This is a genomic window from Cerasicoccus arenae (genome assembly GCF_014651635.1).
GTDB lineage: Bacteria > Verrucomicrobiota > Verrucomicrobiia > Opitutales > Cerasicoccaceae > Cerasicoccus > Cerasicoccus arenae.
Map to the genome: position 1 here is coordinate 1 of NZ_BMXG01000018.1, position 57,671 is coordinate 57,671.

The following is a 57,671-nucleotide window of genomic DNA, read 5'->3' on the forward strand; positions in this document are numbered from 1 at the left end:
CGACGAATCCCCCCCCCCCTCAGGTTCCAGCAAACTCAATGGCCGCAATGGCAATTTCCGCCATCAAGGGGAGCCAATCGGATTCCAAAATCAGCCAAGAGCCCATTGACGACACCTCCCCCGCTCCCGGCGTCAAGATTGACCGCAACGAATCCAGCGCCATTGTATCGCCCGAGGCCACTCCAGGAAACTGGAATTTCCCTTTGCCAACTGTGGCCTTGATGCCCGCCAAAAACACAGCTGCGACACCTCGCGGGGTGGCGATTCAGGACACAAAGGCAAACGATGATGAGGATAATAACCGACTCATTCGCCGTGGCCCACGTCGTTAGAGCGAAACTTAATATTGGCGCACACTGGTGCCAATTACATACCGAGTATATTAAAGATCACGGCGAAGACGGCGTCAGTGACGATGATCAATGTAATCCCCGTCACCACAGCGGAAGTAGTCGCCATGCCAACAGCTGCTGAGCTGTTCCCACACTGCATACCCCGTAAACAACCCGCCCCGGCAACAATACCGCCAATGACCACTGCCTTGATGATGCCAGTTGAAAATTGCGGAATCGTTATGGCTTGAATACAACGATTAATGAACTGTTGGAGCGTAATATCGAGCATCGATACACTCACCAACATCCCCCCCACGATACCGATGAAATCAGCAAAGAGCACGAGCATGGGCATCATGAAACCAAGCGCTAGAAGTCGTGGCAAAACGAGGAAATCCATTGGCGATATACCTAAAGTCTTTAAAGCATCAATTTCCTCCGAAACTTTCATGCTACCCAGCGATGCCGCAAAGGCCGCACCCGTGCGACCACACATAATGATGCCCGTCATAATGGCACCCATTTCGCGGACCATCGCTAAGCCGACAAGATCTGCCACGTAAATATCCGCACCAAATTTCTTCAGTTGAACCGCACCAACGAAGGCCAAAATAACGCCAACCAAAAAATTGATAAGGGCAACAATCGGCAGTGCTTCCGCACCTGCCTGCTGCACAATAAGCCATAGGTCACGCCAACGGAATCGCGCTTTCCCCCGCATAAAACGAAAGATAGAAAGCGTAGATTCACCAATAAAAACGGCCGTCTCATTGAGCTCGTTACCGAATTTGAGGGTCGTGTTCCCAACAGAAGTCACAAAGGAGACACGGGCAACATCACGATCAGTCCCCTCTTTCTTCGGCACGGCAGTTGCCAACTTGAGCAGACTCGCTGCGCCATCTGGCAAGCCTGAGGTGTCCATTTCCGTCTTAGTGAGCGTCGCTAAGTCGCCCACTTTTTGCAGGTAGGTCATCAGCGCGGAATCCCAGCCTGACATCCTCTTAGTTTCAAAAGTAATCCTACCAGGGGGAGCCTTTTCGCGAAATTGAGCCTCAACCAGAGAAAATGCGGGGAGCTTGGCCCCGTATTTCCATTCACCAGCCAACGATAAAACCAATGCATCGCCTTCCCGTCGCACATCTAGAACCGTTGTCGTTGGACTATCCGCCATAAGCAATGGAGATCTTGCTGTAAACCATGCGCTTGCCAAACACTTTCGTTAGAATCATTTGCATAATTCATCAGACGCTACATAAAAAACCTCCGCTGGTGATTTTACCAGCGGAGGTCGAAAAAGAGAGACTTACTAAGGCTTAGATAGCGCCTTCGCCCTTCTCGTCGGTACGGATACGGACGGACTCTTCGATCGGGATGACGAATATCTTACCGTCACCAATTTTACCGGTTTTAGCGGCCTTGGCGATGGTTTCGACAGTCTTCTCGGCGATGTCCGACGGCACGGCGATGTCAACCATGACCTTCGGGAGGAAGTCCACAGTATATTCGCTGCCGCGATAGATCTCGGTGTGGCCTTTTTGGCGACCGAAACCCTTCACTTCGGTAACGGTCATACCTTCGATGCCGATCTCCGAGAGCGCTTCCTTCACTTCTTCAAGTTTGAAGGGTTTGATAATGGCTTTGATGAGCTTCATAACTAATTGGTGTTATTGATTATTGATTTTTTTGCAATGAATCAAGTAGAGACTCACGCCATTACTTGGTGTCCGGTGCGAAGTCCGGATAGGCTTCTTGACCATGCTCGCCAATGTCTAGGCCACCCATTTCTTCTTCTTCCGACACACGGACGCCAATGGTTACCTTGAGGATACCGAAGACAATGATCGAGAAGATGAATGCAAAGGCTGAAATAGCGATCGTGCCAATCAACTGGGACATGAAGAATCCTCCACCACAGATACCTACGACAATCGTGCCGAAGTTACCGCAAATACCGTGAACGGAAATCGCTCCAACTGGGTCGTCGATTTTGATCTTATCGAAGAACAGAACCGAGATGACTACGATAATACCAGCGATGAGGCCTACAATGATCGACCAGAATGGTGAGATTGTGTCAGCGCCAGCAGTGATGCCGACCAAACCAGCCAAGACGCCATTCAACGACATCGAAAGGTCTGGTTTCTTCAGAACGATCCACGAAGTAAACATGGCACCAAGACCGCCTGCACAGGCTGCCAAAGCAGTCGTTACGAAGACCAATGAGACCATATATGGATCTGCACTGAGAACCGAACCACCGTTAAATCCGAACCAACCAAGGAACAGCAAGAAGACACCGATCGTTGCGAGTGGCATGGAGTGACCGAGAATCGGACGGACCTTGCCATTATCCAGATACTTGCCCTTACGAGCGCCGAGCAGAAGAACACAGGCCAAAGCAGCATAACCACCGAAGGCGTGCACCAGAGACGAACCAGCGAAGTCGATGAATTCTTTATCGCCGTCGACTCCGAAGTCATTCAACCAGCCTCCGCCCCATTCCCAGGAACCGGTAACCGGATAAGCAAACATCACCAACAAGGTGGCGAAAATCATGAAGCTGCTCAGCTTGACGCGTTCAGCAACAGCACCCGAAACAATCGTCGCAGCAGTTGCAGCAAACATCGCTTGGAAGATGAAGTCTGTGTACCATGTGTAATCTGCATATTCAGAAGACATCAACTCCATCGTAGGATCAACGTCGAACCAACTGCCCATTGCAAACACACCGCCAATGCTCCAAGCGTCGCCAGGATACATCGCATTGAAGCCCCAGAACGCATAAGTGAGGACACCCATGCAAATAATGAAGACATTCTTAAACAGGATGTTAACCGTGTTCTTGGATTGGCACAGGCCGGCTTCGAGAGTCGAAAAGCCTAAGTGCATGACAAAAACCAGCGCCGCAGAAATGAGGAGCCAGAGATTACTAATGGTGAAGAAGCTGCCCTGTGTCTCCATAAAGGCACCATAGGCGGCGTCAAATGGGACGGCTTCAGTAACCGCTTCGGTCACTTCTTCTACTACATCCTGCGCCATGGCTCCAGACACGCCAAAAAAGGCCAGCCCGAGCATAAGCATCAGAAATTTCAGGAGTCTGAGTTTCATGATCATTGTATAGTTTGTTGGATTGAGAATTTTTCCGCTAGATAACCGGAGTTTCTGAGAGGAACATCCAAAAGCACCAAACGTGCCAATTTCCATAAATTCACTGCACACTCCCTTCCTATATTATTTCGTTCATCGATAAATCCATGAACTGAATTAGCTAGAATCGATGAAACCAATTCATTCAATACTCTTCTTGGCACAGCAAACCTGCCGCAATGAACTGTCTCAAATGCGCAACAGTGATTACGTCAGAAGCCAAATTTGATCACATGGCACTAAAAGGACATCGACGTAATAAGTGACCACTGCGGGAAGAATATGCGTAATTTTTGCCATAAGTCTTAAACTAATATACCTAGCGCAATAAATCTTGACAAAAAGATACTTTGCGGCGAGATTTGTAATATGATTGAAAAACGCCCATCCAATGACCGAGGTTCAACGAATATTGATTGGCTAGATAGCCGTCATAGCTTTAGTTTTGGCCAGTACCATGACGCTTCACGCCAAAGCCACGGTGCACTGCGTGTGATCAATGATGATCGAGTCGCCGCCCTACAAGGATTCGGGACTCATCCGCATCGCAATGCTGAAATAGTGAGCTATGTGCTCTCCGGTGCGCTCGAGCATCGTGACAGCATGGGAAATGGCAACGTCATCAAGCCGGGCCAATTTCAGTATATGAGCGCGGGTCGTGGAGTAACACACAGCGAATTCAACCCAAACGACGAAACGTCTCATTTCCTGCAAATCTGGCTATTGCCAAATGAGGAAAATGCAGAACCTGCTTATGCCCAGTCAGATATTGCACAAATAGAGCCAAAAAACGGGCTCCAATTAATTGCCTCTAATATTGATCCAGCGGCCCCCATCCAATGGCGGACCGACGCGACTCTATGGCGAGGCAGCTATACGATCGGAGACTCAGGAGAATTGCCTGGCAACGGCGACCGTGGCTATCTTCACGTAATAAAAGGCAAACTTCAATTGGGCGAGATCTCACTAAGCGAAGGCGACGCTGCTGCCATCAGCAATGAAAGCAGCAGCTTGAATCTCGTCGGTCTGGAGGATTCAGAATTCCTATGGTTCAGCTTATAATTAACTGACGGCAGTTTCTTTTTCCTTCTCTTTAGCGTCTTTACTAGCGTTCTTATCCACGCGCTCCCGCTTTCGCTCTTTGCGATCGCGGCGCTGATAATAGCGGTAAACGTAATCCGTGGAGCTGTAGGAATAACCGTAGTAGCCATAACGCTGCGCGCCTGCACCCTTCACAGAGTTCAGAATCACACCAAGAACATTGACTCCGATTTTGTCGAAATCCTGCAATACACGCTTGGCCTTGTTGCGGTTAACTGAATTCTGACGGGCAATATAAACAACCTCGTCGACAAGCTCACCGAGCTGCAACGTCTCCACAAAGATACCAGCTGGAGGGGTATCAAAGAGCACTAGATCGAATTCCTTTTTCAGTTGGAAGACCAGTTCCTCAAAACGTGAATTCGAAAGTATCTCCGTTGCATTCTTGGAAGTGCCACCAGAAGTCAGCATCCAAAGATTTTCACCCATTTCTTTAATGGCCAAATCCGGATTTGAGATGAGCGGCATCGATTCCTGAACGTCCTTTTTCGTATTCCACCAAGTCATGAATCCGTTCTCATTATCGAGCTTGTAGAAACGATGGATCACTGGGCGTCGCAAGTCAAAGTCAACGAAGAGAACACGCTTTCCGTGTTTGGCAAAAGTGAAGGCAAGGTTTGCAGCGACCGTTGATTTACCCTCCCCAGGAACCGTACTGGTAACTAGGATTGCCTTCGGAAACTCACTCTCGGACAGCATTGTTATCTGCCCATAGAGCACACGAAAGGACTCAGAAATTGAATCATTTAGGTCATCACGCACGGCAAGCGGAAGCTTCTCCGGCTCAATCCGATTGCTACGTGGTACTTCACCCAACATTTCCCGCTGCAAAAACACATGCACATCCCAATAGCCATGAAGGCGGTTGTTCACCAATTCCAAGAGAATTGGAACGCCAATGGCCAAGATTAAAAAGATACCCACCGCCTTGGTGATGATTCCGTTTCGATCTGGTGAAAAAGGTGCGCTAGCCGGAACCGCTTGGTCCAATACACGTATATTCGTATTGTCCAATTGAGCCGAAATAGTGGTTTCGTTCACGCGGGAAAGAATCTGTTGATACATGTTACGGTCACTATCAACTTCGCGACGCATTCCATTGTATACGATACGCAATTGGTCCAAATCGAGCGACTCTTTTTCCGCCTTGGACATTTCTTCCTGAAGGTTTTTAAATCGGCGATCAGCGCCTGCCAATTGACTACGAAGATCAGCAATAGCCTGTTGAACAACGTTATTAATACGCGCCTGGTTCGCATCAATCTGGTTTTGGTTATCCAACATTCGGGGGTGACGCTCCAGATACTTTCGCTCAAGAATCTTCCGGGCACCGACCAACGATTGGTGCGTTGACACCAAGTCAAGCACGTTGGCGTATTGGCTGATCATTGGAAGCTGAAGCAGCTCAGTGTCATTATTCAAAGCCTCTTCTACCTGCTGGAGCTGCGATTCGATATTCAGCTTGTCAACCCGAGCAGCCGTCAGAGCAGCATTGAGACTTTGCAAGCGGGTACTGATCACGTCCTGATTCTCGTCCAGGGAGATCATGTTATAATTTCGGCGGAAGTTTTCCAAACCTTCCTCACCCACCTTTACCTTCTCTTTTAATTTATCAGCCTGAGCTTGGAGGAATTGAGTGGCCGAAGTCTCCCCTACGCTTGTGCGTTCAAGTAGGTATTGAATATACTCGCTGATAAACCGATTCGCAATCAGCGCCGCCATTTCAGGATCTCGGTGAGTTGCGGTGAAATAAAACACTTGGCCCTCAGGCAAGCCGATCTCCATGGCCGAGACAATCGAGCCAATACTCCCCTTTGAATTCTCCGTGTCGTAGGGCTGGGTAATCCGTAAAATTTCTTTCTCAGTGAAGCTCTCAATGACTCGCTGCGTAAAACTACGACTGCGCATCTGCGAGAGGTGATTGCGCAAATCAACTCCACTGCGAGGGGTATTATCAACCACTTCTTTAATGTCTACGACGCGGTCCACCTTGGACTCAATTAACAACGTGGCAGTCGATTTATAAAGCGGGGCTTCCTGAAGCCCGAAAAAGGCAAACAAGCAAGAGCACAATAGGCCAAGGCTCACGCCAATGAGCCAACGCTCCCGAATCATCAGCAAATAGTCACGCCAGTTGCGAACTGGAGCCGGAATGGCCAGACTGCCCTGTGATTTCGTTTTAAGCGATGGATTCGCTGGGTCTTTAGACATGATAGTAATAGAAGTGTATGCAGCTCAATGATCGGACAATCCAATCTGGCCAATTTACCCGCAGGCTCTTTTTTAAAATAAGCGTTGTGGCACGTATATGATGTCACCGGGGTAGATCAAATATTTGTCACGGTCATTTTCATCATCTTGATCTTCAATGATAGCTTCCACATCGATAATAAAGTATTCTTGAGTTCCATCAGGCTTTTTACGGGTAACCCGGACCTCGGAACCACGCGCAATGCTCGAGAAACCACCAGCACGAGAAATTGCCTCGACGATGTCGATGGAGTTTTTCTCCAATGGAAATGGCACCTGACCTTGCGCTCCTGTTTGCCCAAATACGGAAAACTCCTGAGCAACATAGCCAGAAACGGTGATGTAGACTTGTGGGTTCCTCAGCAAACGTGCATCAATAAAAGCGCGCTGGATTTTATACTCAGCTTCACGAATCGTTAGACCAAGTAGCGAAATCTCGCCCAGAAGCGGTATACGTATTTCTCCGTTGCCGGGAATTCGCTGCTCCGCCGATAACTCTGGCTCATCAAATACGGTGATGGATACCATATCGGTTGTGTTCAGCTTATAGTTTGCCGGTAATGCAATTGGACCTCCGGATGAACCGGAACCAGAAGCGCTAGAACCCGACGCACCGGAACCACCAGAATCCTGCGCGTTCAGCGCACTGGCTAACAGTAAAGTAAGGATGAATAGTGGCAAGCGATTAGCAAAAGTCATGACATCATAGTTTTTCAAAGAACCAAATTAGCCGACATCGCTATTTTTAGCAAGTTCCTTTTGGCTCAGTAATAGAAAAGCTAAAATTAGGCCCAATACCCCATCGCCTAATATGAGCATCTAAACTGACGATTAAACATCCATAAATATCTAATGATTAACAACTAATGAAACCAACAGAAGATGGCCATCCTCTCTCTCTTTGCAATACCAACCTAAATCTGCCTATTCGCTCATCACTGAACGCTCTTCCCTCACCAATGGCAGGCAAAGAAACTTTATGATCATATGTCTCGTAGTACGGAGCCAATTTCTTGCTCAAAAAGGGTTTCACAAATGAGTTTTCGCTTTCTCTAATCATTGAACCAACTTATTCTTGCGCCATGAAACAACTGCATTTCGCCGTAAATATCGTAGTCGCAATTTTTGCATCCATTACATTGATGGCTGACACCTTGGAGTTGCGCAACGGCTCAAGCCTTAAGGGTAACTACGAGGGTGGCACGCCAGATGTTGTTCGCTTCAACTTCAATGGAAGCACTCAGGATTACGCCCGTGGAGATATCGCCAGCCTGATTTTTTCCAAGGAGACGCCTGCTCGACCAATCGAGACCGCGACTTCCGCGCCTCAGCCCAGCACAAGCTCCGCAACGAGTATGACCATTCCTGCAGGTGCTGTGTTAGTGGCATCCATCCAATCTTCGTTGAATTCCGGTCAAGTCAAACCCGGCCAAACCTTCCCCGCGATCCTTGTGTCTGACCTACGCGAGGGCAATCAAGTCCTACTGCCCGCAGGCACACAACTCCAAGGCCAAGTCATTAACGCCAATTCCGCTGGACGCTTCCGTAAAAGCGCAGAGCTTTCCTTTACGATCAATGCAGTTACCTATCAGGGCCAGTTGATCCCCGTTCGCGCAAGCTCACAACAAGAAGCGACCGAAGGCGGCACCGGACGCGAAATGGTTGGTGGTGCGGCCAAAGGAGCGGCGTTGGGTTCGATCATTGGTGCCATCACTGGTGATGCGGGCGAAGGTGCAGCCGCTGGAGCAGCAGCAGGCGCAGCAGGGGGACTCATCCGCAAGGGCGATAATGTCGAATATCAAGCTGGCTCCGTCTTGGCCTTTACGCTCGAAAGCCCGGTTAATCTCTAAACCAAACGCATTCCTAAGAAAATCAATCAGACGATCAGCGTCCCCCCCCCCCCCTCTCTACACTACCTTGCGGAAAAAATACGCCGATAGCAGGAGCATGAGCCCAAAAGGCAACCACACTGCCACAGCCAGCGGTATGATGCCCTGAGAGCCAAGCAGGCGGAAGATTTCCTCCAGCATAAAGAAGAGTGCGAAAAAGCCCAGTGCCTTGGCGACGCCAACCACTGGGTTGACACGCACCCCGGCAACCGCGAACGGAATTGCGATGCCCACCATCACCAAGCACACGAACGGCTGAGAGACGATGCGCTGGCGCCGTATCTCATACGTTGGCAGCTTGGGGTTGTCTGGGTGAGACATGGTCAATAGCCGCTGGATTTCATTGAAAGATAAATTATCAGGCTCGGTGTTAAGTGCCTGCATTAACCAGGGATTCTCCTCCAACTCCGGAAACGCGCGTTCTTTAAAACCGATCGAACGGTAATTTTCACCGCTTTCCGGATCAAAGAGCATCTCCCGGCCCTGTACGAAGACCCAGTAACCATCGACATCGTCAAAATACGCCTCCTGCCCCATGATACGCCGCACCTCGCGCCCTTGCTCGTCCCGCTCATAGACATTGACCCCAAATCCGTCGTAAGAATATTCGCTGAAGCGATTCATGAACCACAGGCGGCGATCCTGCTGATTATCAAAGGACATCAGCGGCACGATACCAACCATCCGAGCACCAAAAATTTCCGCCTCATGCTGCATTCGCCAGCCATTACGTATCAAACGGCTTTGCTCAATCGAATGTGGCACCACAGAGGCGTTTAGTAATAGCAGCAACAGCGCCAACACACCACCAGCAAGCCACAGCGAACGCGTGATCGTAAACAAGTGAAGCCCACTCGCCCGCATTGCGGTAATCTCGTTATTCCGGTGCAGGTTCCCCAGTGTGAACAGAATCGAGATCAACAGACCAATCGGGAGGATCAGCGGGAGGAAACTAGGCGTGAGATACAGGTAATATTTTACCAGCTCGACTCCAGTAGCTCCCCAGTCCAAGTAGTCCTGCATGTCATCCTGAAAGTCCTCCAGCAACAATACACCCAGCATCGCAGCAACCGCCATGGCGAACGCCTTCAGCCATTCAAAGAAAACATATCGATCCAGCAGGCGCACAAGTGAGAAAGTGAAGGTCCAAGGTTGCAAGCAGACCGGACCAGATGAAAGGAAAAAGATTACGATTCTGCCGTTTCCAACGCCCCCTCCCCCCTATCCACCGTCTTCACACCAGCTCTCATAAGTCGACGGGCAGCCTTGAGGGTGTTTTTCCAACTACCAGTGCTCGGGTTGTCGCCAAAACGCAGCTTTAAGAGATCTTCATAAATAGACTGCCAAGGCTTGAGAGCTTCGCCTCGCAATTCCTGCTGGGCATTTACGTAAGCAGGACGAAACCGTGTCAAAACACGACCGGCTTTGCGGCGTATCGGATCGTTGACTGCTCGCACGCCCTCATGCGTACGAGCAGAACGCCAAGTCATGAAAGCTTGATAGAACATTCGAAGTGCCAAAATCGAAAAGCAAACGAGTGCCACTATAACCGCTACGTCACGGACCTTGGCCACGTTCCACCCCTCTGTAAGCCAACTTTTAAAGGATTTCCATTTGGTCGTAAACTGCATACGGAATTCCTTAAAGGCACTCACCGAAATATCCCGCAAGTTGTTCGCAATTTCCTCTTGGTCCTGCTGATCGAAATTAATGACCCGTCGATACCATACCATGCGAACACTGTCCAACCAGGCCCCCCAGCCAGATTCAGTCAGCATAGCCCCCTGAAGCCCCGAATCCATATTCCCGAACAAGTGGGATGTTGAGGGTGTCGGATCAGCGCGAAGCCAACGTCCATTGCCATCATAAATTTCCACCCATGCATGCGCCATCCGGTTTCGAACCACGAAAAAATCCTCGTAATCGTTCCAAGATGCGCCGGCGAAACCAGCGACCGCCCGAGCGGGAAAGCCAGCAGTGCGCGCCAACATGATGAACGCCCCCGAAAAATGTTCGCACCAACCAGTATTTGCATTGCGCATCCAGTGGATCAAATGGTCCGAGCGCTCACTATCGGGCAGGCCTGTCGATAGTGCGTAACGGTAATTCTCACTCAGCCAGGCAAATGCTCTACGACTAAACTCCTGCGCACTAAGCTTCTGGTCGTTAGTAATTTCTTTGACTGCGGCTTGCAGGAACTCAAGGTCTTCGCCTTCGACTGGCACAATCAGCGTAGTCTCAGGATAGCTCAAATCGCGAATAGATGCGGAATACTCCTCGATTAGAATTGGCGCGCCGAATATGGCGTTCAAGGCACGTTCCTCGCGGCGGCTTGTCTGGAGTGATTCACCAAGGGCAACATTGGAAAGCGAGTAACCAAGCGTAGTCGCGCTAGGTGCATCCAACTCAAAAACATTGAACTCTTCCCCTGCAAAAAACTTCATCCGCTGAGGAAATGAAATCGATTCGAATGGACCAATGAGCGGCAGATAACCACTCACGTTGCCCTCAAGATAGAATTTCATTTCGTCAACAGTATGGCCGCCAAGATAACGCTGCGGGTTCTCTTGATTGACGTAGCGATAGCCCTCCTGCAGTCGCGTATTGGCGAATTGCCGGGCAGCCGTAGACACACGGAACGTGCTGCTTGCCGGTTCGTAGAGGTCGAGCACGACCATCCGCCAATAAGGTCGCGTTGGGATTTTATCCGGTTCACTTACTACGACTTGCAGGGCCACGCGATCATCGCCACTGAGCAATTCATTTACCGTTCCATAGCTAATGGTGTCGCTGAACCCGATCCCTGCATTGGCCTGCATTTTCAGAAACGGAATGGCTTGGTCCATCTTGATGCGTGGCAGGGAAATAAAAATCACCGTGGAGATCGCCACCACAATCGCGAACAGCACACCTGCAAAAGCAATCAATCGAAAATCCAGCCCAACTCGGAGCCGTATGAAAAAACGCCGCCAGCTAAAAGCCCGCCAATCGTCTGCCGCCAATATCCGCTCATTGGCCTGCTCCAGCAAGTTGACCAGAAAGAGTTGCCCCATCGCAATCGGGGTAAAAATCAGCATCTGAACCGCAAAGGAAATCGACACCAATAACACGCCCACAATGATCAGTGTAAAGAGCGTCAACAGCAGTAATTGGAGATCTTCCCGGCGCTTACGAAATTGTAGCGATCGGTAGAGCGTCAGAAAACCGACCATGCGGACCATCGGGTCTAGGAAATTCGCCCCGTGCAGGATGAAATCAACGGCAATAATGAGGATCAATGCGGGCGTCGCTGCCTTGTTCACCCAGTCCGGGATACGCCCGATAAGATGCGGGAACAGCGTCACCGCCCCAATGCCCAAGATAAAAATCAGGATGAGTCCGCTGGGGATCGAGTTCAAGCTCCACAGCGACCACATGGCAATCAGGGCGAGTAATTGCCCTAATAGCCACTTGAGCTGTTGGAGTTCGTCTTGGCTAAGCCGAACCCGAGAGATTGCCGCTGAGGTAGGCATGTACTTGCTGTTTAGCGCCTGGTTTAAAGGTGATTAGATTCCCGCCGTAGTGCTCGCCCGCTGATTGGTAGCTAGATGTAGGTGTAGCGCGGGCCAACATTTCAAGAAAAAGCTGGAGATCGTGGAGTCGCTTGACGACCAACAAAGGCTGATCGTTGATGGCTACGCCGACCAAGCGGCCTTCGCGAAATAAATCCTCGGCCAAGCTAGCCGCGAAACTGCATAGTTTTTCGAACTGCGCTGCCTCCTGCCAGATCGAGGCCGGAGTCTCCACAAAGACAATAAAGCCGTCTCGGTTTTCCTCCTCCATTTGCCGGACCATGAGCTGACGCAGTCGCGCGGTGGCTTTCCAGTGGACAACGCGCTGGGGGTCGCCTCGCTGGTAGCGGCGGATATTCATCAACTCGGCACCCGCGCCAGGACGGCGGGTAAAGGCACCCAATTGGTGCCCACGGTGGCCCACCGGACTGCGAAATTCGTAGTCGATGCGCCGTGGGGTCACCACGATCGTCCGCGTCACGCCAGCCCCCATCGTTTTGCGGAGAAAGCCAAAGGGGAACTGAGACTCCAATCCGGAAATTTGAACTTCCTCTACGCCACGCTCCCTAGGAGTAAAGAGCCATTCCAGCTTGGCCTGTTGATCCGGGTCGAGTCGTTCTTCCAGATAAAGGCGTTCCCAATCCTTTTGCTTGCTGGAGCGTACCTTGACCCACAGACAGCAAGTTGGCAGAACTCGCTTCGTGTTCCAAAGCTCAACAGTGATTGGCGCGGGCTCTTCTACCCGAAAATGCGCGGGCAGCAGCACGCGCCAACGTCCACCGCGGAAATTCATCCAACTGAGCAATCCGCTAAGGATGAGCGTAGAAAGCACCAGCGAAAGCGCCATGAACAGGATGTTATTGCTCGACGAAGCGTAGGCCGCAGACATCAGCCCCACACACACCATCATGTGGACAAAGCCTGCCGGGGTAACGGCAATCCGGTGCCCTTCTGGCGGCACAATGAACATCCATAAAAAACGCCAGATACTGCGCCCAACCTTACGTTTGGCCACATGCATCCCGGCATCGGCCCAATCGGTTACGTTATATTCCGGCGGCGGAGTCGGCTCGGTAGCAGATTCTGGCGGAGGTCGGGACATAGCGCCAGCGGACAATTAAAGCGGGAGTGGGATGGAATCGATCAGCTTGGTCAAGATACCTTCTACCGCACGGCGCTCCTCCAGCGGATCAGCGGTCTGCCGACGCAGGGTGAGGCGGTGAGTAAAGACGGGCTTAACCATGGAGGACACATCTTCCGGGATTAGAAACGCACGGCCAGCCATAAGCGCCTTGGCCTGGGCCGCCAGCTTGAGTGCTAACGTGCCGCGCGTGCTCACGCCGGTTTCAAATTCACTTTCTGTCCGGGTGGCGGTGATAAACTTCAGCATATAGTCGTAGAGGCTTTCCTCAACGAAGACCTGCGGCACAAAATGTTGAATTTCGTGAATGTCCTTTTCCGTAACAACGGGGTTAATATTCAAGCTGTCGTAGCTTCGACGCGTTTGGTCAGAGCGAAGAATCTCCAGCTCATGCGCATAGTCCGGATACCCCATTTGCAGGCGCATCAGGAAGCGATCCATCTGACTTTCGGGCAGCGGAAAAGTCCCCTCATAATCCACCGGATTCTGAGTGGCGAAAACGATAAACGGGGTACCAACGTTGTAGGTAGAACCGTCAACGGACACCTTCCCACGGTCCATGACTTCAAGTAACGCAGACTGTGTTTTTGGCGTGGCGCGGTTGATTTCATCCGCCAAGACAATGTTGGCAAAGATCGGGCCGCGCTTGAACACGAACTCCTTCATTTGCTCATCGTAAATAGAAACGCCAAGCACATCACTGGGCAGCAGATCGCTGGTGAACTGAACCCGAGAAAAATCGCAATCAATGGAACGCGCCAGACAGTAGGCAAGCGTTGTCTTACCCAAACCGGGCAAATCCTCCAACAGCACGTGTCCACCGGCAATCAGACAGACAACCACCTCTTCGATTACCTCATCCTTACCCCGTATAACCTGCGCCACGTTGCTGGTAAGGCGCTGAAGAGTTTCACGTATGCGGGGGGCTGGAATCGGCTTCGACGTTTGGCTCATAAATAACTCCTCAAATAGATATCACCTCGATTGACATACGGGGCACGCTAGCCCGATTGACCTCTTATCAATCATCATGTTCCAAACCAAGTGAATTGCAAGCCAAGGCCTTTCGTCGACGCGAATTCATTTTGGGCTTCTTTCCTTGAGCAATTTGAAGGTGACCAAAGAGAAGCCGCCGACCCTAGAGTCGACGGCTTCAGCTACCACTACTGCTACTATTCTGTGTTGGAATTAACCAACACAATAAATATATCACATAAATGACAAATTAGTATAAGGATTATACTCTATTTCGTTACATTTGTTACACGAAAGATCATTCGGTAGTATACCGACCTTATAATGCCAAGATTCTGGACTTATAAATGCAAAAAAGACTTAGACCCAGTCTATGACTAGAGTCCAAAGCCTGTAGCCACTTCCTGACGCGCTTTTTCAGCCAACGGAGTAGATAGGTAACGTTCCACCGAACTGCAGGCAACTGTAACAATGAGTTTGCCCGCCATTTCTGGGCGCTTGGCCAGTTCAATCGCAGAATAGATGTTGGCACCGGAGGAAATACCAACCGGAAGACCTTCCAGCAAGCAGACCTGCTGTGCGGTCGCAAAGGCGGCATCATTGCTCACTTGGATCACCTCATCAATGATGTCGGTGTTGCAATTTTTCGGGATAAAGCCTGCGCCAATTCCCTGAATCTTGTGCGGGCCAGGAGCGCCACCCGAGATGACTGGGCTAGCGTCAGGCTCAACGGCAACGGTGTGCAGCGACTTGCGAGACTTGATCACTTCGGAAACACCGGTAATCGTGCCGCCAGTGCCTACGCCAGAGACGAAGGCATCGATCTTGCCTTCAGTCGCAGCCCAGATTTCTTCCGCCGTGGTGCGGCGGTGAATTTCAGGGTTGGCCGGGTTCTCAAATTGTTGCGGCATGAACGCGTTTGCATTCTCCGCTACGAGTTCTGCCGCGCGGGCAATCGCGCCGCCCATTCCCTTAGGTCCAGGGGTCAACACCACTTCAGCGCCTAGCATGCGCAAAAGCACGCGTCGCTCCATCGACATCGTTTCCGGCATGGTCAACATGCAGCGGTAGCCCTTGGCTGCGCAAACAAACGCCAATGCAATACCAGTGTTGCCCGAAGTCGGCTCAACAACCAAACCACCTGGCTTCAATCTGCCATCACGCTCAGCGGCTTCGATCATCGCCAAACCAATACGGTCCTTGACGCTGGATAGCGGATTGAAAAATTCACACTTTACGTAAACATCGGCTTCGAGGCCTTCAGTCAGCTTGTTCAGCTTGATCAACGGCGTATTGCCAATCGTCGTAATAATCGAGGGAGACATGGACATAGGATTTCAGTAGTTGAGGTGGACGGGTTCGTTAAAAAATCTCAACCCCGAGCACTACCGTCGCCGAGGGCCGTAGCTGCGAATTGGGGCATTGCGCTGCTGCGCCGCATTACGCAGACGGAAGGTGATACGCGCCTTGTTCAAATCATAGCGCGACATCTCCATCTTTACCATGTCACCTGTGGTGATCTTGATGAAGTGCTTACGCAATTTACCGGAAATCGTGGCCAGCACGACGTGTTTATTCGGAAGCTCAACCCGGAACATTGTCCCAGGGAGCACGGCTACCACCTTGCCTTCTACTTCTATTACGTCGACGTCTGCCATATATTGTATATCAATGTATCTCGCTAGGCCGGGGATGCAACCTCAGCTAAAAAAGAATGCGCAAGAATCGCTGACTTGCCGTCTGAGTCAAGGTTTTATCGGTCTTCAGCAAGATTTCGACTTGCCCCCGCAAGCTGCCATCCGAAACGTAGCACCATGGAGGATTCCCAACCGCGCGCACTGCTGCCCTGCCCTTACCCTAAATTGTTCCCGTCACAGCTCAACCGAGACGATCAATTTTTCATGCAGCTTGCCTATAATCAGGCCATTGACGCCTGGCGCGCAGATGAAACCCCCATCGGAGCCGTCATCGAGTTCAACGGCGAACCCATCGCCCACGCCTTCAACCGTGTTGATGCGACCAAGGACCCCACTGCACATGCTGAGATGCTCGCCATTACCAAAGCGGCCAACTTCATTGGCGACTGGCGCCTCAACGAATGCCGCCTCTACGTGACTAAGGAGCCCTGCCCCATGTGCGCCGGTGCCAGCATCATGGCCCGCCTCAAGGAGGTCGTTTTCGCCGTCCCTGACCCCAAAATGGGCTACCTTGGCGGCGTCTTGGAGGCCCACGCGACGCCATCCCTCAACCACCGCCTCAATGTCCGCTCCGGCATCCTCGAAGATCAATGCCGCGAACTCATACAGGCCTATTTCCGCCTAAAACGCGTTCAATCAAAGAATGCCCATGTCCCAAACGCCATTGACGAAGATCAACTGACCTAAATAGCGAAACAAAAAACAGCTAAAAATAAACGCAAGCAGCTAACAATCAACTACTAGCAAAACAACAAAGCCGAAACGAGCTACCCGGCCTTCACTCATCCCGCAGGAGCGGTACTGGGTGAACAAATCGACCTAACTGGCAGCACGCTCAATAGCGGCTCCAACAGATCCTGCGCTAGATGGCGAACCACTGGGACCGCCACGCCGTCACCGATCAAATGATACCCCTCATTGTAGCGCTTTGGCAGTTTATAACTGTCCGGCAGCCCCATTAAGCGAGCGGCTTCACGAACCGACAGCAAACGCGTGCGAACACTGGGGCCGTCGATAAAAACCACGGTTTGACGACTAGACCCCCCCCCCGGCGTCCGCAGACAACCCGCCACTCCATCAAACCTTACCTCTGCCCGTTGACGGCGTTGACCACCTTCACCCATACGTGTTCGTCGATAAATCGTCCCCACAACGCCCCCCCCTCTCTCCTGCGCCAAGGTGACCTTAGCACGGTTTTTAGCGTCCATCAGCACGAGCAAATGTTCCGTTTCTTCGGCTGAATGCCAAGTGACTCCGGACGGCTCATCTTCGATGGCATCAGCGAGATCGATGCCCCGGGCTGCAGGCGCGGGCAAACGCCACCAGACCCAATGCTGGCGATCTGTCGAATCGATGTTAGCATAAGCCAATTGTAACGCAGGCGGGTGGAACGGCATTTGTGCCTCCTCCAACACAAGAGCGGACGGAATCTTCGCATCTCGCCGAACCGCAACAAGAAACAAACGCGGACGCGACTGCGGCAAGTAATGCACGGTGTCGATTAACAATGCGCCAAAGCGATAGCCACCACTAGACAACGCCTTTGCAAGTGCGGCAAAATCCTGCCCACAATGCGAAGTCAAAGCACCTGCCACGTTCTCCAGCACGATTAGATGCGGCGCTCGGCCCTCTGCACCAAGGCGCTGCATGAGATTCCAAAAGCCCCAGAACGACCCCGACCGTGCACCTGCCAGCCCAGCCCCCCCCCCTGCGAGCGAGAGGTCTTGGCAAGGAAAAGAAGCCCAAGCGAGATCAGCCTGCCCAGGCAAATCAGCTGTCGCAACATCCTGCACAGGACGCGAATCAAGCAGTTCATCAGCACCCCAGTTCAGGCGATAGGCGGCATTTTTCTTCGCATCACAATCGTTCGCAAAAAGAGGTCGCCAGTGCGGGCCAAGCCCCATACGCGCCATACCACCACCGGCAAAAAATTCGTAGAAAAGGTGATGCGTCATGACGTCCGTTTCAGCATATTCACCGTCCGATTCCCTATAGTTTGTTCATGTCGATCTCGATGATCTCCCCTTGCCCGATCTCAGTGCGAATCCGTGGCGTCAGCGGATTTTTCGGGTTTTTCTCCACGAATTCACGAAGAATTTCATCGCGACGAGGGAATTGGCGTTCACGTAGCATAATGACCACTGCGGTACGCTGCATCGCGATATCCTGATCTTCTAATGAGGCCGAAACCACCTCTGGCCAGCCTTCCAAACGCATGGTACTAATCGTCTCAAGTGCGGCAATCCGTACATCAACCGCCTCATCAAGCATCAAGTCATAGAGTAGCCCCTCCGCCTCTGCCCGTGGCTGTCGGATGGCGAGCTGAACTAATGCGGCACGAACATCTGCATGAGGATTGTCAATCAGCCCGTCGATAATCTCGTCATTCACCAACTCGGGGTGCACATAGTATTGAGTCATGCCCATGGCCCGAATTTCCTGATTCGAGTCCATCAGGATACGCGCCATAATTTCTGGGTATTGCTCGGCCAAATCAAGCGAAACAAAAAGGCGCACGGCCTCCAACCGAAGCACTGAGCTGCGCAGCTCAGTGAGTGCTGGCGCAAGCGGCGCTGCGAGTCCCTCGTAATTACGAAGCATCTGAAGAAGGCGCTGTGCCTGATCCTGTGTCAATCGATCGGCGACCAACGCCTTGATCAGCCAATCCAGCTCTGGCGGCTCGCCAGTCCACCGAAAAAGCGACAAATGCGCCTCGGCAGCGATCTCAAGGTTATCCAATTGGGAAATCTGGCGCAGCAGTTCAATGCCCTCTGGCAAACCGCGTCTCCCCAACTCAGCTGTCAGGCGTAGTTGTGCGACAGTATCGTCACCCTCAATAATTTTCTGAGCCGGCTTAGTCCACTGCACAGGATTACCATAGCCAATTGCCAACGGAATTGCCTCCAGTCGAACACCACGATCAGAATCGTCCAACATTTCAACAAAGACTTCAGGCGGCGTGGACAGGTTAAGGTTACTGCTATTGGTCAGGATGTTACGGCGGACCACGGCATCTTCATCATGATAGGCACCCATCAATGCACGGCGCACTTCAGGACTCAGTGGACGATTACCGAAATCAGGGCGAATCATGCTCGCCATCTGCATAATGCTCATCATCTGCGGAATGATAGATGACACGGAGCGACGCACCTCGACATCCTCATCGGCGATGTGCAGCAAAACGGGCTCCACCGCCTCGACTGGCAACCCATGTCGCCATTCGGCGATGGATACCACAGCCGCCCGACGTACGCGCGCATTGGGGTCATTCAACGCCTCAACCACCGCCTTTTTGGCCTCGTTGGCATGGTATTTACTCAGCAGCATGACCGCGCCCACACGCATTTCCGCTTTGTCCGATTGCATGTCCGCCAACGCGCGTTGGATCGTCTCGCGTTCCTGCTGCGTTAGACGCGGCTGCGCCATCAGTTCGGGCGGCAGCAGGTTACGAGGCAGTGAATTTTGCCGCTGCGCAGCCAGAGGCAAAACGCTGGCCAACAAGAAACCTCCCACAAATAGCACTATACAAACGAATCGGGATGCGTGGAAAGAGGCACACAAAAATCCTTTCCGAAGTTTCCGTTCCTGTTTCAAAATGTGCATCGTATCTACCGTAAGCCCAAGTTGCGTCGCCAAAACCATTCAATGCCAAATACCGCCAGTAAGGCCAGAAGAAACACCAGATTACGCGTCCAGTAGGTGCGCTCTTCACGCAGCGGAACGCTTGTCGAAAGCCTTAGTTCATCGATGTTTTTTATTTCATTCCATGGATAGTAGCGCCCACCGGTGATCCGCGCAAGGTCGCGCAAAGCATTCTCCCGGAAGCGTAAATCCTCGTTTTCACGGCCAGACCGCCGCGCCGCAAAGTAAGCCGTGTGGGTCAGCAGTTCTCCATCAGGAAACGCGATTTGGTAGTCCACGCGGTATTCGCCAGGCCGGCCCAACAAAGCATCTCCAGCAAAACGGCCAGGGTCTGACGCCTCAGGAATCAAGTCCAGCTCGGGAAGAACATCACCGCCGGGCGCAGTGATGGTTGCCCGGATACGCGCGTCCTCGGAAGGCCGAAAATCACTGCCGCGCACGTTAATATCCATCGCAACGGGGCTGCTCAGGTCAACCACTTCGCCTTGAATAGGCAGCTCGACACGTGGCTTTCCGCCAGTCGCCAACCAGGCAATTAATTGCTGCCAAAAGGCGCTGTGCTGCTCGTTTTCCCGATCACTCGTCAAGGCCCAGCGCCAGGTGCTCTCCGTACCCAGATAGGCCACACGGCCCGCACCGTAGGCATGGACGGTGAGCACCGGTAGGCCAGGTTGCTCTGTTTCCGCCGCCACACGTACGCCCAAAGACAGACCCTCGGGCTGGAAGAAAAGCGTCTCTGCGGGCAAATAAGGACCCGGCGGCAAGGACAGAACGCCTGCATCCGCATCGGAAAAAACCGGCTGCGTTGCCAGCTCGATTGGCGTGCGCTTCAGCACACGGCCCAGCTCGCCCTTGCGCACAGGCAACAGCGCACGGAGATCTTCCGGCATTTCGTTGGGATCGCCGAGAAAAAGCGCCCCCCCCCCCCGCAGCAGCAAGTAATCGCGCAGACCTTCACGCGCCTTCAGGGACAATTCTTTGACTGCCGATATATCGACCACCAACACCGCGTGTGGAAAGAAGGTTTCGCCGTCTTCTGGAAAGCCAGTCATCGCCTCCTCCATCGCACCCTCTTCGCCAAAGCCCGAGCGATAAAAGCGCTCCGGCCCCGTCTGGATGATGCACTGGCGGGAAAGCTGATCATCGTCGCCAAGCGCCGCCTGGAGGTAGCGCCAGAACGGGCCAAGCCGTGCGCTGAGATAAAGCAGGCTCTGGTTCTTCGGCAAGGTGATGTCCACCCCGGCATAATCGAGATCATTGGCGCGGTTGTAGTCGCCTGACGCCGGATTTTTCAACATCGCCCGGTAAACTTGCAAACCCGGTGCCTCTGGGATAAAGCTGAAGCGGACTTGGCTCTCTTGCCCGGCAGGTAATTCAACTGGCTGGGACTCGATTAGCTCGTCTTCAGCGTAAAGCTGGATCTCTGCGCGACGGGTCTCATTAAAGCTGTTTGTAATGCCGATCCCCAAGTTGAGTGGGTCCCCAAGAGGGGCGTTTTCTGGCGCATCGGTGAACCGGAGGGCGAGATCCCCGGGGGGGGTAGGTTCCCCAATACCCACCACTGAAACTGGGATGCCAACGTCTCGCCAAGCAACGGCAGCGGCGGGCAAGCGTTCGCCTTGCAGGCTAATGCCGTCGCTAAGCAGTAATGCGCCGCCGAGCTGAGAATTTTCCGGCGAACGCGAATTCAACAGCTCCGACAAACCGTTGCCGAGGGCGGTATCGCCATCGCGGACATTCCAATCCGCCCCCGCCTGCCAGTTGGTGGCAATGGAGGAAGGCTCCAGCGTATAGCGCTCAGCTAATCGCGCCCAAAGGTTGCCTGACTCTTCCGGCGCAAGCTCCTCCTGAAGCAGGCCAAGGCGGGTCTGGCTTTTCGGCAAATCAGCGGTCTCCATGCTCCGGGAAACGTCCCCCACGATCGCAACCGCAAACTGGCTGGCGTCCGGGTATTGCCGCGAAAGGAAGGGATTGAGCAGCAGCAGGACGATTAAGATTACGCCCAATGTGCGTAAAACGGTAAGGCTCCACGCAGCGTTCTTTGTGACCGCCGGTCGTTTCCATAATATCCAAGCCACCACGCACGCGCCCGCCAGCACAATAGCCAGAGGCGGAAATGGGGTGTCGAAGCCAGTCATGAAAATTATACTAAACGAGGATTTTCAACCACAGATGACACTGATAAACGCGGATTTCAAACCGTGAATTTATATATCAGTGATAATCAGCGTTATCGGTGGTTTTATGGCACGCTCCTACCGTGCACGCAGCGTGAACTGCTCACACTTCGTGGCGATACGTTGTTCGACATCTATCTCGACCAAAGTTCCACAGAGGCGCACATCGTTGCTAGCTACCGGCCACATGCGAGGCAGGCCATCAAGGAATTTTAAAAGGATCGGCTGGATTTCGCGGCCCAAAATACTCTCGTAAGGGCCACACATGCCAGCGTCCGTATGGTAGGCCGTGCCACGTGGCAAAATGGTCGCATCGCCCGTTGGAATGTGCGTGTGCGTGCCAACGACCATCTGGGCGCGCCCGTCCATGTACCAACCAAAGGCGACTTTTTCCGAGGTCGTTTCAGCGTGGATTTCAGCAAGAATCGCGTCACACTGCGGATGAAGCTCGCCAATCATATGGTCAGCCGTGCGAAACGGGCAGTCGGCCTGTGTCTTCATGAATGTGCGGCCCAACACCGTGAAAACGCCCAGCTTGAAGCCGTTCTTCTTCAGAATCAGATACGTGCGACCTGGATTTTCGGCGGGGAGATTGGCTGGGCGACAAACGCTGGCCAATGTGCCGATTTCGTCAGTAAATCCGCGTTGATCCCACACATGATCGCCCAAAGTCACGCCATCAATGTCGGCATCGAACAGCTCACCTGCAATGGCTCCGGTGATGCCTGAACCAGCGGCGGAATTTTCCCCATTGGCCACGACGAAGTCGAGTTGCAGCTCCTCGCGGAGCACTTTTACCTGAGCTTTGACGAACTCGCGTCCGGGCTTGCCGACGATGTCGCCTAAAAATAATACACGCATTCCCCATGCACGCATGGGGAGGTTAAAGTTTAAAGGTTAAAGTTTAAAGCATCGGCATGCTGACGTGACTCAGGGCCATTTTGCAGAACTGAATCATATTGGTAATACCCATTGCTTGAATCAACGTAGTCTCTATCCCCCCATATCTAGACTACTTTAACCTTTAATCTTTAGACTTTAACCTTCTCCCCCCCTCCCCCTTATTGCGGGTGTATAAATATCCTTGCCCGTTCAGTAGAGGCACTCTAACTTTCCGCGCCCTTGACCCCCTGTGTCCCTTTTCAGGGTTGCCTTTGTGGAGAAATCCGCGAGCGTGGAGGGTTTCGCATCAACATAAACTAAAACACCATCGAACCATGAAAACCGAATCAGTCGTTAACTTCCCGCCACAGGATGAGAAAGGTCCCGCCATGAAAGGCGCAGACATTCTCGTCGCTTGCCTTGAGCGTGAGGGAGTCGACGTCGTCTTCGCGTATCCTGGCGGCGCTTCGATGGAGTTACATCAGGCTCTGACCCGTTCTTCGAAAATCCGCACCATTTTGCCGCGCCACGAACAAGGCGGCGGTTTCATGGCGCACGGCTTCGCCCGCGCCACTGGCAAGGCCGGCGTCTGCATGGCCACCTCCGGTCCCGGTGCGACGAACCTCGTCACCTGTATCGCAGACGCCTATATGGACTCCATTCCGCTGGTTGCGATTACCGGTCAGGTTTATCAGGAATTCATTGGCAAGAGCGCGTTTCAAGAAACGGACTTCTTCGGCATGACCTTGCCGATCGTGAAGCACAGCTTCCTTGTTCTGACGGCTGAAGAATTGCCAGTCATTGTTAAAAAGGCTTTTGAAATCGCCACCACTGGCCGTCCTGGTCCCGTCGTGATCGACATCCCCAAGGATGTTCAACAAAAGATCTGGGAGCCGATTTTTCCGTCCAAAGTTGAGATCCCTGGCATGCGCGAAATGCCGCAGGCTTCCGACGCCGAGCTGATCGAGGTTCTCCAGAAGCTCGAAAAGAGCAAGCAACCGGCACTCTATACTGGCGGCGGCATTATCTCTGCTGAGGCCACACCTGAGCTGCGTGAGTTTGCCGAATTGACTGGCGTGCCCGTTGCCTCGACTCTGATGGGCTTGGGTGCCTTCCCAGCTGACCATCACCAGAGCCTTTATTGGTTTGGGATGCACGGCACCGTGGCAGGCAATTGGGCCGTTTGCGACAGCGACTTGTTGATCACCCTCGGGGCGCGTTTTGACGACCGCATCACCGGCACGGTTTCCAAGTTCGCCCCTGACGCACACATCGTCCACTTCGACATCGACCAGAGCGAGTTCAACAAGAACAAGTTCGCGCACCAGACCGTATTTACCGACGTTAAATACGCGCTGACCCGCATGATCCAGCTCATCAAGGCCGGCCACTTCAAGAAGCCTGACCTCTCTGCTTGGTTCAAGACGATCGACACCTGGAAGCAGGAGCATCCGTATCCTTTCCACTACAAGGAGAGCAAATACATCCTCCCCCAGCAGGCGATTGAGACCTTGTTCGAAGTCACCAAGGGCGACGCGATCATCAGCACTGGCGTGGGCCAGCACCAGATGTGGGCTCCACAGTATTACCGCTTCGGCGAACCGCGTCGCTTCATCAGCTCGCTCGGTCTCGGCACAATGGGCTTCGGCTATCCTGCCGCCCTCGGCGCACAAGTTGCCTTTCCGGATAAGCTCGTGGTTGATATCGACGGCGATGGCTCCTTCCTCATGAACGTGCAGGAAATGGCCACGGCCAAGATCGAAAAAATCAACGCCAAGATCCTCCTGCTCAACAACCAGCACTTGGGCATGGTGGTGCAGTGGGAAGACCGCTTCTATGACGGTTGCCGCGGCCACACCATTCTCGGCGACCCGACCAACATCGGCGGCCCCGACAATCTGGAAGCGATTTACCCGGACTACGTCACCGTTGCGAAGGGCTTTGGTATTCAGGCTAAGCGTGTTCACCGCAAGGAAGACCTCCGCGCAGCAATTGAAGAGATGGTCAACTCCGACGGTCCCTATCTGCTCGACGTCATCGTGCCCTACACCGAGCACGTGTTGCCGTTCATCCCGCAGAAGATGTCCGCCAAGGAAATCCTCACAGACTAGCCAACCTCCGGTTGGATCGAAAGTCGGCCTCTGGTCGATGAGCTAAGCAACCTTTTAGCAAAGCGCGCCCCAATCTGGGACGCGCTTTTTGTTTCAAACCGAAAACCAGTCAGTCAGGTCTGACCGAATATATTCCAAACCAATCAACCCTGTTCACTCGCAGCCTGAGCAGGCTGGTAATTTTCAGGGAATACAGGCCAATGAGGAGGCTTGGGTGATTGGCTATTGGTTTCTACCGCTCCCATATCCGGAGCAGCGCCGGAATAGTCGTCATTAAAATTCGGGATTCTCTCGGCAGCGTCATGGCCAGGTGCTCCAGGCGAAAGCCAAAGGCGACCATCCGGAGCACGCTCATAGACAGGTGATGCGATTACTGCGTGCGCTTCGGCTCCTTCCCGGGTCATTATCTTGCCGTCATACATATCGTAATCGAAGTCATTGCTCCACGTTTTTTGCGTATCAAGGATCGCCCAATTATTGGCACCTCGCATTTGCAGAAGATTGTTTCGCGTGGTCATGTTCTCCTGAAGCTTTTTCTTCGATGTAAACACAATGCCCGATTGAGCTCCGCTAGAGGCCAAATCACTCCCTTCAAAAGCTGGCGGCTGCAAAGAGGTATTGTGAAAGATATACATCTTTCCTCGGGTATATTGAGCTTTCTCGTTACCTAGCTTAACCAGGTAATGGCCACGAAGGTCATTCGCCGACGAGCCAGAGTGCTTACGCGATACGCCGTAAACGTTGCGGAAGAAATAGACTGGGCCAAGCGACGGTGCTGCGGCACCAATCGCGCCATACGTCATATCAATGTAGTTGTTCCAGACACGCACATTCATGTCTGCACCTTCAATCTCCAGACCATCGTCCCAGCAGTGCGAAACAAAGTTGTCGTAGATGTCGCTGTCACGATTGGGGAAACCACCGAAGCCGAAATTGGATAGCTCGCCCATTCCATCGTTAAACATGTGGTCGATATCCGAGTAAATCCGGTTGTTGCGAATAACGAACTGCCCTTTGCCACCCCGGAAGCTGATTCCCTGCGGACCTTCTGGGTGGGAGCTCTTCGTCCCTGGACGTTTCTCCGCCCAAGAATTGCTGTCGCTGCGCGGATGATGCATCTCACAGTTTTGGATGACGATATGCTCCAGCTGCTTAGAACTGCTATAGATCGCTGAATTCAGATTCTTGGCTTGTCCATTGGACCGCGTTTCTCCCCATCCGCTGATATCGCAATCGTCAATGACCACATGATCGACGTCGCCGAGAACAATGCCATGCGTGGAAGCGCCCTTCAAAGTCAGCCCACGGACAATTACCCAAGATGCATTAATCTCCACATTAGCACTGGCTTTGTCTTGCGCGTCCCAAACCGCATCCACACCGGATGCAGGCTCATAAAGCACATAACCCTCTTTTTCGCTGCCGCCTTCAGTAATCTTGTAGGTTTCTCCTTCGAGGGTAGTTGGAAGCGTGACATGGCGGGCAATTTTAAAGTCTTCCGACCATGTGTTGAAAGGAACGATGCGCTCTGGCCCATCCTGTAACTTCAAGCGAGCTTCGTAGGCAGTGCCGGGCTCGAGGTAAACGATACTACCCCGATACTCTCCCGTATGCTCAGCTCCCTTCCCTCCGTGTTCAGTTGCGTCAAACCAGAGAGGCAGGGCGTCCTTCCAGTCGGTAGCACCTTGTTTACGGTAATGAACCTCCACCACTCGATCGCTCGTGCCGCCCTGAGGCTTCCAATAAAGGCCAACCGAATTGAATGTCGCGACTGCCTGCGGAGGAACTTCTTCCCCCTGATAGCTATAGGGCGGCAAAACTTCGAGGGACAATCCCTTGAAGGCGACGCTTTGGCCGACATCTTCAGCTTTTTGCTGCCAGCGTATCAGCACCTCGATATAATCCGCCCCATCGCTGTTAAAAACCTTTTCCACCGTTTCCCAGTCGGCCCCAGCGTTGCGTCCCGTATTCGTACGGTCCAACTCACGCCCATTGCTGTAGCGCTTGATCTGATAAAGGGCGATCTTCGGCGCAGTCCCCTTCAATTCTCCAACCAAGCGGTAACGTGTTCCTGGCTTGATATCGATGCGCTGCAGGATCTCACCAAATCCACCCTGTGACTCAGCGATTTCAATCTTCAGCCCACCCGCGGCGGACTCTTGAGAAATCGGCTGCTTGGTGCGTATTGTCCAAGCCGCTGGTTTGCCATCATTCCACTCGGTGAAGTCGCCATTGCGGATCAGGTCAGCCGCATCAGCATTGATCAAGGCCAGTAGCCCCAGCGTAAAAGTTAGTAACTTGATTTTATGGGAATTCATAACAACGAAACGATTCGAGCAAAACTGCTCATGATACATATGTGGGAAAAGCACATTGTAGCCGAATCCGAACATTAACACCGAGACCACTTACTGTTAACCTATTAAACTCAACGTATTACATACTTCCACGACATTAGAATGAGTCAATCAACATGATAATTGAATAGCTTAACCCAAACAAATTTGGTCAAATCACTCCCCCTAACCTAGCATTCGAATTTGTTGCCACTACTATACGACACATCCAGAAATACATCCCCCCCCTGTTCTCTCGGCCATCATTAACCAATAGGTTATTAAAGAAACCGCAATCCAACGCATAAACTTGGGTCGCGCTTCTCATCCCCCCCACTGTTCATTAAAACCAGCCCCCCAAAAAAACTGCTTAATTCATTTATCCGTATTCTCAAATACAGACCTATAAGCAAGTGCACGCGTGAGAGCTTTCACTCCGCGGTAAAATTTGATCACATTCCCTAGGGGGGAAGATAACAAAGGACAGAGAAGGCCCGGTCCAAATGGACCGGGTCCTTCATATTTCCCCGAGAAAAACCTGCCAACAACCACCCCAATGAAACTGAAGCGCACTCAAAGAACTTTGAAACAAAGCGTTTTTTATTCCTAGCAACGACCTAGGTGACTAGGTAGTATACGATCATGGGTAAACGCGTGACTCAGAAAAGCATCGCGATGGAGTGTGGCGTGAGCACTGCAACCGTATCCTACGCCCTTCGCAACAGCGCACGTATCCCCCTGAAAACCCGTAACCGCATTGCCGCAGTTGCAAAAAAACTGGGTTATCAGCCAGACCCCAGCCTCGCCTCCTTGGCCTCCCGCCGTAGTAGTAAGAAGGGTTCGCCATTCTCCGCCTCTGTTGCAGTCATCCACCCCAACCCCAAAGACTCTCGCCCCAGTCGGCTCTTTGATTTGCACTGCCACCATTTCAAAGCCAAAATGAATGAATTAGGCTGCTCCGTGACGGACTTTTATATCGATTCGGGGCGATACCGCCCCGAAAGACTCGCGCAGATCCTACGCACACGCGGAATCAAGGGAATCCTCTTAGGCTGGGGCAAATGGCCTGACTACATCAAGCGTTTCCCTTGGAGTGAATTTGCAGTAATCTCAACGGTGCGTACCGATTTGGGAAGCAGCATTGATAAGGTCAGCATGAACCATTTCCATGCCCTCGACGATGTTTTCCAGCAACTCGATAATCTGCCATATAACCGTTATGGGGTCATACTCCACGACGACTGCCCGGAAATCACCATTAAACACATCCTTGGAGCCTATTACGCCAACCACTACGAACGGCCATCACTCAAAAGCCTACCACCCTACTGCTTTAACATGGGAGAACCGCCCGAGCGACTTGCGCAATGGTATCAAAAGCATAAACCGGAAGTGATCATCAGCCATCGCGTGATCGATCCCAAAATCTTTGCACGAGCCGGGATTTCGGTTCCAGACGAAGTGCAATTAGTTGTTCTAGAAATAGATGAAGAAAGCTCGATACAATACTCAGGCGTTTATTCCGGCGCAGAAATGGGTCGAACCATCGCAGTTTCTCTTGCTCGGAAAATTCGTAGTGACGAGGTCTATGTCGGCAGCCGCAATGGGAAACTTACGTTTGTCAGCGGCACCTGGCGCGAAGGCGAAACCCTCCGTCTCCCCAAGAAAAACTCGAACGAATAGCGAGCTCATCTTCTAGATTAAACTTACTGGCTCTTTCAATACCAATGCAGCTACTCAGAAGCATTGTGCATCACACCCATTACTTACCTGGAAATTTCACATGAATATGAAAACGCTGGCCGAACACTGTGGCGTCAGCATCGCCACGGTTTCATATGCCCTACGCGATGACAAGCGCATCTCAGAAACGGTTCGCCTTCACATCCGGAAAAAAGCAAGAGAGCTAGGCTATCGCACCAACTCCTTGGGGAGTTCCCTTGTGGCCTATCGCCAAGATGTCCGACAAAGGCCAACTCAGTCCACTGTCGCTGTTCTATTTGAAAATCCTCCCCACGCACGACGCACTGTTCTTTTCCAACCGCATCTGGCGAGCTTCCGACAAAGCATCGAGCGCTACGGCTACAAGGTAGAGGAAATCTATCTGGATAATATGGAAATAACCACAGCCGAATTCGCTCAATCGCTCCACGACAAGGGCATTCGCGGGATCGTACTTGCTTGGGGCTTATGGAGCACACGCCTCAAAGATTTCCCTTGGAACGAATTCACCGTCGTCTCAGCCGAACGCAATGAAATCCATCCAGCCTTGGACCGGATCAGTATGAATCATTTCAGTGCGACAGACGAGTGTTTCCTCCGACTGTCAACGCTTGGTGCAAAACGAATCGGACTAATTTGCCACGATGACCTGCCACTTCGCGTAAAGAAAAATATAGTTGGGGCTTACCTCATGAACGCACACTCCAACGAGCATTCCATAACTGACATTCCGCCCTACTTCTACAACTTGGCCGAACCCGCCGATCATTTTGCGAAATGGTTTAAACAATATCGACTTGATGCCCTGCTTTCCCACCGCCTAATCGATCTGAATTTTTTCCACAAAGCCGGCCTCCATTTCCCCGAAGACGCACACTATGCCGTTATTGAAATCGATGACGACGGCACAGGCCCAGAATCAGGGGTTACATTAAACGAAGAACTCGGGCGGGTTTTGGCCGACACCATTGCTGGTAAACTCCATTACGATGAATCTGTCGACCCTGCAAGTGAAGGCAACCTCATCCTAGTCGACGGTCATTGGAAAGCTGGCACCACGACTAATTGAAACCCAAATTTCATTCGGCTTGACTCATGGAGAAACATACTCGTTTTTCCCCATGATGAAAACAGTAAATGCAGCGCTGCTCGCAGCCTTAGTTTGCACATCAGCCAATGCAGTTCTGATAACGACCATCCAGGAAGTCGGCCCTAATGTGGTCGTGACCACGAATGGCTCCGTTAACTTAGCTGGACTTTTTGATCCCTTTGACTACGGAAGCCCACTACCAGGTATTGCGCCCTTCGTCCCCGCATTTCTCACAGGCTCAAGCCCGATTGGCACCGGTTACTTGGGCATTAATGTCAATTCTGCCCCCTGGGGCACCGGTAGTCAGCAACCAGCCGATTTAAACTCAGGCCCGATTGTTGGCGTTTATGATTTCTTCTATGGTTATGGCCCAGAACTAATCGTCCCGCAAGGTTACGTAAGCAATACAACTCTTGCGACCTCCACCGCGATCTACTTGGGAGAAACATTGGCCACAATGGGGCTTGTTCCTGGTAATTATTCCTGGGGCTGGGGCACTGGGCTCGACGCCGACTCCATGCAAATAAGCATCGGCGGAGCTGCGATCCCTGAGCCTTCGACCTACATTGCACTGGCTGGCTTCGGCACGCTAGGCGTATTCCTCTGGCGACGCCACAAGGTCAAGGCTGCCAGCGAAGCGACGATCACATAATCTCGAAACCTCGATCAAACGGGATGTTTACCGCCGATGCTAAGAAGCTCGGCGGTTTTTTATCTCCCGAAATCAACGCAAAAATAAATCTAGCGCTTCGGTTCCTCAGACGACATTCTTTACTCATGGCAAAAGAAGATCAAAAGGAAACAATCGCCGCACCAGCTCCAATTAAAAAGCCCATGAACCACTTGGTCTGCGTCGCGTGGGCATTTATTTTCATTGGGGCATTGGCGCTTGTTCAGACCATTCAATCCTTCATTAACGAGCCACTCGCCGTTCCAAATTTCTTAATGGTTTTCATTGTCGTTGGCTGGGGTCTGCTGAAGCGTAAACCCCTCTGGCGTACGTTTGCTCTTTCCTGTGCCTACGTCTTTTTCATCTTCACGGTCGGCAAAATATTGATCGTCGTAAAATCACCCGACGGAATGGAGGGTGCCCCCTTGTTTAGCGTCGTCATGTTCTGGGCAATTAGCGTCCTCATGATCGCTGGAGGCGGCTACGCAATCTGGGCATTGCAGACCAAAGCAGTCCGCAGCCAGTTTGACTCTAAACTATAGCCCCCCCCCCGGCGTATCGTCATTCTGCTTGAAGTGACCGCAAGGATCACTTCACTACGAGTCTCTGTTTAAAAAGCTATGAGCGAAGCCCTTACTATTCAGCCTTTTACCCGTCCTGTGCGCGGGCGCGTCACCCTGCCCGGCTCCAAGAGCATTACAAACCGGGCTCTGATCTTGGCCGCACTTTCCCAAGAGTCACTCACCCTCGAAGCCGCGCTATTCAGCGATGACACCCGCATCATGGCTAATGCACTACGAGCACTAGGCATTACTGTGAGCGAAGACGAGGCAGGCAAAACGATCTTCGTCAATGGTTGCGGTGGAAGCATTCCTAACCCAGAGGCCGAGATTTACGTGGGCAATGCTGGCACCGCTGCTCGCTTTCTCACCGCCATGCTTTGCCTTCGTGAAGGCGGAGTCTACCGTATGGACGGTTCCGCCCCAATGCGCAAACGTCCGATGCGTGGCCTGCTCGACGCGCTTGTGACCCATGGTGCCGCTACTGTCGAATACCACGGTGAACCCGGATTTTTCCCTTTCACTCTACGTACCAATGGTGTACCTGGCGGCGAACTGTCTGTGGATGCTTCCGCGAGCAGCCAAATTCTGTCGGCCCTGTTGATGGTTGCCCCCCTCGCCAAGGGTCCGCTAACCCTTACTCTGGCTGGCGAAACGGTCTCTCACCCATTCATCGGCATGACGCTCGCCATGATCGAGCAGTTTGGCATCCAGCCGCAAGGCAAGTCGGATACCGGCCCATTTCCCTTCACTGGCGGCGGACGTTACTACTACCCTCGCCCAGCCTATGTAGTCGAGCCAGACGCCACTGCAGCGAGCTACTATGCCATGCTTCCATGGGTTATCGGCGGCTCACTTACCCTTGAGCGTTGCTATGGCATCGGGCTTCAGGGAGACATTCACTTCATCGAAATATTAGGCCAACTAGGCGCGTTTTTCAATGTCGATGGCGCAGACCTCGTGGCCGAATTTCGGGAACGTAAACAGGGGGGGGTGACTGAGGATTTCAACGCCATATCTGACACCTTCTTAACTTTGGCCGCCATCACCCCGTTACTTGATGGCCCGACGACGATTTCAGGCATCGCCCACACTCGCCATCAGGAAACTGATCGCATTGCGGCCATGGCCACCGAGCTACGCAAGCTCGGACAGCGGGTCGATGAAACCGATGACAGTATGACTGTCCACCCCGACTTCACCGCAATCGTCGCCAAGACCAAAGACTCACCATTAGCCATCGACACCTACGAAGACCACCGCGTCGCCATGAGCTTCGGTATCCTTGGTAGCCATGATCTTCACGGCGACGGTCGCCCTTGGTTAACTATCAATGACCCCAATTGCTGCGCTAAAACTTTCCCAAACTTTTTCGACGTGCTCAAGGCGCTAAGAGGCTAAGCATTAGACGCCTGATAGATGCTGCCACGACATTTGCTCCAGCCGAAGGCATCTCCTTTCACATCAAAGAAAAAGCCCGCCAATACTGACGGGCTTTTGAAAATCACTGCGTTTCGCTACGCGATGTATAGTCCTTTAGATTGCAATCGGCTGGACACCAGGAAGCTGTTCTAAGTGCTCTAAAGTGGCCCGAATTTGACGACGCCATTCATTCATCTTACTCTTGGAAAGCTCGACACGGTCGCGGACATTCTTATCCAACTGATAATACTGGTTGCTCAGTTCTTCCTGTGCCTCGTGCAAGCGGTCCAAAGTCAGCTGGACACCGTGACTAAGGGATGCACGTAAGTCTGGGCGCTGCTGATACGGCTCTAGCCCGCATTGGATCCGTCGGCGAGCCTCGGTCAGCTCAGCCAAGAGAATCTTGGCATCAGACACTTCGCGTAAGTTCGATGTCAGGCCGATTTTGGATAGCGTCCAAATCGTCCACTTGGTTGGGTCGAATTGCCAAGGTTTCACGCCGTTACGATAGTCGTGCTGAAACTCGTGGTGGTAATTGTGGTAGCCTTCACCAAAAGTGAAGAGCGCCATAAACCAGCTATCGCGAGCGCTGTGCTTGGTCGAGTAAGGCTGGTTGCCGACATAGTGGCAGGCGGAATTAATGAAAAACGTCGCATGCTGCACACAAACGGTGCGTAGGACACCGGCCAGCAGGAAGGAGCCCAAAGCGCCTTGCCACGTCCCATACCAAGCGTAACCAAGCGCGGTTGGCACGATGAAACCGACAACAAAAGCGATCAGGTGGACATATTTCTCCTGCCAGACCACGAGCGGATCTTTCCGCAGGTCAGCGACATTGTCCAAGGGTGGCTCCGCTTTTAGTTTAAACAGAAGCCAGCCAACGTGGGCGTAAAAGAACCCATTGTTGATATTATACGGGTCGTCTTCGTGGTCGACGTGCTTATGGTGGCGACGGTGATCGCTGCACCAGTTAAGAATCGAATTTTCGAAAGCAGCAGCACCAAACAGCGTAACGAAGAGGCGTACGGGCCACTTAGCTTTAAAGGAAATATGAGAAAACAGCCGGTGGTAACCCAGCGTAATGCTCAGGCCTGTCGCAATGCAGTAAAAGGTGAAAAGCGAAAACTGGAACCAGTCCAAGCCGTAATTGTAGAGATACCACGGCACTGCGGTCAGGGAAGTTAACAACGTAAGGCCGAGGAAGATACAAGTGACCCACTCGACACGGTTGAAAGGAATATTTTTGAACATGGATTGTCTGTCAGATAAATAATCAAAGCGACCGCGCCGCCGGAGGGGGGGCTGCGCGCTTCAATTGGATTCAGTATTAATTAAGGGTATACCTCAATTTAATCAGACAGTCTGCCGAAAATTTGTTCCAACGCAATAACGATTAACGAGAATCAGTTTCGCAATAAGCAGATATTCGATCTAGCGAAGAAATTACTTATGGCGCTCAAAGATGATCGTCGCATTATGTCCGCCAAATCCGAGATTATTACTCATGGCGATATCTACCTTCTGCCCAGTGCGCGCAACATTTGGCACATAGTCCAGATCGCAATCCGGATCTGGGGTCTCATAATTGATAGTCGGGGGAATGATGCCCGTCTCAATGACCTTGGCGCAGATCGCGGCTTCAATGCCACCGGCGGCACCCAAAAGGTGTCCCGTCATACTCTTTGTGCTGCTGATCGGCATTTTGTAGGCATGTTCGCCAAATACCTTCTTGATCGCGAGCGTCTCAAATTTGTCATTGTATGGCGTAGACGTGCCGTGGGCATTGATGTAGTCCACGGATTCCGGCTCAATTTTAGCCATCGCCATTGCACGATTGAGCGCATACGCCAAGCCTTCACCTTCTGGGTCCGGGCTGGTGATGTGGTAGGCATCGCAAGTGGCAGCGTAGCCCGAAAGCTCGCAAATGATCTTTGCACCGCGTGCCTTGGCGTGTTCCTCGCTTTCGAGAACGAGCACACCGGCACCATCCCCCATCACGAAGCCATCACGGCCAGCATCAAACGGACGGGATGCACGCTCAGGCTCGTCATTGAAGCCTGTGCTCATCGCCTTCATATTACAGAAGCCGGCGTAACCCACGTGGGTGATTGCGCCTTCACTGCCACCAGCAATCATCACATCGGCATCGCCGCGCATAATCATGTGGGCAGCTTCTCCGAGGGCGTGTGTCGCAGTCGAACAGGCACTGACTACGGCAAAATTCGGCCCCTTCGCTTTAATCTCAATCGCCATGACACCAGAGGCCATGTTCGCGATGAGCGAGGGGATCATAAATGGAGATACCTTGCGCGGTCCACTCTCTTTGAGCTTCCAAGCCTGCTCTTGGACTGTTTCCAGTCCGCCAATACCAGAGCCGATGAGGACGCCGACCTTGTAGGGGTCCTCCTGCGACATATCAAGCTTGGCGTCCGCCACGGCTTGCTTGCCGGCGCTGACGGCATAGTGAACATAGCGGTCGTTACGGTTGACGTCTTTGGCGTTGTTAAAACAAGCCTTGGCATCAAAGTTCACCACTTCTGCCCCAATTTGGCAGGAGTAGGCGCTGGCGTCCATGCATTCGATTTTACGAATACCGCTCTTGCCAGCGATGATACCGTTCCAAAAGTCGTCGACGGAGTTGCCTAAGGCATGGACTACTCCAATGCCCGTGACAACGACCTTCGTCTGTGGGCGTGGGTCACTCATGAATGAATAAACGGGCGATTCCAGAGAGCCGCCCATCCTGATTAGCCTGCGGCCTTATCCTTGATATAGCTGACCACGTCACCGACGGTCTGCAGCTTCTCGGAATCGGATTCGGGGATTTCGCCCTTAATCTCATCCTTGAATTCTTCTTCAAATGCCATGACGAGCTCAACTAGGTCGAGCGAGTCAGCTCCGAGATCATCCAAAAAGGAAGCTTGTGGAGTTACCTGCTCTTCGTTGACATTGAGCTGGTTAACAATGATTTCTTGTACGCGTTCTTCGATGCTTTTATCCGACATATTTCGGGAGGTGTATGGATTAAATTAGAAAGTTGTTTACATCGCCATGCCGCCGTCAACCGAAAAAGTTTGCCCGGTGATGTAACCGGCTTCTTCACTTGCGAGGAATGTGCACATAGAAGCGATCTCAGATGTCTGGCCAAAACGCTTCAGCGGGACCATTTTGGCCGCTTCAGTTTTAACCGTATCGCTGAGTTCGTTGGTCATGTCCGTTTCAATGAAACCAGGCGCGACGACGTTAACGGTGATATTGCGCGAGGCGACCTCGCGAGCGGTAGACTTGGTAAATCCGATCATACCCGCTTTGGCGGCACCATAGTTGGCCTGACCGGGGTTGCCAATAATGCCTACCACCGATGAAATATTAATAATGCGGCCCCAACGCTTGCGCGTCATCGGACGCAGCAGCCCTTTGGTCCAGAAAAAGCAGGATGAAAGGTTGGTGTTGATAACATCCATCCAGTCAGCATCGCTCATACGCAGAAGCAGTCCATCTCGGGTGATCCCTGCATTGTTGACTACGATGTCGATACACTCGTAGTCCTTAAGCAACTGCTCGCAGGCAGCGGCAACAGCGGCGGAATCAGCTACGTCGACGGCTAAAGCTTCAGCTTGCCCTCCACTTGCGCGAATGGCCTCAGCAGCGGCACCACAGGAGCTTTCGCTTTTGCTGACGCAGATAACGCGCACGCCCTCGGCAGCAAGGCTCTCTGCGATCGCGCGGCCAATGCCCCGGCCCGCGCCGGTTACCAAAGCAGTCTTGTTCTCAAAGGTCAGTTTCATGTAAGGGGCCAAGGCATGTTAACTGTGCAAGGGGCTGGCAAGCAAAATCTCGCCCATACAACTCAGTATATTACATCCGCACACCGTCAACTCAACAGAATGAACCGAGAATTACATCCCCAAGACAGCAAATGATTTTCGAGCATGACATTTGTGACTCAATGGTCAAGCATGCCCGAGTTCGCCTGAAATTAAGATGGATAAAAAGCCCAAAAAAAACAGTTATGTTCGGTGGTTAGTGCAGCACTATTTTGCCGATTTTCGCCACTTCCTGCGGCATGGACTCAAACGACGATTTCGTGGGTTGACGGGCTTTACTCGTTTTCACAAAAAGGAATGGACCGATTGGTGGAAGTCACGCGACAGTCGCCGAAAATTTGCCAAGATTGAGCGGAAACACCAAGCTAAACGCATTCGGAATGATGCTGCATCTGGCATACGTAGTTTCGGCGCGTCACTCTGGTCAATGTTCACTGCCCCAGTGCGTCTGCTCAAGTGGAGCAGGATGAAATTCCGCCAATTGCGGAAGCTTTCCTTTCGAGAGGCTTGTGAAGAAATCTGGATGGGTTATCGCGCATTAATCGCGAGTGGACTCAACCGGGTGGAATTCCTTTTCAAGCGGACATTTAGTCTGCCGCTCTGGCTACGCGCCATCATCACAATTGTCGGTGTGGCCTTCATCGCTGGCGTCATTGCCACGCCTTGGCTGTTCAAGACTGCCAAAGCCTACCGCAGTGAGCATATGCTAGTCCAAGCAAAGGAGTTACAAGCCGATGGGCGGAATGTAGAAGCCTACCAGAAGATTCGCGCTGCCGCCCTCCTCCGCCCAGATCAAGCCGAAGTCCGCGAGCTCGTACTCGAACTCGCCGAAGAGGTCCGCTCTCCTCAGGCCGTCTGGTGGGCCGAGCGAGCCGCCAAAGCCAATAACTACGACGCAGAATCAATCGCAAAGGTGATTGAAATGGCTGCCTACTTTCGGCAGTCTCAGATTGGCGTACGGTACTTGGCCATGCTTCAGGAAGCTTACCCGGACTACGAAGGAGCCACCGACGCTGAACTGCGGCTATTGCTATCTCAGGGCAAACGAGTCGAGGCGATCAACAAGGCGCTCCACGCCTATAAAAACGGTGAAACCAGCCCAACCATCCACGAAGTGCTGGCAATGCATTATCTGAACGCCAGCGACCCAATTGCCCAGAAAACCTTGGCCGACTACCTCCAAGAAAATCTGAACCGAAACGACGAGGTTGGTTTATCACTCAAACGATTGGTGCTTACCCGCACGGCCGAACTTTCACCGGAAGTCATGGAGCAGGTAAATTTTGCCCAAATACTGACAGATCTGAGACAGTTCCCCGAGGCTAAACAGAACGACCGCGCACTGGCCATCGGACGCGCATTAGAGCACGGAGATATTTCCAAGGATGAAGCCCAAGCCACTATCTTGGCCGAATTTGATATCAATGACCCCGATGAGCGTGAGGATTTAATGGAAATGGCCAGCATTTTTGGGCTCTATGGCATTATTGAGTCATTGCCAGCCACCCAGAAAAGAGAGCTGAATCAACTCAGGCTAGAAGGCATGGTTCTCAGTGAAACACCCGACTTTGAAGGTGCCCGCCAACTACTGGACAGCTCAAGCGAAGCCACTCTCGCACCGCTGCAAGCCTCATTCTGGAACGCCATGCTTGCGCGTGAGCAAGGTCACAATGAAGCCTTCACTAAATCCCTCATCGAAGCCCTGAATTACGCAACGCTGGAGGAATGGGTCTACCTCGAACGCATTTTGCATCGCCGTGCGACAGAAGCTCAACTGCTGGAGTTCTACCGTGAATCGGTCCAACGCTTACCCAACACGCCATATATCGCCGCACACGCCTTAAACTACGCGTATCAAGTGGGGGCCGACGCCGAGCTTGCCGCCATGGCTCAGCAAATGCCGCTGGATACCTTTAAACGTGACCCTTATAGCCAAATCTTTCTGATTTATCTGAAAGCGCTGCAGGAACGCGATTTGTCAACCAGTCGCTATCATGCGGAGGACCTAGTAGCCAAATACCCCCGTGAGGCCAGCTACTACATCGCCCTCGCCTTTGTTTACGCTCAATCGCAAAATGTCCCGCTCGCGAAATCCGTGATTAGCTCATTTCCCCTAGGAAATGATTATGAGGCAATGCCGCCCTTTTTAAGAATCTGCCTAGCAGCCACTGGTAACACCGCCGCCCTGCCCGATATCGACAAACTCCCCCTAGCCAAAGAACGCGAGATCGCCAAACGCCTTGTAGATTCCAAACCGACCGAGGCGGCGCTTAATTAAACAGCTATAGCTAAAGCGCCTGATGCGCCTCAAGGACGGACTTCGCTTGATCATAGAGCACAGCTTCCTCTGGCATGAGCACGGCAGGATCAAGGCCCTTCATCAGATTCGCAGCCGCAGGGTAATCCTTTTGGTCAACCGCAATGAGAAGCCCTCCGAGGCGGCAGCTTCCGATGCTAAGGTATTGCTTGTTCAGTAGATCAAACTGCTCCTGAGCTTGGTCGAGCAGGCCTGCTTTCCACAAAAGAAAGGAATATGTAGAGCGCATGACACTAGCCGGCGACTGCTCAACCAATGGAGCAATGCGATGCGGATCGGCATCCGCAGGATCGTCCAACAACGCCTCAAGATAATATTGATTATTAAGCATACCGACGTCATCCGGTGATAGCTCCAGTGAACGATGCACCACAACGAGCGCGTCTGCTGTCTTGCCCTGCATCGTAAGCGCAGCGAGATAAAGAGGAATCGCGGCCAATTCTTCGCGCGAATTTTTCGCAGCAGCAATCGCTGTTTTCAGGCAGGCTGCTGCCTCCTCTTGCCAACCTTTACGCAGAGCAAGCTGCCCGAGTGCCAGAAGCTCGTTAAAGGCCCCGTCTTCCTCAGCCTGAGCGTAGGCATCCCGCCAGAGTTGCGTTGCTTGCTTGCTGTTGGCCGTATCCTGGCCGCTACCAATAAACGCCAGCAAAGTGGTACGACGGGCTTCACTGATGGGCTGATCAGCCCGATTAAGCAGTCGGCTCGCATTTTCCAAATCATTGCTCTGCATATAAGCCATAAGCTGAGCGCTCCAACGGCCAGTCTCGTCCAGTTGACCGCTAGCAGGACTCTGCAAAAAGACCAGAAGCTCGGCGTAAGCACTATTGGAAAGAAGCCATTTTGCGACCAACTCAGGCTCCTTAGCCCCTTCACGACGAATTGCCTCAGCAATGATTGCAGCGCGCTTTCCCGGCTCCAAATTCAATTGCTGTGTATCGGCTAGCAAACGGCTGATCGGTGTCCCGCGCGAATGCTCTCGTATGCGACGCATCAACCATTCTCGATCACTGTCGAAAAGCGGGATACCTGGACTCGCGGCCAGCGTCAATAAGGCACTCATGCCGACTTCTCCCTTATGTTTAGACGCCTGGCGCAAGTTGGACTTCGCCTGAATGTCAGCGGCCCGATTGTTCTGCCTCAATAAAAGTTGCCCGCGCAGGAGCAGCGCCTCCTCATTTTGGGAGTCAACCGACAGTAATTGCTCCAAAGTCGAAAACGCCTCCCTCTGCTCTTCACGCCGTATTTGTATCTTGGCCTGAAGCAGCAAAAATTCTGGATTAGCAGCTTGTTTGGTGCGCAGTTCCTGAAGAACCTCATCCACGCCATCCAGCCTATCCGCATCCAACTGCAACTGCAGAAATGCCAGCCCGATCTCTGGATGATCCTTCGCACTCCCCTGAGCCAATAACGTGGTAAGCTCTTCAATAGAGCCTTTGGCATCTATTTCGATCAAGGCGCGAACCTGAATGACGCGCGCGCGCATTTTGTCTGGCCCAAATGCAATTAACCGTTCGGTGTGCGGAATGACCTCTGCGTACTGTCCTGCTTTGAGAAGCCGGAAGGCGCGTGAGAACTCATACCCCTGCCAGATCCAATAGCCACTGCCCAGCAACCCAACCAGCACCAACAAGAGCAGCACAAAAGGCAGCCAAGACATTCGGCCAAGACGATTAGACGCATAGGGCATCGCACCTAAGGTGAGTATTTTTTCTCATCTGGCAAAATAAATTGAAAGCAGAATCATGGCTTTCAATTGGGCTCAGTTTACAGCAAACTTCAACCTCTGACATGAGCAATGACTTTGAATGCCCGATCTGCGGAGCAATGGTGAAAGCCAATACCCTCGCGTGCCCCGAATGCGGTGCCGATGAGCGCACTGGCCTGTACCGTAGCAACGACTCCAGTGGCGCAATTTACGACGGTCTAGACCTACCCGACGACGACACATTCAATTACGACGAATTCGCCGAGCGGGAGTTTGGAACGCCACGGCCAAAGTCTGCCAAGGACTACACCGTTGCCGTCATCGCCGTCTTAATGATCGTCGTAATCTTCGCGGTTTTTGTTTTGTGGTAGCCTGCTCCATACGGGCCCAAAGACCACATCCCTTGATCGCGTAGAATGGTAATCCGGCTAAAAAAAGGGGAGGGGTAGTTACGCACGACACCTACGATCTATCGTATGATTCACATTTCATACATTTGCTCGCTTTAATTGCAAGTGGCACTACAAAAGGAGTTTGCCATAGTTCAATGCTCCCCCTCTATCATGTAGGGCTAATTGCTTCGCTAAGCCATCAAGGAAAATGATTCTGATTCGATTATTTCTCACATTCATCGCCATGTCATCCACGCTGTTATCGAAAGATGTTCTTTTGCTCAGCGAAGACTTCAACGATACACAGTCAACATGCGCTCAAGCTCTACTCAGGCATCCTGAGATAGAATTGGCCAAAGACGCTGGACCCGATGGTTCCGATGCAATCCGTGTTAACTATGTCGGCGGAAAAATGGGGAGCAAACGTGTCGTTATCAACTACCCGCTTGAACAGAAAGTGGATCATGCCATCCTCAGCTTCGACGTATTTTTCGAGGATGATTGGCAGTTTGTTCGCGGTGGTAAAATGCACGGCCTCGGACCTAAAAAACCAATCACGGGCGGGAAACGTCGGCAGCCCAACGGCTGGAGTTCGCGTATCATGTTCTCAAAAAAAGGCCGTGTGCACAACTATCTGTATGACCAGAACCCGGATTTGACCTACGGCTTCGGCGGCACGACGGCTGAACCCGTCTTTGAAAAAGGCAAATGGCAGCATGTCGTGTTGGAAACACAACTCAACGACGCCGGCCAAGCCAATGGCTTTGCCAAAACGTCAGTCGATGGCCAAGAAGTTCTTTTTAATGACGGCATGGAATTTCGCGGAAAAGACGGCAAGGACACACTGATTCAGAAGTTCCTCTTCAGCACCTTTCACGGTGGAAATGACCCCAGTTGGGCACCCAAAGATGCCAATGGTAACTATATCACCGTCCATGCACTCTTCGATAATATCATAATTGTCGCCCCTCAGAATCGTCAAGAATGAGCCAAATTCTTCGTCCATCGAACTCCAGCCAAAATCCGTGTATAATCCCCCCCTCCCCTAGAAAACGGCTTGAAAAGCATGCCGTCATTGCCTCAGTGTGTTGGGTTTAGCTGATGTGCCCCTCTGCACGCAGCCATCATTTTAATAAAAACACCAACTTAGAAACTACCATGAGCACAACCGCGCCCGAAAAGCACGAATTCCAGGCCGAAGTCAAACAGGTGCTGGATATCGTTATCCACTCCCTCTACACCGACAAGGAAATCTTCATCCGCGAGTTGGTGTCTAACGCCTCAGACGCGCTCGAAAAGCTGCGCCATTTGCAACTGACCGAGAAAACGATCCACGACGACGGCCTCACGCTTGAAGTCAACCTGACCACCGACGACACCGCCAACACGATCACGGTCCAAGACTTTGGCATCGGTATGACGCGTGATGATCTCGTCGAAAACCTTGGCACTATCGCCCACTCCGGCACCAAGGCGTTCCTCAATGCGGTAAAGGAATCCGGCGGCGCGAATGAATCGCTCATCGGCCAGTTCGGCGTTGGTTTCTACTCGGTATTCATGTGCGCGGAGGAAGTTAAGGTCTACACCCGCAGTTGGCACAGCGAAGGCACGGGCTGGTGCTGGACCAGCGATGGCTCTGGCAGCTACACCATTGAAGAAGCCGAAGGCGTCCGACGTGGCACCAAGATCGTTATCACTCTTAAAGAGGACGCCAAGGATTTCGCAGCAGACCATCGCGTTAAAAGCATCCTTGAGCGCTACTCGGCCTATATCGAATTCCCGATCAACCTCAACGGCGAGAAGGTCAACAACCAGCAGGCAATCTGGCTGCAAGACAAGTCCGAGATCACCGAAGACGGCTACAAAGAGTTTTACAAGTATCAGGCCAAGGCCTATGACGAGCCTCTCGACTGGATGCACTTTCAGGCTGACGCGCCGCTCGACATCCATGCCCTGCTCTACATTCCTGGCGCAAATCCAGAAATGCCCGGCTTTGGTCGCATTGAGCCCGGCGTCGCACTGCACTGCCGCAAGATCCTCATCGATCCCGAGCCCAAGAAGCTCCTCCCCGATTGGCTCCGCTTCGTCAAGGGCGTCGTCGACTCCGCCGACCTCCCGCTCAATATTTCCCGCGAGTCCATGCAAGACAGCGCGTTGCTCAACAAGATCGGCAACGTCATTACCAAGCGCTTCCTCAAGCACCTCGAAGGCATTGCCAAGAAGGACGCTGACAAGTATCAAAAGTTCTGGGACGACTTCGGCATTTTCATCAAGGAAGGTGCAACCAGCGACTACACCTACCGCGAGCAAACCTCCAGCCTGCTGCGTTTCGAGTCCTCCATGTTCGAAGCCGGTAAGCTAACTTCGCTCGCTGACTACCTCGATCGCGCCAAGGAAGAGCAAAAAGAAATTTACTACCTTATCGGGCCAAGCCGCAAGGCGCTCGAAAGCGGCCCTTATCTGGAAGCCTTCAAGGCCCGCGGCATCGAAGTCCTCTTCTGCTATGAGCCGATTGACGAATTCCTGATGACCAATCTCCGCGAGTTCAAGGAGAAGAAGCTCACCGCCGCAGACTCCAACGACATCGAACTCGAAGACACCGCTGTCGAAGGCGAAGCCCTCCCGGAAGATCAAGTCACCGCTCTTTGCGATTGGCTCAAGACCACCCTCGGCGAAACCCGCGTAAAGACTGTTGCCGTTGGTAAGCGCCTCGTAGACAGCCCGATCGCCGCCATGAACGCAGACGCCATGATGTCTGCCTCAATGCGCAAAATCATGCGTTCGATGGGACGCAACGATGAGATGCCCGAAGACAGTATTTCCGTGAACTTGGAAATCAACCCGCGCCACGGCCTCATTAAGCACCTCAGCACCCTCCGCGAGTCCAACGAAGACACGGCAAAGCTCATCGCCGAACAGCTCTTGGACAACGCCTTGATCAGTGCTGGTATGCTCGATGACCCGCGCAGCATGGTCAACCGCCTCAACGCCATCCTCGAAAAGGTGGCGAAGTAAGGCACCAACAAATTCGTCAATCTTGGTAGGGACAGCTCGTCCCTACCAATGCTGACTTTGGCAACGGCGGAAGTGCCATTGCCCCTCATTTAATGCGCCACGCCTGAAACCAATCTCAGAGCAAAACGCTCTCTAATCGACTGCCTCAATAACGCATCCCGATCATCTGATGACAGAGCAGCGTTGAAACACGAAATTTGAGCACTCCGTCGACTTGCTCAAACTCCACTGCCTCTCCTAAAGGTTCTAGTTGGACAGACTTCACCGGTCGATCCAGCTTCAATTCGACGTCCAAATTATAGAGCGGAAGTAAATCCTCGATCACTTCAAAGAACTGCCCTTTAGCCGAAACATTACCACCGTGGAGATCTGCTTGCCCGCCTCGGTTGATGGTATTGGCATGGAGCAGGTGCAGCACATAGCGACTATTTTCTGCCTGATTCATCAGTGAGACACGTCCAGTCGATGGCAGTCCTGAAACCGTCAACGAACGGTCATCGGCAAGCAAATATGCCAGTGCCTTTTCAAAATACTGACGCAGTGCAACCTGGCCACACCTACGGTAAATCGAAAAAACAGGGTGCGCGAGGTAAGCCACATTGCCCTTGAGCACACCACAGCTAAAACCAGACGCTTCTGGTTGATTAGGCGCGTGTTGGTGACTGCAAAAATGATCCCACTGACGGTTAAAATATGGATCATAGACATCACCGAGCGACACACCGTCCGTAACCGTCAAGCGGCGGCTCTTGGCATACATCACCATCGGTCGGTTCACAAAATCAGCACGCAACCCCGTGTTCGGTAAAATGTAATCCGGCGCATACTCAGAGAGGTCCCCGACTTCAGCTCCAACATCAAACAACATACCACGCTCCGGATCAACTGCGCTATCAGCTGTTAAAAATAGCTTTCCACCCTGATCGAGGTAGGACTTTAATTTCGTCTCAAGCTCAGGACCAACTTTTACATCATCGGGCAGAATAAGCAGCTTATACGGCGCAAAATCCATCTCAGCATCGAGCACATCGAACAGCACATGAGCTTCAAGCAACATACGTCCTGCCCCCGTATCGGAGGCAAGATCTCGTACATTATTTAGAAAGTTCTCAGCACTATTTATCGAGCCACTTAATACGAGGCCAACATCAGCCACATTACGGGCCCCTTGCACAAAAGCCTCCTTTTGCGCGACATCACGATATGCTTCTCCAATTATTTCGTAAGTGCTCTCATCCAAAACACCGATCGGATGTAACTGATCGCCTACGCTACACTTCGCTCCATAGGCCAACATCGCACAGCACTCATAGCGCAGAGCATTCGGATGTTTGTAACCGCCAAATTCGCCCCAGGTGGAATGGAACTTCCCCGTCATCCCGAGATAATCCATATCCAACTGGTGAACATACTTTGCAGACATAGGGAAATGGTCGTAGCCCCACCCTCCCGTCGGTAAACTTTCCAACTCCAAGTGGCTGAAAAACTTCAAGATTTCCCGATAGCCCGGAACGATGTGCCCATTGTTATGAAAAATCGGCATATTCGGGTCGATGGAATGAACCGCGTCCGTAACGCGCTGGTAATACTTCATCAATCCATCCAGACGACTCTGTCGCCGATCTTCGATCTTTAGCGGATCAAGTCCCTTTGCTTGCATATGGCGCAGCCCCCAAACGGAACAATCTTCTGCCTGATTAATTATGTCCAAAAAGATACCATCCGCATCAGGAAAAAGCTCCATCACTTCGCGCACCTGAGCACAGAGATAATCGAGATACGGCGAATGAAAGCTCATCGTCTGAAAGCCTGCGCTAAGGTTGGACTTCGACCATCCAGCATAACGGCCCTCTGAATCAACTTCACGCCATTCCGGATGCTCATCTGCCGCGAGGTTATGGACGCCTGCAGTCAGGTAAATTGGAACATTGATATCAATCTCCTTACAGGCATTAAACTGCTCCCGCAATAGATCAAAAGAAAGCCCAGGATGTCGTTTTCCCACCTTTGTATCGTAATAGCTCCAACCATGATGGCAGGTTGCAAAGGTCGAAACACTATCCACCGCAGCCCCCTTCAGTGTCGCCTGATAAGCCTTCTTATCAAAGCGAGAACCGATACGATCAATCGCGCCGGAAGTATGAAAATCGAGATGAATCTGTCGAAAACGCAACGGGGAAAACATGCATTTAGGTTGCCACAAAAATGCGAATCACAAAAGAAGAAACACTTGTCAAATTCCTAGCATTAGTGGTAATAATTCACCATCAATGAAGTGGATCGAAAATTTAGAAATGCCCCCATCGATTATCCAACTCACTCGTGCTGTGCATGGCAGGCAGGTCGATTCCGAAACATTCCGACTTCCCGATCACTGGGCACTGCACTTCTACGAATATAGCGGGCAGCTTGATTGCGCGGGCACGAGCTATGCGATTCATCCCGGCTCATGCTCACTGGTACCACCAGGATGCCCTGTGACCTTTCATTACGAAGGGCTCTCCGAACACCTCTACTGTCATTTCCTACTCCCCAAACTATCAAACGTAAACTCTCTCAGCCCTGAATTCCTCTCCAATGATGTTCGACTACCTCAATTGAAAAATCTACTCACCGACGCAATCAAGCTTCGGCGAAGTTCTCCCCAGCGCGCCTGTCTACGCTTGTGGGAAGTACTGCTAGGGATTCGAGATATCCTCGATAATGCCGACAGCCATCCCAGGCACGAATACATAGTGGAAACGGCAACGCAGATTGTAATGCAAGAAATGGGCCACCCCCTCACCATTCATGATTTAGCCCGCCGCTGCCAGCTCTCCCACAATCAACTCACCCGCATCATCAAACAACAAATCGGCGAGACCCCAGTAATTTGGCTTCGGCGAATTCGCACTGATCGAGCGAAAGAATTTCTTAAATTCTCCGACCTCCCGATCAAAGTCATTGCCGCAGAAGTCGGCTACCCAGACCTCCAGTATTTTAATAAAACCATCCGGCAACGATTTGGCCAATCCCCTACATCCATAAGGAAATTCGCTAATCGATAATGAGCGAATCTCTACATAAAAATTGTCGAAAAAAGAGCGCAACCAGAGCGAAAACCCACTGACTTTTTAAACGCGTTTCCAAAAGATTCAGCCGACCGCCATTGTTTCTCCAGCAATCCTTCCCGTGGTCCAAGCGGCCTGAAAATTAAAGCCACCGGTGATGCCGTCGATGTCCAGACATTCGCCCGCGAAATGCAAGTGCGGCACGACACGGCTTTCCATACGACGGAAGTCCACTTCCTTCAGCTTCACGCCGCCACAGGTAACAAATTCGTCCTTGTTCGTGGTCTTTCCTTGGACTTGATAATGGCCGTCAACGAGTTCCCGGATGAGCGCGTTTTCCTGATCTTTTGGCAATTGAGCCCAGCGCATATCCTCAGCAATGCCTGCAATCTGCACCAAGCGTTCCCACAGCCGACGTGGAATGGCGTCGAACACCTTGCTCTGGACATTGTTTTTGCCAGAACGCTTGCGTAGCTGGTTGAACTGTTCACGGAGCTGGTTTTCCGTCGCCTGCCCCAACCAGTTGATCGCGATTTCAAAATGATAATTTTCCGCCTGCAGAGCACGCGCTTCCCAAGCCGAGAGCCGGAGAATCGCCGGACCACTGAAGCCACGGTGGGTAATAAGGATCGGGCCGACCTGAGGTTTACCGCCCTTGATAACCTGCACACTCACATCCTGCACCGATAGCCCCGCCAGGCCGTGCGTGCGCTTGTCGGCGACATTAAAGGCAAACAGCGACGGTGCCAGCGGCTCGATCGTATGCCCCAACCCCTCCAGCGCCCGCATCAACGGCGACGCTTTCAGCGAACCAGCAGCAATGCAGATCGCGTCCGCCCGGTCAATTTGATCGTCCGTTCGTTCCAGTGTAAAGCTGCCATCAGACTCGACGGTGAGCGACTTCAGGCCGACGCCTTTAAGGCGTTGAATGCCCGCTTCCTGAGCGGCTTTGAGGAAGCAATCAATGATCGTTTGCGAGTCATCGGTGGTGGGAAACATCCGACCATCGTCCTCGCGTTTGATGTGCACGCCACGCTCCGTAAACCAGTCCAACGTGTCCTGTGGCTGCCAACGATGGAACGCGGCACGTAGCTCTCGCGAACCACGCGGATAACGGGTAGACAGCTCCTTAGGATCGAAACACGCATGGGTGACATTGCAGCGCCCTCCCCCGGAAATTTTGACCTTCGCAAGCCACTTCTGGCCACGCTCATAAATGGTGACCTTCGCTTTGGGGTTGGCTTCGGCAGCCGTAATCGCAGTAAAAAAGCCAGCGGCTCCCCCGCCAACAATGGCCAGACGGGGTGCCTTCTTGCTGCCTTTACGCTGAGGCTCATCCGGGTTTTGCGGGCTAGTGCTCATCATGATTTTGTCTGATCGCTTCGCCCAATAAAGACAAGCCCTGAGGCTCCAATCAACAAATCAGTATCATCGCGGTGACGACAATACCCTAACCTTCATATTTTGACATTTTGTATTGTGACTATTTTAAATCACCCGAATCAATGAAACGAACGGCAGAACGACGAAACAGGCGCAGCACCCAATATTGGACCACGGCAATTGTGGTAGCCCTACTTGCATCGGGACTTCCAATCGCTGCCCTGATCAAATTATGCAGCTCTAATAACCCCAAATATGTGCTTGGCTATATCGTGCTTATATCGCTCATCACCGTTTACATAAACTGGTCCGACAAAAGAAAAGCGCAGACCGATTCTTGGCGGACCCCAGAAAACACGCTCCACCTCTTGGAGTTAGCTGGTGGTTGGGCCGCGGCATATTTCGCACAGAGATTTTTTCGTCACAAGACATCAAAAACGAGGTATCAGGTCACATTCTGGTTCATTGCCGTGATTCAAAATTACGTGGCCTTGGAATATCTGCTAAAGTGGCGCTTCTCCAAGGATGTCTATTCATTTCTGAAAACCCTTTTTGAATAATGCCCCCCCCCTGCGCGCTGCGAAAATCGGCCACGAGCAGGGTTTCAAATCATGGTTCTGCGATTCTCCAGGTACTTTGCGGTTAATTGACAAACAGAGCTTGTCGGACGCCAGCAATCCTCCGAGACTTCCCGCATGACAGAGCCCTCCGCCCAAGACGACAACACCATTCATCCGGAAGACTGGATCATTTGCGGGCGCGCCGCTGTAGAAGCGGTCTATAAAGAACGGCCTCAGGCGCTGCGTAAACTTTGGATCACCGAGGAGAACTTGGGTGTGCTAGGCCAAATCTGCCATTACCTGGCCGACGAGAAACGATCCTACTCCCAGCAAACTTACGACCGCCTAACGCGCGTCGTCAGGCACCCAAACCACGATGGCATCGTGGCGTTCATCGACCCGCCGCTCAAACCGCAATTTCAGGTATCCCACCTCGTGGACTGGCAGAAAAGCGGCGAACCCCTGCTGATCATTGATCGAGTCAAAGACCCGCTCGAGCTGGGGCGCATCCTCCGTGTCGCAGTGAGCTTTAACATGCGCCGTGCACTGATCACTGACGCACCTGACCAAGCCCCCATCGACGGCGCAGTGTACAGCAGCAGTCAAGGCGCACTGGAATACATTCGCTGCTACCGCATCGGGCGCCTCGTTCCGTTGTTCAAGCCAATGGCGCAATACTTTCTGTCGATTGGTGTCGGCGGTCCCGGTGCCAGCCGACCCAAATGGGACAAGCCTCTCCGCGCCCCCGGCCGCGCCGCCGCGTTGATCATCAGCGACCGTCCGGAAGGCATCGACAAACGCATCGTTCCGCTGTGCGAGCACCGGATTTATATTCCGACACAGGGCCCGGTCTCTCTAGCCCCATCGGAAAATCTGGCCACCCTACTGTCCTGGCTCACGGTCGAGGGTAAAAAGGGTGCCAACCGGGGCTTTCGCGCGCGCCAAGCCGAAAAGAAAGCCAAGAAGACGACGAAGAAAGATTAGCCCGAAGCACGATTACTGTTTCCATCCAAAGGGTTGACGCGGCTCGAAAGTGCGCCTTAAATTCGTCTTCTACCCTTCTGTTACCCTACGCGATTATTATGTCACTTCAGACAGTGAATCCCGCCAAGGGGGAGCTTGTTCGCGAGTTTCCCTCCATAGACATTCCCGAGATCCTTCGTATTCTGGATGACGTTGTGACGGATGCCGCAGTTTGGCGAGGGATGTCTTTTTACGAGCGGGGCAACTGCTTTCGCTCTGCCGCGAAATTGCTGCGCGCCAACAAAGAAGCCTACGGTAAAACGATCACGCTGGAGATGGGCAAACCGATCACTGAGGCCATGGCTGAGTGTGAAAAATGCGCCTGGGTCTGCGAATACTACGCAGATAAAGCCGCAGAATATTTGGCCGACGAGCCCTTGGAGACATCTGCGAGCGAGGCCTTCGCCACCTTCCAACCACTCGGCTGCGTACTCGCAATCATGCCTTGGAATTTCCCATTCTGGCAGGTTTTCCGTGCCGCTGCTCCCGGGATGATGGCTGGCAACGCCATGGTCCTCAAGCACGCCTCCAATGTTCCCCAGTGCGCGTTGACGATCGAGTCCATTTTTCAGCAATCGGGCTTCCCGATGAATGTCTTTCGCACGCTGATGGTTGGCTCAGACGGGGCAGCTATCGCCATTGCCCACCCCGCCGTGAACGCAGTCACCCTTACTGGCTCCACAAAAGCAGGCGAAAAGGTCGCCGCTATGGCAGGTTCGCTGATTAAAAAATGCGTCCTCGAACTCGGCGGTGCGGACGCCTATATTGTCTTGGAAGACGCCGATCTGGACCTAGCGGTGGAAAAAATTGTTGCGGGACGTATGCTCAATGCTGGCCAAAGCTGCATCGCCGCCAAACGCGCGATTGTGCTGCCTAAAGTGCGTGAAGCCTTTGAACAAAAGGTAGTTGCTGCGATGAAAGAAATTACCCTTGGCGACCCAACACTTGCCCAAACGAAGCTTGGCCCAATGGCGCGGATAGACCTACGCGACGAAATCCATGACCAAGTTCAAGCCAGCATAAAGGCGGGCGCGAAGCTTTTGATCGGCGGCTATATCCCCGAGCAGCCCGGAGCCTGGTATCCGCCAACAGTCATTTCCGATTCCCCCGAAGGCTCACCAGCTTACGATCAGGAAATGTTCGGCCCGGTTTTATCAATTGTCGAAGCCAAGGATGAACACGACGCAGTTCGCATCGCCAACAGTAGCGAGTATGGCTTGGGTGGTGCCGTCTTCACGCAAAACTTGGAACGCGGGCGGAAGTTAGCACGCGAAAAACTGCATGCCGGAGCAGTATTCATCAACGACTTCGTGAAGAGCGATCCCCGGTTGCCGTTTGGCGGAATGAAACGATCCGGTTACGGTCGCGAATTGTCTTCCTATGGCATCAAGGAGTTCGTCAACATCAAGACCGTTGTATTGGCCTGAGGAATTTCAGGGTCGCAATTTTAATTATAGCCCCCAGCATTCCCCTATTAAAGCGTGTAATGAGTAACTTTTTCCCTCACGAAACCCAAAAAGTCTACCAACTCAGTATTGAGTGGGTAGTCATGGTCGAGAATTTCACCGAAGGCGACAACCGCCGCAAAGGGCTTGCTGAACAGCTGGACAGCATCTCGAATACTATCCCGATTCATATTGTAGCGGCTTTGGGGAAAGGTTCCTCTGCCGAGCGCGTCAAGGCCTTTGACGCCGCCAAAAGCCAGGTGCTGGCTTGCACTGCAGTTCTCGACATGATGGTTGCCCGCAATGTTTTGGAAACGGGTGACGCCGCTATGGGCAAGCGCCAACTCGCTATGATGTCCCGCTTGCTCAACGGAATGATCCAGTCCGCAAATACTCACGAGCTCATCCGCAACCGCTTGTCGGTGCCGAGTTGAGCTAGACTTGCTTTGGCTACATTTCCCATCGTCAGTCCACGAGAATGGTGGAGCTGACCAGCCTTGTGCCTCTCTGATGCGTCGGTGACGGCATGCTCCTGGATTTCCAACGGACGGAATATCCTACTTAGACGTCACAGCTCCTCGCCTCTGCCGCCAAATCGCGAGGGCAAGGAAAACGCCCCCCCCCCATAGCACCCAGTCGCCATAGCGCACATAAAAGGTCAACTGGCCGCGCCAGATTGGGTCATAGGTCAATGAAAAGGTCTTGCTGCCTCGTTGATAAACACGACCATCTTCCCCTGTCAGCACATCACGAACGTTGCCATATTCATCGATCCAGCCACTCCAGCCATTATTGCCGCAACGGACAACTGGCCGTCGAGTCTCCACCGCGCGCAGCACGGAATGTGCGGCATGCTGGTAAGCCCCCGCTTCCTCGCCATACCAACCGTCATTCGTCACCACGACGATGAAATCAGCACCTTCTCGGGCCACTTCACGACCCAAGCGAGCAAAAATATCTTCGTAGCAGATCAGCACACCGGCTTTCCAAATTTGACCGTTCGCCTCGACCGGAAGCGGACGGGAATGGTCACCGGGCCTCAAATCGATGTCCAGCGGCACCACAGTCTTAATGAAAAATAGGATATTACGCAGAGGGATATATTCACCGAAAGGGACGAGGCGGCGTTTGGCATAATGGCCATCGCGAAGGCCATTCTCGGGATCAATATAAAAGACTGCATTAGCCCACTCTCCGTTGGGAAACTGCGCCAGCGCACCGGTGATTAATGGAATACCGATGCCCGCGATACCATCGGCGATCCACAACTCCATGTTGCGGTCGCCCTTGGCGTTAATAATGGGATACGGCGGCGCGGCTTCAGGCCAAAGTATCAAGTCCGGCTTGGGCGTGGAAATGACAGCACGCTGAGTTTCCTGTTGGAGCACATCGAGGGACTCCTGAACCATCTCCTGCGTCCACTTCAAATCAGCTGGAATCCAAGGCTGGACAGCAGCAACATTGAGCATTGGCTCGCGATCTCCTCCTTGAGAAACCGTTTTTACGTAAATCCAAACCGATGCGAACACCATCGCCAATGCCACGTAAAACTCTGGGCAAAACCGCCAGCGCAGTTGCAGACGCGGGCGCGAGGGGATGTTGGCCAGAGCTTCAGAATCAGCATTTTCAGTTTCGGCCTCAGCCTTGGCAGGCTCCAGAAAAAGACGTTGAATGTAGACCGCAAGGGTCAGGTTGAAGAAGATGAGAATGAACGACACCGCATACTGGCCGCCGTACTCCGCCGCCTGTAGCATGGCTGGGCGCAGCCATTGGCTCGCGGCCAACGGGAGCCACGGAAAGCCCGTCAGCACCCATGTTTTCAGCCATTCCAGAATCACCCAAAAACCCGCGAGCCCCAGCAGGGTAAGCAAGCGCTGGGGAAAGCTGCGCGACATCGCCGGAGGCAGCAGCCAACCAGCCATCAACGCCCAACTCATCGGAAAAAGCGCCAACAGGAATGACAGTATGATCAAACCCACTGAGCCCATCGGCGGATGCACATGGCGCAGCCAAATGATCAGCAGAAACCAGCTCAGCCAGAATCCTAAAAAAGCGCATATTGCCAACCGGCGACGCGGTGGGCGCGTAAACATCCACAGCAGCAGCGGCAAGGCGAACAGATAAGCTGCCTCCGCCACATCCCAAGGCGGGAACGCCACAAAATGCAAAAGGCCCGTGCAGATACCCGCCAGAGCGCCAATCAGCCAAGGGCCTTTTTTCATAAGCCGTTTAGGAATCACCCTGCGATGGGAAATCCTTGAGCAAGACGGGGATTTCATCCGAAAGCTTTCCACCTACCAAAGGAGAAGTAACGGACCACAGCGACGCTCCATTCTTCATCGCCGTAAGCGTTAAATAGAATGCATTCCCTGCGTTCGCTTGATTACTGCCGCCAATCGCCCCTGACGGTTGTTTGCTGCCCAAAACCTTTCCCTTTTCCCAACTGCCATTAATCGTGAAGTCAGCCGCCGAGGCGCTGTCCACCACGGTGTAACCCTTCGCTTCAAGCGTTGATCCGACGATTTTGCGAACATTTTCATCGGTGCGTTCAGAGGGCGGGCGACTACCGTCTGTATCTGCAAAGTCTGGCGACACATAGCACTTGCTCGACGAAGACAGGACCTTGGAACCAGAAGAAGAGGAATCGACCTGCACCGTTTCACAGCCTCCCAAACAAAAAGCCAAGATGAACACGATCGAAGATAGCTGCAATGAAATGGACATGCTGAACTAATCGCCCCCTGATTCCGTATTGCAATTGAATTTTCGGAAAAGTATAATCGTAGATGAAAATTTTGTAACTTTATCCCCTACTCTGGGTTCTTATTAAACGATGAGTTTCGCCTACGGTAACATGAGCCCCCGCCAAACGTGGCAACCCCTGCCAAGCGACCAGTGGAACACCGACACCGCCGCCCATTTGCTTCGCCGTATTGGCTTTTCCGCCCGCCCAGCCGACGTACAGCAAGCGGTCAATGTGGGCCTCCAAGCAACGGTTAAAGACGCCTTTAAAGGACGTGAATTTGACGTACCAACGAAAACCTGGGAGGCAGAACTCGAAATCCAGCACCTTCGCCGGGGTATGCGCAATCAGGACGAGAAAACCCGTCAGGAACTCCAGAAAAAAATCCAGCGAGCCGAACGGGAAGCGTTTAGTGAATTTGCCATGGCTTGGTTTGATTTTGCGCGCCAACCCGAAAATTCCGCTCAGGAAAAATACGTGCTCTTTCTGGAGAGCATGTTCGTCGTTGCCCACTCCAAAGTAAAACGCGGCGGCGTGCTCTACGAACATCAAAACCTTCTCCGGCGCGAAGGTTTTGGCAGCTACCGCGATTTAGCCAAATCCGTGAGCCGTTCGCCCGCGATGATTCAATACCTCGATCTGAATCGAAGTGTCAAAGGCACCCCCAACGAAAATTTCGCCCGCGAGCTCATGGAGCTATTCACCCTCGGTGAGGGCAACTACACTGAGCAAGATGTTAAGGAGGCAGCACGCGCCTTTACTGGCTATAACTACACCGGTAATACCGATTATTATTTTTCCGAATTCCGTTTCAACCCCCACTCTTACGACGACGGCCCGAAAACAGTGTTTGGGCGAACCGGTCGCTGGAACGGCGATGAAATCATCGAGATGGTTTTCGAACAGCCCGGAGCCAAGCTCTTTCTCCCGCGTGAGCTTTGCCTGTTTTATCTCAGTGAGACGCCAGTGCCCGACCTCTACCTCGACTATTTGGGAGACGAATGGGCCAAGCGTGACTTTGATCAGCGCTGGCTCCTTCAAACCGTTTTTACCAGCCAACTATTTTTTGCACCCGAATTCCGCGGCGAGTTGATCAAGTCGCCCATTCATTATTATATCGGGCTTTGTCAGGACATGAATCTGGACATCTATCCGGTCCCTCAACGGCTGGAAGGGCAACTACGCAGCATGGGCCAGAGCTTCCAGAACCCACCTAATGTACGGGGCTGGCTCGGCGGCAAACATTGGATCACCGCCTCCTCCCTCTCGGCCCGTCAACAGTTGGTCCGCAACCTTCTTTACCCACCCAATGAAAAACGCCTCAATGCTGACGAGAAGATGCGCATCGAAGAAGCGATTGAGGATGACAAGGGGCCGTTCCACGTCGATCAAGAGCGGCTCGAACCTCTTCTCAATAAAGACTCGCCGGACCTCATTAACCACCTTTGCCGATATTTCCTGCCCAAAGAGCAGACAGAAGAATTCAAGGAGCAGCTCATCGTGCATGTGCGTGTTCCGCCGCGTCAGCGTTCGGAGCGCGTGCGACAAGCCCTGCTCGCCCTGCTTCAATCCCCCGCCTATCAACTTTCTTAATCCGCAATGAAGAACCAATACACGCCCATCGCCGTCACCCGGCGCGAATTCCTCCGCGGCTCAATGGGGGGGCTGGGCCTCGTGGCCTTCAGCGGGTTTGCTCCGAGCTTCCTAACCAGCACCGCCCGGGCCGATGTCGCGCGCCCGGAAACCGGTCGACAGATTCTCGTCATGATTCAGCTCGCTGGTGGCAACGACGGGCTCAACACCTGCATCCCCTTTCAGGACGACATGTATTATAACCTACGGCCCGATTTGGGAATCAAGGAGGGCTATCGGCCGATCTCTGATTTCCTAGCCCTGCACCCCAATTGCGCGGGCATGGAGCGCCTCTACAAGGACGGGAATCTGAGCATCATTCAGAACGTCGGCTATCCCAACCCCAACCGCAGCCATTTCCGCTCCACGGAAATCTGGGAGACCGCTACCGACAGCGATATTATTGGCCGTGACGGCTGGCTGGGGCGCTATTTTGACAATGCCTGTGACGGCGATGGCCACACCAGTAGTGACCCGATGGCGCTCCACATCAGTGACGACACGCCCGGCCATTTCATGTCCGAAAAGCCGCACTCGATCTTTGGCATGCCCGCCCGTGGTCGCATTCGCAAGAAGAACGAAGATGAGCTCGCTCTGCTGGAAAAGCTGACCCAGGCCCCCAGTGCTTCCGACACGGGCAGCTATTTGCAGCACATGATGATGGATGCCATTGTCACCGAGAAGCGGGTCCAAAACATCGTCGACCGCTACAAGCCGCAGGCCAAGTATCAGGGCAACCTGGGTCAATCCCTGCAAAAAGTCGCCGCAATGATCGCCGCCGGGCTCGAAACGCGCGTCTATTTTGTCGCTCAAGGCGGTTACGACACACACGCCAACCAAGCAAACGGCCACTCCCAACGCCTCGGCGAGCTATCCAATGCGCTACACGCTTTCCAACAGGATCTGATCAAACATAAGCTCGACGACCAAGTCCTCACGGTGGTTTTCTCAGAGTTTGGGCGCCGCCCACAGCAGAACGGCAGCCAAGGCACGGACCACGGTGCCGCCGCCCCGCTCTTTGTCATGGGCCGCAATCTACAAACGCCGCTCCTCGGCGAGGTGCCCGACTTACAGAATCTGCAAAACAACGACCTCCGCCACGAATACGATTTTCGCCAAGTCTACGCCTCCGTTATTCAGGACTGGTTTAAGGCCGACCCATCACTCGTCCTTGACGGCCAATTCGATACCTTGCCGATTATCTAAAGGGGCGAATACTGCATTACCCGCCGTCTGTTAATCCTGCTTTTCCAAATAACCCAGCGAAACCAAAAACTGGTCCATTTCGCGTAGGGTCTCATCGTATTTGACCTCGTTGTAGAAACCGTGTGGCTCGCCTTCGTAAGTGATCAGTTCCGACCGGACACCCAGATCCTGCATCGCTTTCTGGAACTCCTTGGCCCGCTCCACGCTTAAATGTTGATCTTCCGTCCCGAGCAGCACAATCGCGGGCCCCATGTCGGCATGCAGATTATGTAAGGGCGAGAAGGATGCCCAGTAGTCCTGCACGCGGTCGAATCCGAAGCCCTCGGGACCGTTGTCATAGACCGGATTAAAGAGCACGAGCGCGTTCGGGCGACAACTGACGGAAGTGTCTTCGCCCGGCTCGTTGAAACCGTCCACCGTCGCAGTCGCCGCCGCAACATGGCCGCCCGCCGAGCCGCCGCCAGCAGCAATCCGGTTGGGGTCGATCCCCAATTCGCTAGCGTGCGCACGCACGTAGCGAATCGCCGACTTACCATCCTGCACGCACTCTTGAGGCCCAGTCTGGTGTAGGCTATGGATCCGATATTCCACGCAGATCGCCACCATTCCGCGTGAGGCGAGGTGCTCGCTTTGCGCATAAAATTGCTTCGGCGTTCCGTTCACCCAACCCCC

At 52.7% G+C, this 57,671-nt stretch carries 47 protein-coding genes (1 of these 47 running past the window's edge); 21 read left to right on the plus strand and 26 right to left on the minus strand.

Translation table 11 applies throughout. The annotated features are described in order from the left end of the window. Positions 1-332 (plus strand): hypothetical protein (locus tag IE065_RS13305; RefSeq protein ID WP_189515877.1); only part of this gene is annotated, 332 nt, incomplete at its 5' end. A 34-nt stretch (positions 333-366) separates the two neighbouring features. Here the strand turns inward: IE065_RS13305 and IE065_RS13310 are convergent. The 3 genes from IE065_RS13310 to IE065_RS13320 form a co-directional block, all read right to left on the minus strand. Further along, positions 367-1,506, minus strand: coding sequence for an MlaE family ABC transporter permease (locus IE065_RS13310; RefSeq protein WP_189515879.1), 1,140 nt, complete (start codon positions 1,504-1,506; stop codon positions 367-369). Between the two features lie 142 nt (positions 1,507-1,648). Then, positions 1,649-1,987, minus strand: coding sequence for a P-II family nitrogen regulator (locus tag IE065_RS13315; RefSeq protein ID WP_189515881.1), 339 nt, complete (start codon positions 1,985-1,987; stop codon positions 1,649-1,651). Between the two features lie 61 nt (positions 1,988-2,048). Continuing rightward, complete coding sequence (locus IE065_RS13320; RefSeq protein WP_189515883.1) at positions 2,049-3,449, minus strand: ammonium transporter; 1,401 nt, start codon at positions 3,447-3,449, stop codon at positions 2,049-2,051. Between the two features lie 402 nt (positions 3,450-3,851). Between IE065_RS13320 and IE065_RS13325 the strand changes: the two genes are divergently transcribed. Continuing rightward, positions 3,852-4,544, plus strand: coding sequence for a pirin family protein (locus tag IE065_RS13325; protein ID WP_189515891.1), 693 nt, complete (start codon positions 3,852-3,854; stop codon positions 4,542-4,544). Here IE065_RS13325 and IE065_RS13330 read toward each other — a convergent pair whose 3' ends face one another. Together IE065_RS13330 and IE065_RS13335 are read right to left on the minus strand one after the other, a co-directional pair. After that, the gene (locus tag IE065_RS13330) at positions 4,545-6,794 is read right to left on the minus strand and encodes a GumC family protein (protein WP_189515894.1); all 2,250 of its coding nucleotides are present in this window, start codon (positions 6,792-6,794) and stop codon (positions 4,545-4,547) included. It abuts the gene before it with no gap. Between the two features lie 72 nt (positions 6,795-6,866). Then, a complete protein-coding gene (locus IE065_RS13335; RefSeq protein WP_189515896.1) occupies positions 6,867-7,532 on the minus strand; it encodes a polysaccharide biosynthesis/export family protein in 666 nt (221 codons plus the stop codon). Positions 7,533-7,915: 383 nt separating this feature from the next. Between IE065_RS13335 and IE065_RS18080 the strand changes: the two genes are divergently transcribed. Then, positions 7,916-8,683, plus strand: a complete 768-nt coding sequence (locus tag IE065_RS18080) for a glycine zipper family protein (RefSeq protein WP_200163356.1) — start codon at positions 7,916-7,918, stop codon at positions 8,681-8,683. Positions 8,684-8,740: 57 nt separating this feature from the next. Here the strand turns inward: IE065_RS18080 and IE065_RS13345 are convergent, their stop codons facing one another. From IE065_RS13345 to infA, 6 genes are all read right to left on the minus strand, one after another. Continuing rightward, on the minus strand, positions 8,741-9,850 hold the full coding sequence (locus IE065_RS13345) for an LptF/LptG family permease (protein WP_189515898.1): 1,110 nt from the start codon (positions 9,848-9,850) through the stop codon (positions 8,741-8,743). Between the two features lie 59 nt (positions 9,851-9,909). Beyond that, positions 9,910-12,234 (minus strand): transglutaminase TgpA family protein, encoded by a 2,325-nt coding sequence (locus IE065_RS13350; protein WP_189515900.1) that lies wholly within the window; start codon positions 12,232-12,234, stop codon positions 9,910-9,912. Beyond that, positions 12,197-13,375, minus strand: a complete 1,179-nt coding sequence (locus IE065_RS13355) for a DUF58 domain-containing protein (RefSeq protein WP_189515903.1) — start codon at positions 13,373-13,375, stop codon at positions 12,197-12,199. The genes IE065_RS13350 and IE065_RS13355 overlap by 38 nt, the downstream gene beginning before the upstream one ends. 15 nt (positions 13,376-13,390) lie before the next feature. After that, the gene (locus IE065_RS13360; protein WP_189515905.1) at positions 13,391-14,368 is read right to left on the minus strand and encodes an AAA family ATPase; all 978 of its coding nucleotides are present in this window, start codon (positions 14,366-14,368) and stop codon (positions 13,391-13,393) included. Positions 14,369-14,766: 398 nt separating this feature from the next. After that, the gene (cysK, locus tag IE065_RS13365; protein WP_189515907.1) at positions 14,767-15,720 is read right to left on the minus strand and encodes a cysteine synthase A; all 954 of its coding nucleotides are present in this window, start codon (positions 15,718-15,720) and stop codon (positions 14,767-14,769) included. 54 nt (positions 15,721-15,774) lie between these two features. Continuing rightward, complete coding sequence (gene infA, locus IE065_RS13370; RefSeq protein ID WP_189515909.1) at positions 15,775-16,047, minus strand: translation initiation factor IF-1; 273 nt, start codon at positions 16,045-16,047, stop codon at positions 15,775-15,777. 156 nt (positions 16,048-16,203) lie between these two features. Here infA and IE065_RS13375 point away from each other — a divergent pair, with 156 nt between their 5' ends. Beyond that, positions 16,204-16,773, plus strand: a complete 570-nt coding sequence (locus IE065_RS13375; protein WP_189515911.1) for a nucleoside deaminase — start codon at positions 16,204-16,206, stop codon at positions 16,771-16,773. Positions 16,774-16,868: 95 nt separating this feature from the next. On the opposite strand, the gene IE065_RS13380 is transcribed toward IE065_RS13375, so the two are convergent. The 4 genes from IE065_RS13380 to IE065_RS13395 form a co-directional block, all read right to left on the minus strand. Next, on the minus strand, positions 16,869-18,041 hold the full coding sequence (locus IE065_RS13380; RefSeq protein WP_189515913.1) for a DNA cytosine methyltransferase: 1,173 nt from the start codon (positions 18,039-18,041) through the stop codon (positions 16,869-16,871). Between the two features lie 34 nt (positions 18,042-18,075). Further along, on the minus strand, positions 18,076-19,587 hold the full coding sequence (locus tag IE065_RS13385; RefSeq protein ID WP_194500043.1) for a HEAT repeat domain-containing protein: 1,512 nt from the start codon (positions 19,585-19,587) through the stop codon (positions 18,076-18,078). A gap of 110 nt (positions 19,588-19,697) precedes the next feature. After that, the gene (locus IE065_RS13390) at positions 19,698-21,869 is read right to left on the minus strand and encodes a hypothetical protein (protein ID WP_189515917.1); all 2,172 of its coding nucleotides are present in this window, start codon (positions 21,867-21,869) and stop codon (positions 19,698-19,700) included. 117 nt (positions 21,870-21,986) lie between these two features. After that, entirely contained in the window at positions 21,987-22,784 is a 798-nt protein-coding gene (locus tag IE065_RS13395) for a TIGR00282 family metallophosphoesterase (protein ID WP_229792118.1), read from the minus strand. A 341-nt stretch (positions 22,785-23,125) separates the two neighbouring features. On the opposite strand from IE065_RS13395, the gene ilvB reads away from it, so the two are divergent. After that, positions 23,126-24,901: a biosynthetic-type acetolactate synthase large subunit gene (gene ilvB, locus IE065_RS13400; protein ID WP_189515919.1), complete on the plus strand. Its 1,776-nt coding sequence runs from the start codon at positions 23,126-23,128 to the stop codon at positions 24,899-24,901. Between the two features lie 143 nt (positions 24,902-25,044). Here the strand turns inward: ilvB and IE065_RS13405 are convergent, their stop codons facing one another. After that, complete coding sequence (locus IE065_RS13405) at positions 25,045-27,219, minus strand: right-handed parallel beta-helix repeat-containing protein (RefSeq protein WP_189515921.1); 2,175 nt, start codon at positions 27,217-27,219, stop codon at positions 25,045-25,047. Between the two features lie 672 nt (positions 27,220-27,891). Between IE065_RS13405 and IE065_RS13410 the strand changes: the two genes are divergently transcribed. From IE065_RS13410 to aroA, 5 genes are all read left to right on the plus strand, one after another. After that, complete coding sequence (locus IE065_RS13410; RefSeq protein ID WP_229792119.1) at positions 27,892-28,920, plus strand: LacI family DNA-binding transcriptional regulator; 1,029 nt, start codon at positions 27,892-27,894, stop codon at positions 28,918-28,920. A 100-nt stretch (positions 28,921-29,020) separates the two neighbouring features. After that, on the plus strand, positions 29,021-30,028 hold the full coding sequence (locus IE065_RS13415; RefSeq protein WP_189515925.1) for a LacI family DNA-binding transcriptional regulator: 1,008 nt from the start codon (positions 29,021-29,023) through the stop codon (positions 30,026-30,028). A 52-nt stretch (positions 30,029-30,080) separates the two neighbouring features. Beyond that, a complete protein-coding gene (locus IE065_RS13420) occupies positions 30,081-30,701 on the plus strand; it encodes a PEP-CTERM sorting domain-containing protein (protein ID WP_189515927.1) in 621 nt (206 codons plus the stop codon). Between the two features lie 125 nt (positions 30,702-30,826). Then, positions 30,827-31,261: a hypothetical protein gene (locus tag IE065_RS13425; protein WP_189515929.1), complete on the plus strand. Its 435-nt coding sequence runs from the start codon at positions 30,827-30,829 to the stop codon at positions 31,259-31,261. 78 nt (positions 31,262-31,339) lie between these two features. After that, positions 31,340-32,680 carry a 3-phosphoshikimate 1-carboxyvinyltransferase gene (gene aroA / locus IE065_RS13430; protein ID WP_189515932.1) on the plus strand — a complete coding sequence of 447 codons (1,341 nt, stop codon included), beginning with the start codon at positions 31,340-31,342 and terminating at the stop codon, positions 32,678-32,680. 135 nt (positions 32,681-32,815) lie between these two features. Here the strand turns inward: aroA and IE065_RS13435 are convergent, their stop codons facing one another. From IE065_RS13435 to fabG, 4 genes are all read right to left on the minus strand, one after another. Then, positions 32,816-33,952: an acyl-CoA desaturase gene (locus IE065_RS13435; RefSeq protein WP_189515934.1), complete on the minus strand. Its 1,137-nt coding sequence runs from the start codon at positions 33,950-33,952 to the stop codon at positions 32,816-32,818. 192 nt (positions 33,953-34,144) lie between these two features. After that, positions 34,145-35,407, minus strand: coding sequence for a beta-ketoacyl-ACP synthase II (gene fabF / locus IE065_RS13440; protein WP_189515936.1), 1,263 nt, complete (start codon positions 35,405-35,407; stop codon positions 34,145-34,147). A gap of 41 nt (positions 35,408-35,448) precedes the next feature. Beyond that, positions 35,449-35,706, minus strand: coding sequence for an acyl carrier protein (locus IE065_RS13445; RefSeq protein WP_189515938.1), 258 nt, complete (start codon positions 35,704-35,706; stop codon positions 35,449-35,451). 36 nt (positions 35,707-35,742) lie between these two features. Then, positions 35,743-36,489: a 3-oxoacyl-ACP reductase FabG gene (fabG, locus tag IE065_RS13450; protein WP_189515940.1), complete on the minus strand. Its 747-nt coding sequence runs from the start codon at positions 36,487-36,489 to the stop codon at positions 35,743-35,745. 196 nt (positions 36,490-36,685) lie between these two features. Between fabG and IE065_RS13455 the strand changes: the two genes are divergently transcribed. Next, entirely contained in the window at positions 36,686-38,806 is a 2,121-nt protein-coding gene (locus IE065_RS13455; RefSeq protein WP_189515941.1) for a hypothetical protein, read from the plus strand. Between the two features lie 10 nt (positions 38,807-38,816). On the opposite strand, the gene IE065_RS13460 is transcribed toward IE065_RS13455, so the two are convergent. Continuing rightward, a complete protein-coding gene (locus IE065_RS13460) occupies positions 38,817-40,502 on the minus strand; it encodes a tetratricopeptide repeat protein (protein ID WP_189515943.1) in 1,686 nt (561 codons plus the stop codon). A 131-nt stretch (positions 40,503-40,633) separates the two neighbouring features. Between IE065_RS13460 and IE065_RS13465 the strand changes: the two genes are divergently transcribed. The 3 genes from IE065_RS13465 to htpG all read left to right on the plus strand — a co-directional run bounded on the left by IE065_RS13465 (position 40,634) and on the right by htpG (position 43,957). After that, positions 40,634-40,921, plus strand: a complete 288-nt coding sequence (locus IE065_RS13465; protein WP_189515945.1) for a zinc ribbon domain-containing protein — start codon at positions 40,634-40,636, stop codon at positions 40,919-40,921. Positions 40,922-41,186: 265 nt separating this feature from the next. Further along, a complete protein-coding gene (locus IE065_RS13470; RefSeq protein ID WP_189515947.1) occupies positions 41,187-41,930 on the plus strand; it encodes a polysaccharide lyase in 744 nt (247 codons plus the stop codon). A 170-nt stretch (positions 41,931-42,100) separates the two neighbouring features. After that, complete coding sequence (gene htpG / locus IE065_RS13475; RefSeq protein ID WP_189515949.1) at positions 42,101-43,957, plus strand: molecular chaperone HtpG; 1,857 nt, start codon at positions 42,101-42,103, stop codon at positions 43,955-43,957. A 145-nt stretch (positions 43,958-44,102) separates the two neighbouring features. On the opposite strand, the gene IE065_RS13480 is transcribed toward htpG, so the two are convergent. Next, entirely contained in the window at positions 44,103-46,142 is a 2,040-nt protein-coding gene (locus tag IE065_RS13480; RefSeq protein WP_189515951.1) for an alpha-amylase family protein, read from the minus strand. Positions 46,143-46,227: 85 nt separating this feature from the next. On the opposite strand from IE065_RS13480, the gene IE065_RS13485 reads away from it, so the two are divergent. Then, positions 46,228-47,004, plus strand: coding sequence for a helix-turn-helix transcriptional regulator (locus IE065_RS13485; RefSeq protein WP_189515953.1), 777 nt, complete (start codon positions 46,228-46,230; stop codon positions 47,002-47,004). Between the two features lie 87 nt (positions 47,005-47,091). Here IE065_RS13485 and IE065_RS13490 read toward each other — a convergent pair whose 3' ends face one another. Continuing rightward, positions 47,092-48,372 carry a BaiN/RdsA family NAD(P)/FAD-dependent oxidoreductase gene (locus tag IE065_RS13490; protein ID WP_200163193.1) on the minus strand — a complete coding sequence of 427 codons (1,281 nt, stop codon included), beginning with the start codon at positions 48,370-48,372 and terminating at the stop codon, positions 47,092-47,094. A 140-nt stretch (positions 48,373-48,512) separates the two neighbouring features. On the opposite strand from IE065_RS13490, the gene IE065_RS13495 reads away from it, so the two are divergent. The 4 genes from IE065_RS13495 (at position 48,513) to IE065_RS13510 (ending at position 51,852) form a co-directional block, all read left to right on the plus strand. Further along, positions 48,513-48,950 (plus strand): DUF1294 domain-containing protein, encoded by a 438-nt coding sequence (locus tag IE065_RS13495; RefSeq protein WP_189515955.1) that lies wholly within the window; start codon positions 48,513-48,515, stop codon positions 48,948-48,950. A gap of 135 nt (positions 48,951-49,085) precedes the next feature. After that, a complete protein-coding gene (locus IE065_RS13500; protein WP_189515957.1) occupies positions 49,086-49,934 on the plus strand; it encodes an RNA methyltransferase in 849 nt (282 codons plus the stop codon). 98 nt (positions 49,935-50,032) lie between these two features. Continuing rightward, positions 50,033-51,400 (plus strand): NAD-dependent succinate-semialdehyde dehydrogenase, encoded by a 1,368-nt coding sequence (locus tag IE065_RS13505; protein ID WP_189515959.1) that lies wholly within the window; start codon positions 50,033-50,035, stop codon positions 51,398-51,400. A 59-nt stretch (positions 51,401-51,459) separates the two neighbouring features. Further along, on the plus strand, positions 51,460-51,852 hold the full coding sequence (locus IE065_RS13510; RefSeq protein WP_189515961.1) for a four helix bundle protein: 393 nt from the start codon (positions 51,460-51,462) through the stop codon (positions 51,850-51,852). Positions 51,853-51,975: 123 nt separating this feature from the next. Here the strand turns inward: IE065_RS13510 and lnt are convergent, their stop codons facing one another. Together lnt and IE065_RS13520 are read right to left on the minus strand one after the other, a co-directional pair. Then, positions 51,976-53,640 (minus strand): apolipoprotein N-acyltransferase, encoded by a 1,665-nt coding sequence (gene lnt, locus IE065_RS13515; RefSeq protein WP_189515963.1) that lies wholly within the window; start codon positions 53,638-53,640, stop codon positions 51,976-51,978. A gap of 7 nt (positions 53,641-53,647) precedes the next feature. Beyond that, a complete protein-coding gene (locus tag IE065_RS13520; RefSeq protein ID WP_189515965.1) occupies positions 53,648-54,142 on the minus strand; it encodes a DUF4136 domain-containing protein in 495 nt (164 codons plus the stop codon). A 109-nt stretch (positions 54,143-54,251) separates the two neighbouring features. On the opposite strand from IE065_RS13520, the gene IE065_RS13525 reads away from it, so the two are divergent. Both IE065_RS13525 and IE065_RS13530 read left to right on the plus strand, forming a co-directional pair. After that, positions 54,252-55,754 (plus strand): DUF1800 domain-containing protein, encoded by a 1,503-nt coding sequence (locus tag IE065_RS13525; protein WP_189515966.1) that lies wholly within the window; start codon positions 54,252-54,254, stop codon positions 55,752-55,754. Positions 55,755-55,760: 6 nt separating this feature from the next. Next, the gene (locus IE065_RS13530) at positions 55,761-56,999 is read left to right on the plus strand and encodes a DUF1501 domain-containing protein (protein WP_189515967.1); all 1,239 of its coding nucleotides are present in this window, start codon (positions 55,761-55,763) and stop codon (positions 56,997-56,999) included. 30 nt (positions 57,000-57,029) lie between these two features. Here IE065_RS13530 and IE065_RS13535 read toward each other — a convergent pair whose 3' ends face one another. Further along, positions 57,030-57,671, minus strand: the 3' portion of a protein-coding gene (locus IE065_RS13535) for an alpha/beta hydrolase (RefSeq protein WP_189515969.1). Its footprint extends 147 nt past the window's final position; only the last 642 of its 789 coding nucleotides appear in the window; its start codon lies off the right edge, out of view; the stop codon is at positions 57,030-57,032.

Coding starts and splice junctions, on each gene's coding strand:
- IE065_RS13335 (WP_189515896.1), bottom strand. CDS start 7,532: ATGACTTTTGCTAATCGCTTGCCACTATTCATCCTTACTTTACTGTTA.
- cysK (WP_189515907.1), bottom strand. CDS start 15,720: ATGTCCATGTCTCCCTCGATTATTACGACGATTGGCAATACGCCGTTG.
- IE065_RS13415 (WP_189515925.1), top strand. CDS start 29,021: ATGAATATGAAAACGCTGGCCGAACACTGTGGCGTCAGCATCGCCACG.
- IE065_RS13460 (WP_189515943.1), bottom strand. CDS start 40,502: ATGTCTTGGCTGCCTTTTGTGCTGCTCTTGTTGGTGCTGGTTGGGTTG.
- IE065_RS13320 (WP_189515883.1), bottom strand. CDS start 3,449: ATGATCATGAAACTCAGACTCCTGAAATTTCTGATGCTTATGCTCGGG.
- IE065_RS13330 (WP_189515894.1), bottom strand. CDS start 6,794: ATGTCTAAAGACCCAGCGAATCCATCGCTTAAAACGAAATCACAGGGC.
- IE065_RS13455 (WP_189515941.1), top strand. CDS start 36,686: ATGGATAAAAAGCCCAAAAAAAACAGTTATGTTCGGTGGTTAGTGCAG.
- IE065_RS18080 (WP_200163356.1), top strand. CDS start 7,916: ATGAAACAACTGCATTTCGCCGTAAATATCGTAGTCGCAATTTTTGCA.
- IE065_RS13465 (WP_189515945.1), top strand. CDS start 40,634: ATGAGCAATGACTTTGAATGCCCGATCTGCGGAGCAATGGTGAAAGCC.
- fabF (WP_189515936.1), bottom strand. CDS start 35,407: ATGAGTGACCCACGCCCACAGACGAAGGTCGTTGTCACGGGCATTGGA.
- IE065_RS13495 (WP_189515955.1), top strand. CDS start 48,513: ATGAAACGAACGGCAGAACGACGAAACAGGCGCAGCACCCAATATTGG.
- IE065_RS13500 (WP_189515957.1), top strand. CDS start 49,086: ATGACAGAGCCCTCCGCCCAAGACGACAACACCATTCATCCGGAAGAC.
- IE065_RS13520 (WP_189515965.1), bottom strand. CDS start 54,142: ATGTCCATTTCATTGCAGCTATCTTCGATCGTGTTCATCTTGGCTTTT.
- IE065_RS13325 (WP_189515891.1), top strand. CDS start 3,852: ATGATTGAAAAACGCCCATCCAATGACCGAGGTTCAACGAATATTGAT.
- IE065_RS13525 (WP_189515966.1), top strand. CDS start 54,252: ATGAGTTTCGCCTACGGTAACATGAGCCCCCGCCAAACGTGGCAACCC.
- IE065_RS13380 (WP_189515913.1), bottom strand. CDS start 18,041: ATGACGCATCACCTTTTCTACGAATTTTTTGCCGGTGGTGGTATGGCG.
- htpG (WP_189515949.1), top strand. CDS start 42,101: ATGAGCACAACCGCGCCCGAAAAGCACGAATTCCAGGCCGAAGTCAAA.
- IE065_RS13420 (WP_189515927.1), top strand. CDS start 30,081: ATGATGAAAACAGTAAATGCAGCGCTGCTCGCAGCCTTAGTTTGCACA.
- IE065_RS13510 (WP_189515961.1), top strand. CDS start 51,460: ATGAGTAACTTTTTCCCTCACGAAACCCAAAAAGTCTACCAACTCAGT.
- IE065_RS13485 (WP_189515953.1), top strand. CDS start 46,228: ATGAAGTGGATCGAAAATTTAGAAATGCCCCCATCGATTATCCAACTC.
- IE065_RS13355 (WP_189515903.1), bottom strand. CDS start 13,375: ATGTCCCGACCTCCGCCAGAATCTGCTACCGAGCCGACTCCGCCGCCG.
- IE065_RS13395 (WP_229792118.1), bottom strand. CDS start 22,784: ATGCGTGCATGGGGAATGCGTGTATTATTTTTAGGCGACATCGTCGGC.
- IE065_RS13310 (WP_189515879.1), bottom strand. CDS start 1,506: ATGGCGGATAGTCCAACGACAACGGTTCTAGATGTGCGACGGGAAGGC.
- infA (WP_189515909.1), bottom strand. CDS start 16,047: ATGGCAGACGTCGACGTAATAGAAGTAGAAGGCAAGGTGGTAGCCGTG.
- IE065_RS13480 (WP_189515951.1), bottom strand. CDS start 46,142: ATGTTTTCCCCGTTGCGTTTTCGACAGATTCATCTCGATTTTCATACT.
- IE065_RS13470 (WP_189515947.1), top strand. CDS start 41,187: ATGTCATCCACGCTGTTATCGAAAGATGTTCTTTTGCTCAGCGAAGAC.
- IE065_RS13445 (WP_189515938.1), bottom strand. CDS start 35,706: ATGTCGGATAAAAGCATCGAAGAACGCGTACAAGAAATCATTGTTAAC.
- IE065_RS13390 (WP_189515917.1), bottom strand. CDS start 21,869: ATGACTGGCTTCGACACCCCATTTCCGCCTCTGGCTATTGTGCTGGCG.
- IE065_RS13375 (WP_189515911.1), top strand. CDS start 16,204: ATGGAGGATTCCCAACCGCGCGCACTGCTGCCCTGCCCTTACCCTAAA.
- aroA (WP_189515932.1), top strand. CDS start 31,340: ATGAGCGAAGCCCTTACTATTCAGCCTTTTACCCGTCCTGTGCGCGGG.
- IE065_RS13530 (WP_189515967.1), top strand. CDS start 55,761: ATGAAGAACCAATACACGCCCATCGCCGTCACCCGGCGCGAATTCCTC.
- fabG (WP_189515940.1), bottom strand. CDS start 36,489: ATGAAACTGACCTTTGAGAACAAGACTGCTTTGGTAACCGGCGCGGGC.
- IE065_RS13360 (WP_189515905.1), bottom strand. CDS start 14,368: ATGAGCCAAACGTCGAAGCCGATTCCAGCCCCCCGCATACGTGAAACT.
- IE065_RS13425 (WP_189515929.1), top strand. CDS start 30,827: ATGGCAAAAGAAGATCAAAAGGAAACAATCGCCGCACCAGCTCCAATT.
- IE065_RS13315 (WP_189515881.1), bottom strand. CDS start 1,987: ATGAAGCTCATCAAAGCCATTATCAAACCCTTCAAACTTGAAGAAGTG.
- IE065_RS13350 (WP_189515900.1), bottom strand. CDS start 12,234: ATGCCTACCTCAGCGGCAATCTCTCGGGTTCGGCTTAGCCAAGACGAA.
- IE065_RS13490 (WP_200163193.1), bottom strand. CDS start 48,372: ATGATGAGCACTAGCCCGCAAAACCCGGATGAGCCTCAGCGTAAAGGC.
- ilvB (WP_189515919.1), top strand. CDS start 23,126: ATGAAAACCGAATCAGTCGTTAACTTCCCGCCACAGGATGAGAAAGGT.
- IE065_RS13505 (WP_189515959.1), top strand. CDS start 50,033: ATGTCACTTCAGACAGTGAATCCCGCCAAGGGGGAGCTTGTTCGCGAG.
- IE065_RS13405 (WP_189515921.1), bottom strand. CDS start 27,219: ATGAATTCCCATAAAATCAAGTTACTAACTTTTACGCTGGGGCTACTG.
- lnt (WP_189515963.1), bottom strand. CDS start 53,640: ATGAAAAAAGGCCCTTGGCTGATTGGCGCTCTGGCGGGTATCTGCACG.
- IE065_RS13435 (WP_189515934.1), bottom strand. CDS start 33,952: ATGTTCAAAAATATTCCTTTCAACCGTGTCGAGTGGGTCACTTGTATC.